Source organism: Acidovorax sp. SRI_002, from assembly GCF_057586455.1.
This window is the reverse complement of record NZ_JBYCZW010000005.1, coordinates 491718-548158: the sequence shown is the minus strand read 5'-3', so window position 1 is coordinate 548158 and position 56441 is coordinate 491718. Positions and strand designations below refer to the sequence as shown.

At 65.2% G+C, this 56441-nt stretch carries 49 protein-coding genes (2 of these 49 cut by a window edge); 18 read left to right on the top strand and 31 right to left on the bottom strand.

The window, feature by feature from the left end:
- Positions 1 to 208, bottom strand: the beginning of a protein-coding gene (locus tag AC2YJX_RS16830; protein ID WP_055400197.1) for a GatB/YqeY domain-containing protein. 239 nt of this gene lie to the left of the window's left edge; only the first 208 of its 447 coding nucleotides appear in the window; it begins with the start codon at positions 206 to 208; the stop codon falls past the left edge of the window.
- Between the two features lie 213 nt (positions 209 to 421).
- Entirely contained in the window at positions 422 to 634 is a 213-nt protein-coding gene (rpsU, locus tag AC2YJX_RS16825) for a 30S ribosomal protein S21 (protein ID WP_005799779.1), read from the bottom strand.
- Between the two features lie 414 nt (positions 635 to 1048).
- Between rpsU and AC2YJX_RS16820 the strand changes: the two genes are divergently transcribed.
- Positions 1049 to 4321 carry an EAL domain-containing protein gene (locus tag AC2YJX_RS16820; RefSeq protein WP_487256702.1) on the top strand — a complete coding sequence of 1091 codons (3273 nt, stop codon included), beginning with the start codon at positions 1049 to 1051 and terminating at the stop codon, positions 4319 to 4321.
- Between the two features lie 28 nt (positions 4322 to 4349).
- Here the strand turns inward: AC2YJX_RS16820 and AC2YJX_RS16815 are convergent, their stop codons facing one another.
- The 3 genes from AC2YJX_RS16815 to AC2YJX_RS16805 form a co-directional block, all read right to left on the bottom strand.
- Positions 4350 to 4664, bottom strand: coding sequence for a hypothetical protein (locus tag AC2YJX_RS16815; protein ID WP_055400198.1), 315 nt, complete (start codon positions 4662 to 4664; stop codon positions 4350 to 4352).
- 89 nt (positions 4665 to 4753) lie between these two features.
- On the bottom strand, positions 4754 to 6007 hold the full coding sequence (locus AC2YJX_RS16810; RefSeq protein ID WP_487256701.1) for a BaiN/RdsA family NAD(P)/FAD-dependent oxidoreductase: 1254 nt from the start codon (positions 6005 to 6007) through the stop codon (positions 4754 to 4756).
- A gap of 67 nt (positions 6008 to 6074) precedes the next feature.
- Positions 6075 to 7250: an ABC transporter substrate-binding protein gene (locus AC2YJX_RS16805; protein WP_487256700.1), complete on the bottom strand. Its 1176-nt coding sequence runs from the start codon at positions 7248 to 7250 to the stop codon at positions 6075 to 6077.
- A 271-nt stretch (positions 7251 to 7521) separates the two neighbouring features.
- Between AC2YJX_RS16805 and AC2YJX_RS16800 the strand changes: the two genes are divergently transcribed.
- A complete protein-coding gene (locus AC2YJX_RS16800; RefSeq protein ID WP_055400285.1) occupies positions 7522 to 8007 on the top strand; it encodes a DUF4124 domain-containing protein in 486 nt (161 codons plus the stop codon).
- A 31-nt stretch (positions 8008 to 8038) separates the two neighbouring features.
- Here AC2YJX_RS16800 and AC2YJX_RS16795 read toward each other — a convergent pair whose 3' ends face one another.
- The gene (locus AC2YJX_RS16795; protein ID WP_487256699.1) at positions 8039 to 9172 is read right to left on the bottom strand and encodes a sterol desaturase family protein; all 1134 of its coding nucleotides are present in this window, start codon (positions 9170 to 9172) and stop codon (positions 8039 to 8041) included.
- A 124-nt stretch (positions 9173 to 9296) separates the two neighbouring features.
- Between AC2YJX_RS16795 and AC2YJX_RS16790 the strand changes: the two genes are divergently transcribed.
- Entirely contained in the window at positions 9297 to 9785 is a 489-nt protein-coding gene (locus AC2YJX_RS16790; RefSeq protein ID WP_010459986.1) for an acyl-CoA thioesterase, read from the top strand.
- Positions 9786 to 9854: 69 nt separating this feature from the next.
- Here AC2YJX_RS16790 and AC2YJX_RS16785 read toward each other — a convergent pair whose 3' ends face one another.
- From AC2YJX_RS16785 to nirB, 10 genes are all read right to left on the bottom strand, one after another.
- On the bottom strand, positions 9855 to 11294 hold the full coding sequence (locus AC2YJX_RS16785; RefSeq protein WP_487256698.1) for a cellulase family glycosylhydrolase: 1440 nt from the start codon (positions 11292 to 11294) through the stop codon (positions 9855 to 9857).
- A gap of 156 nt (positions 11295 to 11450) precedes the next feature.
- Positions 11451 to 12206 carry a methyl-accepting chemotaxis protein gene (locus AC2YJX_RS16780; protein WP_487256697.1) on the bottom strand — a complete coding sequence of 252 codons (756 nt, stop codon included), beginning with the start codon at positions 12204 to 12206 and terminating at the stop codon, positions 11451 to 11453.
- A gap of 194 nt (positions 12207 to 12400) precedes the next feature.
- Positions 12401 to 13075 carry a potassium channel family protein gene (locus tag AC2YJX_RS16775; RefSeq protein WP_121507116.1) on the bottom strand — a complete coding sequence of 225 codons (675 nt, stop codon included), beginning with the start codon at positions 13073 to 13075 and terminating at the stop codon, positions 12401 to 12403.
- Positions 13065 to 14399 (bottom strand): TrkH family potassium uptake protein, encoded by a 1335-nt coding sequence (locus AC2YJX_RS16770; RefSeq protein ID WP_431152340.1) that lies wholly within the window; start codon positions 14397 to 14399, stop codon positions 13065 to 13067. The genes AC2YJX_RS16775 and AC2YJX_RS16770 overlap by 11 nt, the downstream gene beginning before the upstream one ends.
- A 173-nt stretch (positions 14400 to 14572) precedes the next feature.
- The gene (cobA, locus tag AC2YJX_RS16765; RefSeq protein WP_055400212.1) at positions 14573 to 15424 is read right to left on the bottom strand and encodes a uroporphyrinogen-III C-methyltransferase; all 852 of its coding nucleotides are present in this window, start codon (positions 15422 to 15424) and stop codon (positions 14573 to 14575) included.
- The gene (gene ybiB / locus AC2YJX_RS16760) at positions 15421 to 16344 is read right to left on the bottom strand and encodes a DNA-binding protein YbiB (RefSeq protein ID WP_487256696.1); all 924 of its coding nucleotides are present in this window, start codon (positions 16342 to 16344) and stop codon (positions 15421 to 15423) included. The genes cobA and ybiB overlap by 4 nt, the downstream gene beginning before the upstream one ends.
- Before the next feature lie 168 nt (positions 16345 to 16512).
- The gene (locus AC2YJX_RS16755; protein ID WP_487256695.1) at positions 16513 to 19350 is read right to left on the bottom strand and encodes a nitrate reductase; all 2838 of its coding nucleotides are present in this window, start codon (positions 19348 to 19350) and stop codon (positions 16513 to 16515) included.
- A 100-nt stretch (positions 19351 to 19450) separates the two neighbouring features.
- Entirely contained in the window at positions 19451 to 19849 is a 399-nt protein-coding gene (nirD, locus tag AC2YJX_RS16750) for a nitrite reductase small subunit NirD (RefSeq protein WP_218299179.1), read from the bottom strand.
- Between the two features lie 93 nt (positions 19850 to 19942).
- Positions 19943 to 20746 (bottom strand): type IV pili methyl-accepting chemotaxis transducer N-terminal domain-containing protein, encoded by an 804-nt coding sequence (locus AC2YJX_RS16745; RefSeq protein ID WP_487256694.1) that lies wholly within the window; start codon positions 20744 to 20746, stop codon positions 19943 to 19945.
- 28 nt (positions 20747 to 20774) lie between these two features.
- Positions 20775 to 23219, bottom strand: coding sequence for a nitrite reductase large subunit NirB (gene nirB / locus AC2YJX_RS16740; RefSeq protein ID WP_487256693.1), 2445 nt, complete (start codon positions 23217 to 23219; stop codon positions 20775 to 20777).
- 353 nt (positions 23220 to 23572) lie between these two features.
- Between nirB and AC2YJX_RS16735 the strand changes: the two genes are divergently transcribed.
- A complete protein-coding gene (locus AC2YJX_RS16735; protein WP_487256692.1) occupies positions 23573 to 25336 on the top strand; it encodes a bifunctional protein-serine/threonine kinase/phosphatase in 1764 nt (587 codons plus the stop codon).
- Positions 25337 to 25643: 307 nt separating this feature from the next.
- Here the strand turns inward: AC2YJX_RS16735 and AC2YJX_RS16730 are convergent, their stop codons facing one another.
- On the bottom strand, positions 25644 to 26858 hold the full coding sequence (locus AC2YJX_RS16730; RefSeq protein ID WP_121419398.1) for an MFS transporter: 1215 nt from the start codon (positions 26856 to 26858) through the stop codon (positions 25644 to 25646).
- A gap of 507 nt (positions 26859 to 27365) precedes the next feature.
- Between AC2YJX_RS16730 and AC2YJX_RS16725 the strand changes: the two genes are divergently transcribed.
- Positions 27366 to 29027: a methyl-accepting chemotaxis protein gene (locus tag AC2YJX_RS16725; RefSeq protein WP_121507108.1), complete on the top strand. Its 1662-nt coding sequence runs from the start codon at positions 27366 to 27368 to the stop codon at positions 29025 to 29027.
- 125 nt (positions 29028 to 29152) lie between these two features.
- On the opposite strand, the gene gntR is transcribed toward AC2YJX_RS16725, so the two are convergent.
- A complete protein-coding gene (gene gntR / locus AC2YJX_RS16720; RefSeq protein ID WP_487256691.1) occupies positions 29153 to 30178 on the bottom strand; it encodes an HTH-type transcriptional regulator GntR in 1026 nt (341 codons plus the stop codon).
- Positions 30179 to 30383: 205 nt separating this feature from the next.
- Here gntR and AC2YJX_RS16715 point away from each other — a divergent pair, with 205 nt between their 5' ends.
- The 4 genes from AC2YJX_RS16715 to AC2YJX_RS16700 are packed head-to-tail and all read left to right on the top strand — an operon-like array spanning position 30384 to position 33767.
- Entirely contained in the window at positions 30384 to 30869 is a 486-nt protein-coding gene (locus AC2YJX_RS16715; RefSeq protein WP_228900224.1) for a gluconokinase, read from the top strand.
- Positions 30866 to 31387 carry a TRAP transporter small permease gene (locus AC2YJX_RS16710; RefSeq protein ID WP_487256690.1) on the top strand — a complete coding sequence of 174 codons (522 nt, stop codon included), beginning with the start codon at positions 30866 to 30868 and terminating at the stop codon, positions 31385 to 31387. Before AC2YJX_RS16715 ends, AC2YJX_RS16710 begins: the two co-directional genes overlap by 4 nt.
- Positions 31388 to 31399: 12 nt before the next feature.
- Positions 31400 to 32692, top strand: a complete 1293-nt coding sequence (locus AC2YJX_RS16705; protein WP_121422627.1) for a TRAP transporter large permease — start codon at positions 31400 to 31402, stop codon at positions 32690 to 32692.
- A gap of 55 nt (positions 32693 to 32747) precedes the next feature.
- Entirely contained in the window at positions 32748 to 33767 is a 1020-nt protein-coding gene (locus tag AC2YJX_RS16700; RefSeq protein WP_121422628.1) for a TRAP transporter substrate-binding protein, read from the top strand.
- A 118-nt stretch (positions 33768 to 33885) separates the two neighbouring features.
- Here the strand turns inward: AC2YJX_RS16700 and AC2YJX_RS16695 are convergent, their stop codons facing one another.
- On the bottom strand, positions 33886 to 34179 hold the full coding sequence (locus AC2YJX_RS16695; RefSeq protein WP_055400235.1) for a hypothetical protein: 294 nt from the start codon (positions 34177 to 34179) through the stop codon (positions 33886 to 33888).
- Between the two features lie 84 nt (positions 34180 to 34263).
- Complete coding sequence (locus tag AC2YJX_RS16690; RefSeq protein WP_055400238.1) at positions 34264 to 34554, bottom strand: DUF4148 domain-containing protein; 291 nt, start codon at positions 34552 to 34554, stop codon at positions 34264 to 34266.
- Between the two features lie 535 nt (positions 34555 to 35089).
- On the opposite strand from AC2YJX_RS16690, the gene AC2YJX_RS16685 reads away from it, so the two are divergent.
- Positions 35090 to 35530, top strand: a complete 441-nt coding sequence (locus tag AC2YJX_RS16685; protein WP_487256689.1) for a CBS domain-containing protein — start codon at positions 35090 to 35092, stop codon at positions 35528 to 35530.
- Between the two features lie 229 nt (positions 35531 to 35759).
- On the opposite strand, the gene AC2YJX_RS16680 is transcribed toward AC2YJX_RS16685, so the two are convergent.
- The 4 genes from AC2YJX_RS16680 to AC2YJX_RS16665 form a co-directional block, all read right to left on the bottom strand.
- Positions 35760 to 36599 carry an ABC transporter ATP-binding protein gene (locus AC2YJX_RS16680; RefSeq protein WP_487256688.1) on the bottom strand — a complete coding sequence of 280 codons (840 nt, stop codon included), beginning with the start codon at positions 36597 to 36599 and terminating at the stop codon, positions 35760 to 35762.
- Positions 36596 to 37546, bottom strand: coding sequence for a nitrate ABC transporter permease (ntrB, locus tag AC2YJX_RS16675; RefSeq protein ID WP_487256687.1), 951 nt, complete (start codon positions 37544 to 37546; stop codon positions 36596 to 36598). The genes AC2YJX_RS16680 and ntrB overlap by 4 nt, the downstream gene beginning before the upstream one ends.
- 36 nt (positions 37547 to 37582) lie before the next feature.
- Positions 37583 to 38827 (bottom strand): CmpA/NrtA family ABC transporter substrate-binding protein, encoded by a 1245-nt coding sequence (locus tag AC2YJX_RS16670; RefSeq protein WP_121419413.1) that lies wholly within the window; start codon positions 38825 to 38827, stop codon positions 37583 to 37585.
- A gap of 519 nt (positions 38828 to 39346) precedes the next feature.
- Positions 39347 to 39973: an ANTAR domain-containing response regulator gene (locus tag AC2YJX_RS16665; protein ID WP_121419414.1), complete on the bottom strand. Its 627-nt coding sequence runs from the start codon at positions 39971 to 39973 to the stop codon at positions 39347 to 39349.
- Between the two features lie 205 nt (positions 39974 to 40178).
- Here AC2YJX_RS16665 and AC2YJX_RS16660 point away from each other — a divergent pair, with 205 nt between their 5' ends.
- Positions 40179 to 41345: a branched-chain amino acid ABC transporter substrate-binding protein gene (locus AC2YJX_RS16660; protein ID WP_121419415.1), complete on the top strand. Its 1167-nt coding sequence runs from the start codon at positions 40179 to 40181 to the stop codon at positions 41343 to 41345.
- Positions 41346 to 41455: 110 nt separating this feature from the next.
- The gene (gene tsaD, locus AC2YJX_RS16655; protein ID WP_056058330.1) at positions 41456 to 42496 is read left to right on the top strand and encodes a tRNA (adenosine(37)-N6)-threonylcarbamoyltransferase complex transferase subunit TsaD; all 1041 of its coding nucleotides are present in this window, start codon (positions 41456 to 41458) and stop codon (positions 42494 to 42496) included.
- 65 nt (positions 42497 to 42561) lie between these two features.
- Here the strand turns inward: tsaD and AC2YJX_RS16650 are convergent, their stop codons facing one another.
- From AC2YJX_RS16650 to AC2YJX_RS16625, 6 genes are read right to left on the bottom strand one after another with little or no spacing between them, the layout of a single operon-like run.
- The gene (locus AC2YJX_RS16650; RefSeq protein WP_487256686.1) at positions 42562 to 44013 is read right to left on the bottom strand and encodes an aldehyde dehydrogenase; all 1452 of its coding nucleotides are present in this window, start codon (positions 44011 to 44013) and stop codon (positions 42562 to 42564) included.
- A gap of 46 nt (positions 44014 to 44059) precedes the next feature.
- On the bottom strand, positions 44060 to 44770 hold the full coding sequence (locus AC2YJX_RS16645; RefSeq protein WP_487256685.1) for an ABC transporter ATP-binding protein: 711 nt from the start codon (positions 44768 to 44770) through the stop codon (positions 44060 to 44062).
- Positions 44767 to 45525 (bottom strand): ABC transporter ATP-binding protein, encoded by a 759-nt coding sequence (locus AC2YJX_RS16640; RefSeq protein WP_228900119.1) that lies wholly within the window; start codon positions 45523 to 45525, stop codon positions 44767 to 44769. The genes AC2YJX_RS16645 and AC2YJX_RS16640 overlap by 4 nt, the downstream gene beginning before the upstream one ends.
- Positions 45518 to 46450 carry a branched-chain amino acid ABC transporter permease gene (locus tag AC2YJX_RS16635; RefSeq protein WP_487256684.1) on the bottom strand — a complete coding sequence of 311 codons (933 nt, stop codon included), beginning with the start codon at positions 46448 to 46450 and terminating at the stop codon, positions 45518 to 45520. Before AC2YJX_RS16635 ends, AC2YJX_RS16640 begins: the two co-directional genes overlap by 8 nt.
- A complete protein-coding gene (locus AC2YJX_RS16630) occupies positions 46447 to 47325 on the bottom strand; it encodes a branched-chain amino acid ABC transporter permease (RefSeq protein WP_108498983.1) in 879 nt (292 codons plus the stop codon). The genes AC2YJX_RS16635 and AC2YJX_RS16630 overlap by 4 nt, the downstream gene beginning before the upstream one ends.
- 4 nt (positions 47326 to 47329) lie before the next feature.
- Positions 47330 to 48538 carry an amino acid ABC transporter substrate-binding protein gene (locus AC2YJX_RS16625; RefSeq protein WP_487256683.1) on the bottom strand — a complete coding sequence of 403 codons (1209 nt, stop codon included), beginning with the start codon at positions 48536 to 48538 and terminating at the stop codon, positions 47330 to 47332.
- 219 nt (positions 48539 to 48757) lie between these two features.
- Between AC2YJX_RS16625 and AC2YJX_RS16620 the strand changes: the two genes are divergently transcribed.
- The 5 genes from AC2YJX_RS16620 (at position 48758) to AC2YJX_RS16600 (ending at position 54964) form a co-directional block, all read left to right on the top strand.
- Positions 48758 to 49738: an AraC-like ligand-binding domain-containing protein gene (locus tag AC2YJX_RS16620; protein WP_228900112.1), complete on the top strand. Its 981-nt coding sequence runs from the start codon at positions 48758 to 48760 to the stop codon at positions 49736 to 49738.
- A gap of 352 nt (positions 49739 to 50090) precedes the next feature.
- Positions 50091 to 51536 carry an efflux transporter outer membrane subunit gene (locus AC2YJX_RS16615; RefSeq protein ID WP_487256682.1) on the top strand — a complete coding sequence of 482 codons (1446 nt, stop codon included), beginning with the start codon at positions 50091 to 50093 and terminating at the stop codon, positions 51534 to 51536.
- 61 nt (positions 51537 to 51597) lie between these two features.
- Positions 51598 to 52986, top strand: a complete 1389-nt coding sequence (locus tag AC2YJX_RS16610; RefSeq protein WP_487256681.1) for an efflux RND transporter periplasmic adaptor subunit — start codon at positions 51598 to 51600, stop codon at positions 52984 to 52986.
- Positions 52983 to 53759, top strand: a complete 777-nt coding sequence (locus AC2YJX_RS16605) for an ABC transporter ATP-binding protein (protein ID WP_487256680.1) — start codon at positions 52983 to 52985, stop codon at positions 53757 to 53759. Before AC2YJX_RS16610 ends, AC2YJX_RS16605 begins: the two co-directional genes overlap by 4 nt.
- Positions 53759 to 54964, top strand: a complete 1206-nt coding sequence (locus AC2YJX_RS16600; RefSeq protein ID WP_487256679.1) for an ABC transporter permease — start codon at positions 53759 to 53761, stop codon at positions 54962 to 54964. Before AC2YJX_RS16605 ends, AC2YJX_RS16600 begins: the two co-directional genes overlap by 1 nt.
- Positions 54965 to 55047: 83 nt before the next feature.
- Here AC2YJX_RS16600 and AC2YJX_RS16595 read toward each other — a convergent pair whose 3' ends face one another.
- Positions 55048 to 55440 (bottom strand): Hsp20/alpha crystallin family protein, encoded by a 393-nt coding sequence (locus AC2YJX_RS16595; RefSeq protein ID WP_487256678.1) that lies wholly within the window; start codon positions 55438 to 55440, stop codon positions 55048 to 55050.
- Positions 55441 to 55532: 92 nt separating this feature from the next.
- On the opposite strand from AC2YJX_RS16595, the gene AC2YJX_RS16590 reads away from it, so the two are divergent.
- On the top strand, positions 55533 to 56441 hold the 5' portion of the coding sequence (locus AC2YJX_RS16590) for a branched-chain amino acid ABC transporter substrate-binding protein (RefSeq protein WP_487256677.1). 438 nt of this gene lie beyond the right edge of the window; only the first 909 of its 1347 coding nucleotides appear in the window; its start codon is at positions 55533 to 55535; its stop codon lies beyond the right edge, outside the window.

Genomic DNA, 56441 nt, shown 5'->3' with positions numbered 1-56441 from the left:
CGCCTTCAAAAGCGGTGATGGAATCCTTGCGCTGCTTGATGAGCTTGTCCACGATGGCCACCACGGCGGCGTCGTCCAGCACGATGCGTTCGTCCACTTCCTTTTGCTTCATCGCGGCCTGTAGCAGGCGGATGGTGCCCAGGCGCTCACTGTCCTTGGCGCGCATGGCGGTTTTCATGTCTTCGGTGATCTGGTCCTTGAGGCTCATGGCGGCTTCCTTTTTTGGGTTTCAAACAGGGACAAGGGTTTGCCAAAAGGCTTTCTGGCTAGGCGTCAACGCCGCAGACAGTAGTCTCGCTACGGCAAGGCGTTGCAACGACGCCAGAAAGCCTTTTGGCAAACCCGAAAAACAAAAACCCGCGCTTGGCGTCCCTAGCGCGGGTTTTGGGACCCAAGCAAAAGGCTCGGGGCCGAAGATGGATCAGTACATCTTCTTGGGCAGTTGCATGCTGCGAACGCGCTTGTAGTGGCGCTTCACGGCAGCTGCCTTCTTGCGCTTGCGCTCTGCGGTGGGCTTTTCGTAGAACTCACGGGCGCGCAGGTCGGTCAGCAGGCCGAGCTTTTCAATGGTGCGCTTGAAGCGGCGCAGTGCAACGTCAAAGGGTTCGTTTTCTTTTACGCGGATCGTAGTCATTAGCTAATGGTTTTCCAAATGGTGCCTGCAGAGGGGCTTGGGGAGATCGGGCCTCAAGTCCGTACAAAGCGGTTTCCCCGTCTGTAACTAGTATTTGGCCGACGGGGCATTGCCAGCAAAGCCGGAGATTATAGCCTTTGTGGCGCGGATGGGAAGTACCCCTGTGCAGCTCTCTGCGTCCCGTCCCTCGCTGCGGGGCGCCGCCACTGATGGCCTGGCTGGGCAAGGGCCATGTGGCACTGCTGAGGGCCGCGCCCGAACAAGGACTGAGGTCGTTCTCACCGGAGACATTGCCTTCGTCCATCCTCGGGCCGCGCAATGGCGTGGAAATTGCTTCATGTTGTAACAATCACTTACCACCGTCGGTGGGTTGCCCAGGTCACCCGCCCGGGCGGGCCTGCCGCTACAGACACCATGGCATTCATGCACCGCGTTTCGGGCTGGCTGGGCCGCCTCAGTGTGGGGCGCAAGCTCATGCTCATCTACCTGCTGGACCTGTCGGCGGTGATCTATGTGTCCAGCATTCTGATCCACGAAAAGTACGTGGCCATCGATTTCACACGCAAGGAGATCGTGGGCACCACGTATGCGGCGGTGCTGCGCGACGGGCTCATGGGGCAGTTTCTGGATGCATCCCAGCAGCCGCCGCTGGCGGGCGATGTGATTGCACGGCTGACGGGCGTGCGCAAGGCGTATGACGAGCAGTTGCGCACGCAGGAAGTGGGTGAACGCTTCAGCATGGTGCTCGGGCAGCTGGCCGCCAAGCCGCCGTCTGCAACGGATGCGCAGGTGCTGACCGGGATGCGCAGCCAGCTGTTGCGCGAGGGCCGCGAGCTGCTGACCACGGTAGGCAACCAGTCCAACCTGATCCTGGACCCCGATCTCGACAGCTACTACGGCATGTCGCTGGTGGTGCTGCGGTTTCCAGAGCTGCTGCAGGCGGTGCACGACACGGTGGTGTTCTTGAACGCGGCGCAGGCCGGGCGCGGTCCGCAGTGGTCCTTTGAGCTGCTCACGCTGGTGGGGCGGCTGGATGCTGTGATGCAGGGCATTGAGGCGGACTACAACCAGGCATTCATCGCAGGCTCGCCCGAAATGCGGGCCGCCTTGCAGGGTCCGCGCGAGGCGCTCCACCAATCCCTGGAGGGCTTCCAGGCGTTGTTGCAGGGTGTGGCGGCGGGGGAGTCGCGCCTGACCATGGCGCAGGTGGGCACGCAGCAGATGCAGGTGCTGGGCGCGCTGCGCGATGCCTGGACCGTGGGCATCGTGGACCTGGAGCGGCTGCTCAACCGCCGTGTGGATGGGCTCTTCGCTCGCATGTGGCTGCATTTGGGCACCGCGCTGGTGCTGCTGGGCTGCATCCTCTCCCTCGTGACGCTGGTGGCGCGGCAGATCGCCAAGCCGCTGCAGCAACTGGCGCGGGTGGCCGACGAGGTGCGCAAAAGCGGCGACCACACACTGCGCGCGCACTGGGTCAGCCGTGACGAGATCGGGCGTCTCGTCACGGCTTTCAATGAAATGCTGTCCCAGCTTGACCGCGACCGCGTGCTACAGCAGGAGCTGGCCGCCAGCGCGCGCGCGGCCGAGGCCCAGCGCGAGCTGGTGGAGGCCTTCCCCATCCCCATGGTGGTCACCTCGGTGCCCGAGCACGAGGTGCTGCACTCCAACGCCCCGGCTGCCCACTGGCTGGGTGACCGCAAGACCGACCCGTGGGCCGTGGGGCTGGAGCCCGGCGTGCGGGCGCGCTTCTTCCAGCGCCTGGCGGACCAGGGCTCGGTCGATGAGTTCGAGGTGCGCTGGAAGGGCACCGCCGAGCCTTCCTGGGCCGTGCTGTCGGCGCGGCGCCTGCAGTTCCAGGGGCGCGATTCGGTGCTCACCGCGTTCACGCCCATCAATGTGCTCAAAGTGATGGAGCAGCGGCTGGAGCTGTGGGCCAAGGTGTTCGAGGCCTCGTCCGAGGGCATCATCATCATGAACGCCGATCAGCAGATCATCAGCGTGAACAAGGCGTTCTGCCGCAGCACGCACTACGACTTTTACGAGGTCATCGGCGAGGACCTGGGCTTTCTGCTGGAAGAGTCGGGTGCCGAGCCGCTGTCGGCGCAGATCCACCGCACCATGCTCGACAAGGAGTCGTGGCAGGGCGAGGTGCGGTTTCGCCGCCGCTCGGGCGAGACCTATCCGGCCTGGCTCATGGTGTCGGCCGTGCGCGAGACCAAGGGTGGTACGTTGGCCAACCACATCGGCATCGCCATCGACATCACCGACCGCAAGCGTAGCGAAGAGCGCATTCAGTTCCTGGCGCACCACGACGTGCTCACCGAGTTGCCCAACCGTTCGCTGTGCGTGCAGCGTCTGCAGATGGCGCTGGCGCAGGCGCCGATCACGGGCGAGAAGGTGGCTGTGCTGTTCATCGACCTGGACCGCTTCAAGGCCATCAACGACACGCTGGGTCATCACATCGGCGATGGCCTGCTGCGCTCGGTGGCCGGGCGCCTCACGCAGGCCGTGCGCAGCCGCGACACGGTCAGCCGCCTGGGCGGCGACGAGTTCGTCGTGGTGATGCGCGACGTGGCCGGGCGCGAGGATGTGCAGCAGCTGGTGGAGCGGCGCCTGATTCCGCTCATCCGCCAGAGCCACCCGGTGGAAGGGCACGAGCTGAACGTGTCGTGCAGTGTGGGCATCGCCGTCTACCCCGAGGACGGCAGCGACATTGACGAGCTCATGCGCCGTGCCGACGCCGCCATGTACGAGGCCAAGACCACGGGCCGCGACATGGCGCTGTTCTATTCGGCCGAGACCGACCAGCGCGCGCTGGCCCGCCAGACGATGGAGCAGCAACTGCGCCGCGCGCTGGAGCGCCAGGAGCTGAGTCTGCACTACCAGCCGCGCCTGTCCGCCAAGGGCGGCGGCCTGCTGGGCGTGGAGGCATTGCTGCGGTGGAACAACGCCACCCTGGGCCACATCCCGCCCAGCGAATTCATCCCCATTGCCGAGGAGACTGGCATGATCCGCGCGATCGGCGGCTGGGTGCTGCAGCAGGCTTGCGAGCAATGGGTGCGATGGCAGGTGCCGCTGTCGGGCCCATCCGCGCGCGGGCTGGTCCATCCGCTGGCGCATGTCTCCATCTCGGTCAACCTCTCGGCCGCGCAGCTGGCTGACCCTCTGCTGGTCAGCGACATCGAGGCACTGCTGGCGCGCACCGGCATGCCGGCCCACCGGCTGGAGCTGGAGATCACCGAGTCACAGCTCATGGACAACGCCCACGCGGCCGAGCAGCAACTGGCCGCGCTCAAATCGCTGGGCGTGCAGCTGTCCATCGACGACTTTGGCACCGGGTATTCCAGCCTGGCCTACCTCAAGCGCTTTGACATCGACCGGCTCAAGGTGGACAAGTCCTTCGTGCACGACATGCTGAGCAACCCCGCCGACATGGCGATCACGCGCGCCATCATCGCGCTGGGCCACACGCTGGGCCTCAAGATTGTGGCCGAGGGGGTGGAAGACCTGGCCACGGCGCAGGTGCTGAGTGCGCTGGACTGCGAGGAGCTGCAGGGTTACCACTTCAGCCGCCCGCTGCCGCCCGAGGCGCTACACGCCTGGGCCCTGGAGCACGGCGTGCTCCAGGGCGCGTCGGTACGGGGGCTGGGTTTTGGCAGTACGCAGCCTGCACCGCTGTGGGGGTGATCCGGCCCTCAGCGCCCGTCCTTACCCATCAGGCAATTCGGATGTGCAGCGCGACGGCCAGTCCGACCAGGATGGCGCCCGGGGCCATATTGCCCAGCCACAGCGAGGTGCGTGAGGTCGAGCGGCCCGAGATGCGTGAGTCGGCTCGCAGGTAGGCATCGCCCTCATCAGTGCGCAGCCACCACACCATCACCGCGCCCCCGGCCAGCGAGCCCACGCCCAGCGCTGCGAGGATCGCGATGAAGATGTTTCCGCCAATGCTTGCTGCAGGGACGAGGGCAATTAGTGCGCCCACGGCCGTTGCGGCCGCTTGGTACTTTTCTGCGCGTTCGAATCCATCCATGCCGTGGCTCCCGCCGTATCACCGGTAAAGCGATGTGTTGTTGCGTGGAGTTTAGGTGCGATGCCCCTCCCGGTTGCGAACGGAGTGCTTCAGTGGTCCGCTGGCGGCAACGCCTGCGCGCACGCCGCAGCGCAGGCCCAGGCCCACTGGAAGTTGTAGCCCCCCAGCCAGCCCGTCACGTCCACCACTTCGCCAATGAAGTACAGGCCGGGCTGCGTCTTGCACTCCATGGTCTGCTGCGACAGCGCCTTGGTGTCCACGCCGCCGAGCGTGACCTCGGCCTTCTTGTAGCCCTCGGTGCCGGTGGGCGTCAGCTCCCAGCGCGCCAGCTGCTCGGCCAGCCGCGCCAGGGCCTTGTCGCTGGCCTCGTTGATGGGGCGCTGCCAGTCGGCCTCGCGCTGCGCCCAGGCATCGGCCAGGCGGCTGGGGACCAGGGTGGCCAGTTCGTTGGCGATCAGCTTGCGCGAGCGGGCCTTGCCCTGCGCCAGCGCGGCGGGCAGGTCCACCGTGGGCGCGAGGTTGATGGCCAGCGGCGCGCCTTCCTGCCAGTAGCTGGAGATCTGCAGCACGGCCGGGCCCGAAAGGCCCCGGTGGGTGAACAGCAGGTCTTCGTCGAAGGCCATACGGGTTTTCTTGGCCCCGGTGCTGATTTGCACCGGAAGCGCCAAGCCCGCGAGTTGCGCATACGGCGCCCAACCCGTGCCATCAAAAGTCAGCGGCACCAGGCCCGGGCGGCGCTCGACAAGCGGGATGTTGAACTGCTGCGCCAGCCGGTAGCCAAAGTCGGTGGCGCCGATCTTGGGAATGGACAGCCCGCCCGTGGCAATGACCAGCGAGCGCGCCTGCACCGGGCCACGGTCAGTATCAATTTGATAGCTGGTAGCGCTTGATGGATAAGCGCCAGGGGCCAAAAACTCTATATTTTTGACCGCACAAGGTTGCCAGTGCGTCACCTGGCCCGCCGCGCACTCGGCCAGCAGCATGGCAATGATGTCCTCGGCCGAGCGGTCGGCAAACAGCTGTCCCTTGTGTTTTTCGTGGAAGGCAATGCCGTGCTTTTGCACCAGCGCAATGAAGTCGGCGGGCGTATAGCGTGACAGCGCCGAGCGGCAGAACTGCGGGTTTTGCCCCACAAAGTGTTTGTGGGGCGCGGCGGGGTCCAGGTCGCGGTTGGTGAAGTTGCAGCGTCCGCCGCCCGAGATGCGGATCTTTTCGGCCACCTTTTCGGCATGGTCGATCAGCAGCACCTTGAGGCCCCGCTGGCCCGCCTGGCCCGCGCAGAACAGGCCGGCAGCACCGGCGCCGATGATGACGACGTCAAAAACAGGGGAAGTGTGGGACACAGTGATGAACAGGCAGCGGTGACAGGGCCGCCATTGTCGCCGCAGCGTTCATCGGGCCCTCACGCCATCACTGCCGGTACACCCCGCCAGAGCCCACCACCGCGATGTCCACGTAGTTCGAGCCGTGGTGGTTCTGTGGGCTGAATTGGTAGCTGTAGCCGCCCAGGTCAAGGTTGCCCAGGCCTTCCATGGCCTGGACCAGGCTGGCCCGGGTGACGCCAGGCCCTGCTGCGCGCAGGCCTTCAATCAGCACGCGCGCATCCATGTAGCCGGTGTAGCGGTCGTAGTCCACAGGCTTGTCGTGGCGCTTCATGGAGGCCTGGAAGTCCCGCGTGAGCGCAATGGTGGGCTTGGTGGGCGAGGGGCCGGTGCGTGCCACGGCCAGACCGCGCGCGTCGTCACCCAGCGCCTTGAGCACTGCGGAGCCTGCGCCCAGCGACAAGGTGTAGACCGGCACTCCCAGGTGCGCGCGGTTGGCCCGCACGTAGGCCACCACAGGCGGCCCCGCCGCCACCAGCAGCACGGCTTGTGGTTTCTGGGCGGCCAGGGCCTTGGCGGCGTCGTTGGCGTCTGCCCCGGTTGGCGCGATGGCATGCGAGCCAGCCAGCGTCGCGCCTTCGGCGGCAATGGTTTTTTCGACCAGCGGCAGCAGCAGCTTGCCAAAGTCGTTGTTCTCGTAGGCCACGGCAATGCGGGAGGTCTGCACTGCCACCAGGTTGCGCACGATCTTGACCAGCTCGTCGGCATAGCTGGCGCGTGTGGTGAAGAGGTAGGGATGCTGCTGCGCCCGGATGGCAGGGCTGCCCGTGTACACCGAGATCAGTGGCAGCTTGGCTTGCACCAAGTAGGGCAGCAGCGCCATCACTTGAGAGGTGCCCGACACGCCCAACAAGGCCAGCACGCCCTCTTTTTCGCTCAACTGCCTGGCGTTCTCCAGCGTGCGGCGCGGATCGAACCCGTCGTCGAGCGTCACCAGGCGAATCTTGCGTCCGCCAATGCCGCCTTTGGCATTGGCGTCTTCCACTGCAGCGTCCTGTCCTTCATGGATGGGTGCAAGAAAAGGGGCCATGCCACCCGATAGCGCGGTAGACCGGCCAATGAGGATGTCGCCCTTGCCCGGAGCGGGTTGCGCCCTGGCAGACAGGCTGGCCAAGGCCGCACCGCCTGCCAGCGCCAGCATGAGGCTGCGGCGGCGCGCTTGGGAAAGCCGCTGGCTAACGGGCAAGGCAACGTGGGTCTTCATCAAACAGCTCCTCCTGGTCGTGGCCACCGTGGCCTCAAGGTGCGGCGATGGTAGGAGTGCGGTAGCCGCGCACCCACCGGGTTTTTACCGGGGGTGCGTCAAGTTAGGGACAGGCGTCTATCCCAATCCCTTTTTGAAACTGGAGCGGCTGCCCCCAGCCCTGGGGCACGCCTTGTTGGTGTCGGTCAAGGCCTCGATGCCACCAAGGAGGCTCTGAACCGGTCGTGCGCGGCGCGGTAGCATGTGGCATCCACCCGCCGAGGACTATTCCATGAAACCGATACGCTGTGCCGCCTGCGCCCTGGTGCTGGGCTTTCTGGCCCCGGCCTGGGCCGTCAACAAATGCACGGATGCCGATGGCAAGGTGTCGTTCCAGGATGGCCCTTGCCTGGGCCAGGGCGAGAAGATCGAGGTGAAGCCAGCCATGCAGGGCGCCACCCCTGTTCCACCCGGCCCCTCCACCGCGAAGGAGGGCGCCTTCGGCCCTACCTGGCAGCGCAAACACTATCTGCAGAACCAGGGCGTGCCGCAGGCGCGCGCGGCCCTCGAACGCAACCAGCAGGAATGCGCGGCAACGGCACCGGATGCCGCAGTGGCGCATGCAGGCCCGCTGCGGCGCAGCACCCTGGCACAAGGCTCCCAGTTCGCGCAGGAACGCGCGGCTGCAGCGGGCAAGGACAAAGCCGCGTGTGAGGCCCGAACCGAGGAGCTGCGCAACCAGCTCAAAGCGCTCGAAGCCGAACTCGGCAAGCTGTAGCCCTCCTCGGTGTGGGAGGTGAATCAGCCTCTCAGCCCTTCCATGTGAACGGAAACTTGAACTGCTTCACAAACCCGTTGGGCACGTAGTCGCCCAGCACGCCGTAGTGTTCTGGCCAGAGCTTGGTGCTTTTGACGGCGGTGCCAAACAGGTAGTCCAGAAACGCAAAGTGCGCAGCGTAGTTCTTGTCCAGCGCCTCCTGGTCCTGGCTGTGGTGCCAGTGGTGGAAGTTGGGCGTGACGAGCACGTAGCGCAGCGGGCCCAGGCGCACGCTCACGTTGGCGTGGTTGAAAACGGCCTGGAAGCCCACGATGACGATGTAGGCGTCGATCACTTCCTTGCTGAAACCCAGAACGTAGATGGGCGCCAGCACCAGTGTGCGGGTGATGAGCAGCTCCAGGATGTGCTGGCGCGAGCCGGCCATCCAGTCCATGCTTTTCACGCTGTGGTGCACCGCATGCAGGCGCCACAGCAGCGGCACCTCGTGGTAGGCACGGTGCGTCCAGTACTGCACCAGGTCGGCCACCAGCACGATGAGGAACAGCGCCACCCAGAAGTTCAGGCCCTGTACCCAGCCGCGCATACCGTCGTTGGCCGCCCAGCCAAAAAATTTGTGCACGATGAGGTTGGTGGCCAGGAGCACAAAGCCCACCACCATGTGGTTCACGATGAAGTGGTGGAAGTCGGTTTGCCACTCGGCGCGGAAGATGGGCTGGTCCTTGCGCAGTGCAAAGAGTTTCTCGATGAATATGAAGATCAGTGAGCTGCCCAGCAGGTCGAGGATGAACCAGTCCAGGCCGATGTACGGTGTGTTGTCAGGGAAGTTCGGGTCCACCTCCACCTTGTGGCCGCCCAGTAACGCCGCCAGCGCCACCATGGCAAAGGCAAACGTGGCCAGCCAGCGCGAACGGTTGAAGAGGATGTTGACGAGGGAGATGCCCCCCGCGATGGCCATGGCGGTCAGCATGATGGTGCGAATCACCGTCACGTCGTAGCTCTTGCGCAGCTGTGGTGTCGTCAGGTACTCGGGGAAGTGGAAGGCCAGCACGCCCAGAAAACACAGGATGGCCAGCGTGAGTGCAATCACGCCCGACACCAGCCCGCGCCCGGTGCGCAGCGCGCCATGGCTTTCGGTGAATTCATTGAGCTTGTCGATTTCGAGCATGGTTTCCCCTCTGGCCTCCCGGCCTGCTTGGCTTTTTTGATGGGCCGTGATCTGGCTTGTGTGGCGCGAGTGTAGCGGCCTGCAGCGTTGCGCCTGCGACACGGGGGAGCCCTAAAATCGCGGCATGAACATCCCTTCACACCAACTCAGCATGACGGTGCTAATGTCCCCCGACATGGCCAATTTTTCGGGCAATGTGCACGGCGGGGCCATTCTCAAGCTGCTGGACCAGGTGGCCTATTCGTGCGCAAGCCGCTATTCGGCCTGCTATGTGGTGACGTTGAGTGTGGACCAGGTGATGTTTCTGCAGCCCATCCATGTGGGAGAGCTGGTGACCTTCCTGGCTAGCGTGAACTACACCGGTTCCTCGTCGATGGAGGTTGGTATCAAGGTGGTGGCCGAAGACATCCGCTCGCAGGTGGTGCGGCATGTGAACAGCTGCTTCTTCACGATGGTGGCAGTGGACGAGGCGCGCAAGCCGGTGCAGGTGCCGCCGCTGTCGCCTTCCACGCCCGACGAACGCCGCCGCTGGGATGCGGCACTGCTGCGCAAATCCTTGCGCAAGGAGCTGGCGGAGCGTTTCAGGCAGGTGCGCGAGACTGCTGGCGGGTAGGCCGGGAACCCGGAACAAAAAAGGGCCCCTGCATGGCAGGAGCCCTTGTTCAATTGGGGAAAAAGTTGCTTAGCGCGCGGCGCAGAAACCGAATTCGGCCGCTGCCCCGGGGGCGAGGGTCTTGTTCCAGTCCACGCCGGACGCGTTCAGGTTGCTGCCAGCCTGCGTCCATGTGGCATTCCAAAGATTGTTGATGGTGCCGCTCACGGGGATGGTGATCGCCCAGTTGCCAGCGGCGGTGCCCTGGTTGGTGACGCGGACCCGCTGGCAATAGCCTGCGTTCCAGACACTGTCCATCATCTCCTGCACCGAGAAGCCACCGGTAGGCGTCGGTGGGGTTGGCGTTGTCGGCGTTGTGGGGGTGGTTGGCGTCGTAGGTGTTGTTGGCGTCGAACCACCGCCCCAGAGGCGCTGCAGCAACTGGACCTTGTCGGTGCGCACGGTGGTCCAGTCATCGTCCAGAATGCCGCCGGTGTCGCCGCTGTTGGGGTTCCACGACCAGTAGAAGCCGCTGCGCATGCCCTTGCCGACCATGTAGTCCACCAGCGCGTTCTGCCACTGCACATCCCGCGCATCGCCCCGGCCAAATTTGCCGCCGAACTCGCCCAGCATGACGGCATAACCGGCCTGCACGAACTGGCCAAAATGCTGGTCCCAGATGGCCGGCATGTTGCTTGGGAAGTTCGAAGCATTGAAGTAAGGCTGCACGTAGACATCCGGCCCGTAGGTGTGCGGCGCCAGCAGCAGGCGGTTGGCGGGGATGTTCAGGGGCGTGCAGGCCAGAGGTTCGAGGTTTCCACCCCAGAAGTGCGCGTTGCTGCCCGAGCAGCTGGGGTTCTCGCCGATGCCTTCCACGGCAATCAGCCAATGGGGAGCCAGCGGCAATATGGCAGCGGCTGCGCGCTCGGCGGCGCGGTTCCAGTCGGTGGCGTTGTTGCCCGTGCCCCAGGTGGCGGCACCGTGGGGTTCGTTCTTGATATCGATGCCGATGACGCCGGGTACGCCTGCGTAGCGCTGGGCGACAAAGGTCAGATCACTGATCCATTGCTGTTCGCTGTAGCTCTGGGTGTACCAGAGTTCACTGATGGTCTGGCAATCGGGGGTGTGATGGTCCAGCAGCACATACATGCCACGGTTGCTCAGTTCCGTGACCACCTTGTCCATCACCTGGATGGCCGAGAGGCCCTGCAGGTCGGCATTGCGGCCGTAATCGATGCTGCTGGGCGGCGCCGAGCCGTGCAGGGTGGCGGGGCAGAACGGCAGGCGCACGGCGTTGAAGCCCTGGGCCTGCATTTGCGTGATCATTTCAGTCCAGTTGCGCGCCCACAGGCCATGCACCACATGGTTGTTGGTCTCAAAGCCAAACCAGTTGACGCCGCGCAGCTGGATGGCCTTGCCCGCACCGTCCAGCACCTTGCCTGCGTTGATTTCGTAGCTCCAGGCCATGCTGGTACTTGCCAGCAGGCAACCGGCCAACGCCAGGCTCTTGCACAGGGTGGTGATCTTCATGGCTTACGCATCTCCCGAAAGTGTTGTGTGTCTGGCGTGAAAGAGTACAGGCCCGCTACAGCCGGGCTACGGCCCGGTGGCGGGCTGAGTGTGGGCGCTCTGCCCATCGGCCACCGTTTCCAATGGCTGCAATTGTAAGTGCCTGTTGCGCCCTTTTCAGGCTGCGCCACGGCTGCGTCCAGCCAGCGATACTGCCTGTAGCGAAAGGCCGTCTATTTCGTTGGTGATACCCGACAGTACGTTGGCCACCACCGCGAATTCCCGTCCGTGCTGGCCTGCGCGGGCGGCCATGACTTGGGCATTGAAGCTGACCACCTTGGCCTCGCGGGCCACTGTCTGGATGGAGGCCACGATGCCCGCCAGTTCTTTCATGAGGGTTTCGGACTTGGCCTTGCCCACTTGATCGAACGCGGTGGTGGCGGTATTCAAGGCCTCCAGTGCACTGTCGGTGGACTCCACCAGCCGCGCCAGCGCGTCTTCCACACGCGGGCTGTGGCGCTCTGCCAGGTCCAGCGTGGTGCCCACCTGCTGTGCAAACGCATCAATCGTGGCGCCAACGCCGTTGGGGCCGTGGTAGGTCTTGCGGATGATGTCGCCGTTGGCGGCATCCAAGTGACCGGCAGTGTCTACCAGCCTGGCTTGGCTGTCGGTGAACAGCGCCAATGAGCTGCGCGCCGCCTTCATGTGCAGATCGCTGCCGCGTGCGGCCAGCACCGTCTGCAACACCATGCGCTGCGACAACATGCGCTGGCGTGCCGCCAGATTGACCAGCGACATCTCGCTGTCTCGGCCGGTTGAAGACCCGGCCTTGGGCGCCAAAGACAGCGTCGAAGAGGGGGGCGAAAAGGACGTCGAAGCTGGCATTGAGGAAGTGGCCATGCCGTTGCGGGTGGAGATGGGGAAGGCTGCCATGGTGTTCCTTGTGCTGATTGCATTCAGATACATCTGGTCAAGCAATACCCGGGCCAGTGTCACGGTCGCAGCCGCTTTCGATGCGATGGATGCAGACGCACTGACGAGGTTTGGCCCGCGCCCGCTACCAGCCGCGCAAGGTGCTCTGGCACGTTGGCGGCAGGGAAGGGCGCGTGCGGTGCGGCGCTGGGCGCTCAGTACAACGCTGCGAAGCGCTCCACCATGCGCGTGGGGCCTGCGACGATGAGGTGGTCGCCCGGTTTGATTTCGGTTTCTGCCTTGGCGTAGATGAAGTCGAGGTGGCGGCGTTTGATGCCCACCACCGTAATGCCATGGCGTTTGCGCACGTCGGACTGGGACAATGGCTTGTTGTGTGTCTCCATCGGCGCCCGGGTTTTGGCAATGGCAAAGCCGTCGTCAAACTCGATGAAGTCGATCATCTTGCCGGTAACCAAGTGCGCCACGCGCTCGCCCATGTCCGCCTCAGGGTAGACGACATGGTGCGCACCCACCCGCTCGGCAATGCGGCCGTGCTGGGGGTCAATGGCCTTGGCCCAGATGTCCTTGAGCCCCAGCTGGCTCAGGTTCAGGATGGTGAGCACGCTCGCTTCCAGGTTGCCGCCGATGCTCACCACCGCATGCGCAAAGTCGGGCACGGCCAGCTGGCGCAGGGTTTCCAGGTCGGTGGCGTCGGCCTGCACCACATGGGGTAGCACGCTCGCGAGCGACTGCACCGTCTCGGCATCGCTCTCGATGGCCAGCACGTCGTGGCCCAGCTCCACCAGCGATTTGGCAACCCCGGTGCCAAAGCGGCCCAGGCCAATCACCACCACGCTGCCCGACAGGTTCTTTACGGCTTTATCCAACAATGGGTTTCTCCTCGGGGTAACGATAGTTGCGGCGCATCTGGTTGGTGGCCAGGGCCACGGCCAGGGTGACCACGCCCACGCGCCCAATGAACATGAGCGCAATGATGATGGCCTGCGCCCCCGGCACCAGGTCGGCGGTGATGCCCGTAGACAGCCCCACGGTGCCGAACGCTGAAATCACTTCGAACAGCACCTTTTCCAGCGGTAGTGGCGTGAGCGGCAAGATGAGCAAAATGGCCAGTCCCACCACGGCCGCGCTGAGCACCAAGATGGTGATGGCCTGGCGTTGCACCGAATCGGCGATGCGACGACCGCGAAACTCGACGTCGCGGTGCCCACGGATTTCGTTCCACACCACCAGTACCAACACAAAAAACGTGGTCACCTTGACGCCCCCGGCGGTGCCCGCGCTGCCCCCGCCGATGAACATGAGGATGTAGTGCAGCGCCAGTGATTCGGTGCTCAGCGCTCCGATATCGACTGCATTGAACCCTGCCGTGCGTGCCGATACCGAGGTGAACAGTGCCACCAGCCCCTTGTGCGCCCAGCCCATGGGCCCCAGCGTTCCCGGATTGTCGAACTCGGCCAGAAAGATCACCACCGTACCCAGTGCGATCAACGCCAGCGAGCCCCACACCGTGAGGGCGGTGTGCATGGACCACAGTGGGCGTTTGCGTCCGCGTTCGGCCAGTAGCTCGTGCAGCACAGGAAACCCCAGGCCTCCGATGATGATCGCCAGCATCAGCGGAGCCAGCACCAGCACATCGGACGAGAACCGCACCACGCTGTCTGCCCAGGTCGAAAAGCCCGCATTGTTGAAGGCCGATATGGAGTGGAACATGCCTTGCCAGGCAGCCTCTCCCCAGGGCATGCCATAGCCCAGTGCGAACCGCAGGCCCAGTGCCAGCGCCATCAGCAGCTCGACGGCAACCGTCACTTGGAGCACGATCTTGGCAACACTCTTTACGTCTCCCAGCGCCAGCGAATGGGTCTCTGCCTGCAGCAGCAGCCGGGTGCGTATGCGCATTTGCCCGCTGATGAGCAGCCCCATCAGCGTGGCCGACGTCATCATGCCGAAGCCGCCCAGCTGAAACAGGCCCATGATGAGGGCTTGGCCTGTGCCGCTCCAATAGGTGCCGGTGTCCACCACGACCAGCCCTGTCACGCAAACTGCGGAGGTGGCGGTGAACAATGCCGTGAGAAATGGCGCGCTCTGCCCCTGGGCGTGCGAGAGCGGCAGCATGAGCAAGACCGTGCCGGCAGCGATGACGGTCAGAAAAGACAGCACCAGAACCGCTGCGGGGTGCACGACACGTTGGTTCAAACGAATTCCTGGGCGGGTGGCAACAATGCGCGGCCCGTGAGGGTCGGGGCTTGGCGAAGACTCTCTCCAGAGTCTGCGCGCGGCGATGCTATCAGCTTTGGATAGATCGCTAGCCTGCTGCGGCGCTGTGGAGGCGGCCGGTGCTGCGCAGAGCCGCAGGCACCCCCACGTCGTCAGACAGCGCGCCGCGCCCGGGGTGCTTCGGATTTTTCAGACGTGGAATGCATCGCGTCCTGCGACGCCAGCGCCACACCCCGCACCACATCCCCCACAACGATCACCGAGGGGCTGGCGAGCCCGTCGCGCGTGATGGTGGTGTGCAGTGCGCCCAGTGTGGTGACGGCGTGGCGCTGCTGGGGCAAGCTGGCATGCTGGATGATGGCCACGGGCGTGCTGGCGGGCAGGCCGGTGAGCAGCTCCTGCTCGATGGTGGCGGCGCCGCTCACACCCATGTAGATCACCAGCGTGAGCTTGGCGTCGCGGGCCGTGGCGGCCAGTTGGCGCCAGTCGGTCCCAGCATCGCCGGGCTTGGCGTGGCCGGTGACAAACACCACGCCGTGGGCATGCTCGCGGTGGGTGAGCGGCGCGCCCAGCGAGGTCAGGCCCGCCAGGCCCGCCGTGATGCCGTTGATGACGGTGACCGGCACGCCTGCCGCGCGCAGGTGCTCCACTTCTTCTCCACCCCGGCCGAAGATGAACGGGTCGCCGCCTTTAAGGCGCACCACGTTCTCACCCTCGTTCACCGCCATGAGCATCAGCTTCTCGATGAAGGCCTGGGGCGTGCTCTTGCAGCCACCACGTTTGCCCACGTAGACGATGCGGGCCGTGGGCGACGCGTGCGCCACGATGGCGTCGCTCACCAAGTCATCCACCAGCAGCACGGTGGCGGCCTGGATGGCCTTGAGCGCCTTGATGGTGAGCAGTTCCGGGTCGCCGGGGCCAGCGCCCACCAGCGTGCAGCTGCCTCCCGTTCCGAGGTGGGGCTTGGAAGGGGGCAGGGTGTTGGTGTGGGTGGGGCGGCTCATGGGGATGTCTCCGAATTGGTTTGTTCCGCAAGTCGCAAGATATGTTCCACCTGGCGCTCAATCGCAGGCGGAATCGGCAACTCGCCCGCCAGCACGCAGCGGGTGTAAGTGGCCGTTGTGGACACGTCGATCTCGGTGGGTAAGCCGGGCACCTCGCTGGCGGTCCCGGGCTGCTGTGATTCCAGCACCGCGTGCACGCCGTGCACAAAACCGTCGTATCGCGGTGTGCGGCGCGGATCAGTAGCGACCTCGCCCTCCAGCCCGCGCGAGAGCAGCGCACTCACGCCCAGTGTGCGAAAGGTGGTCTGCAGCATCTCGAAATATTCAGGGTGTGTGTACGCAGTGACCACCACCGACGGCCCCGCGCACGGGCTCATCAGCTTGACCACGCTGTGCCCTGGGTTGCGCAAGCCCACCACCTCGCGCACAGAGAGCAGGCGCGCCAGGCCTGCGTGCAGATGCTGGGTGTGGATATGGCGCACGGTGCCGTTTGCTATTTTTTCAGGAGCTGTTAGCGCAGGTACATCAAGCGCTAGAAGCACATCGGATGCCAAAATGCGCCGCGCCTCGGTGCGCATGCCGTGCAGCAGCACGGGTAGCCCCTCGCGCGCCAGCAGCAGCGCCAGCAGCGGCGTCAGCACCGGCAGCTTGCGCGCGCCGTTGTAGCTGGGCAGCACGATGAGCGGGCGGTCAGTGGCAGGCAGCAGCGCCAGGCGGCTGTGCGTGGCGTCCAGGAAACCGCACATCTCTTCGGACGTCTCGCCCTTGATGCGCATGGCCAGGCAGAACGCGCCGATCTCCAGGTCGCTCACATGCCCGTCCAGCACTTGGCCGAACAGGTCGGTGGCCTGCTCGCGCGTCAGTGGCTTGGCGCCGCGCGCGCCGCGGCCGATTTCCTTGATGTACTGGGCGATGGCCATGGTCTTTGGTGGCGGGACTTGTGAAACAGGGCTTCAGCGTCGTTGTTTCGGCTTGCCGTACAGGCGTACTGTCTGTGCCGAAAGCGCCTGGCTGCAGCCCTGTTGCACAAGTCCTGGTGGGGTTTGTTGGTTTGAAGGCTATTTTCTCGCAACCCAGAGAACTTTTGGTTATATGGTGGCCTGCGCCAGGGGCTTGGACGCCAGTGGCCCCGTGGCGCGCACCATGCGTTTGAGTTCGGGCAGGCACGAGCCGCAGTTGGTGCCGCAGCGCAGCTTGCCCTGTAGCTGCGCCAGCCGGTCGTCGTCGGTTCCGTGGCAGTGCGCCAGCTCGGCGGTGATGGCGGTGTCCGTTACGTTGAAGCAGGTGCACACCGATTTTCCGCGCGACTGCACGGCCACAGGGGCTTTGGCGCCGGGCACGAGCAGCAGGCGGCCATAAGTCTGTGCGGGCAGTTCTTCCTGCAGCAGGGTCTTGAGCCAGCCCTCGGCGCTGGTGTCGCCCGCGAGCACTATGCCTTCGAGCGTGGTGGTGTCCCCATGGCGAGCCAGCCGCGCGGCGCGGCGCTGGCCGCGTTTCTTGTCGGCATAACGCAGCGTGTCGGCCGTGGCCAGGCACATCAGAGATTCGATGCGCTCCACAGTGGCGTCGGGCGGTGCCTCGTGTGCGGCGGCGCGCAGCAGCACGCCCACACGCTCGCGCCCGGGTTCACCCAGGGGCGTGTTGTTGCTGAAGGGAACGCAGCTCGCAAACGGGAACTGCGCCATCAGCGCGGACAGCGCCTCGCGCGTGGCCTGGGCGCTGTCGGCGGGCAGCCAGGCCATGGCCAGCAGCGTCCAGGGCAGCTCGGCCTTGAGCACCTTGACGGCCGCGTGCTTGAGCTCGGGCTGCTTGGAGGTGGGGCAATACGCCGAGGTGGTGAGCGCGTTCACGCCCGCCAGCCGCTCCCCGGTGGACGAGCAGCCGCTCAAGAACTCGCTGCCCCAGTGCATGGCCATGAAAGCCTGCGACAAGCCCAACGTGGTGTCGGCCTGCGCGGGCACCACGATGGTGCCGCGCTTGCTCGTCACATAGACCAGGTCGCCGTTCTTCAGGCCGCGCCGCTCCATGTCCTGCGGGTGCAGTTGCACGCTGGGCTCAGCCACGTGGCCGAAGAGGCGGCCCAGGGTGCCGGTGCGGGTCATGCCGTGCCACTGGTCGCGCAGGCGGCCCGTGGTCAGGCTGAAGGGGTAACGCGACTCGCGCTGCTCCGCCGTGGGCTGCCAGGGGTGCGCGGCAAAACGGGCGCGGCCATCGGGGGTGGGGAACACGCCATCTTCGTACAGGCGGGCCTTGCCCGTGGTGGATCCCTCAGGCAATGGCCACTGTTGGGGGCCTGCAGATTCGAGCGTCTCCCACGACAGACCGGTGATGTCCAGGTCGCGTCCGCGGGTGCTCTCGCGGTGCTCATTCCACACAGTTTCGGCGCCTTGGTCGGCGTCGTCAGTGGTGTAGGGGAACAGCGTGGGCTGGCCGGGGCGCAGGCGGGCCTCCAGCTGGTGCGCAAACTGCACCGCAATGGCCCAGTCGTGGCGGGCCTCGCCCGGTGCGGACACGGCAGTGCGCACGCGCGAGATGCGGCGTTCGCTGTTGGTCACCGTGCCAGTCTTCTCGCCCCAGGTGGTGGCGGGCAGCAGCAGGTCGGCATAGGCACAGGTGGCGGCGGTGGCAAAGGCTTCTTGCACCACCACAAACTCGGCGCGCTGCAGTGCGCGGCGCACGGTGGCCTGGTCGGGCATGCTTTGCGCGGGGTTGGTGCAGGCAATCCACAGGGCCTTGATCTCGCCGTCGGCGGCGGCCTGGAACATCTCCACGGCCGTCTTGCCCGGCTTGCTGGGCACATCGGCCACGCCCCAGAGCGCGGCCACTTCGGCGCGGTGCTGCGGGTTGGCCAGGTCGCGGTGGGCGCTGAGCAGGTTGGCCAGGCCTCCCACTTCGCGCCCGCCCATGGCGTTGGGCTGGCCGGTCAGGCTGAACGGGCCCGCGCCGGGTTTGCCAATCTGGGCGGTGGCCAGGTGCAGGTTGATGAGCGCTGCGTTCTTGGCCGTGCCGCTGCTGCTCTGGTTCAGGCCCTGGCAGTACAGGCTGAGCGTGGCTTTGGACTGCGCAAACCACTTGGCGGCGGTGGTCAGGTCGGCCACGCTGATGCCACAGGTCTGCGCCACACGCTCGGGTGTGTAGTCGCGCACCAGGGCCTTGAGTTCGTCAAAGCCCGTGGTGTGTGCAGCGATGTACGCGGCGTCCGTCCATCCCTCCCACAGCATCAGGTGCAGCATGCCGTTGAACAGCATGACGTCGCTGCCGGGCTGGATGGGAAGGAACAGGTCGGCCATGCCGGCCGTATCGGTGCGGCGCGGGTCGGCCACGATGACCTTCATGCCGGGGTTGCTGGCGCGCGCGTCTTCGATGCGGCGGAACAGGATGGGGTGCGCCCAGGCCGCGTTGCTGCCCACGATGAACAGGCACTGCGCGTGTTTCACATCGTCGTAGCAGGCGGGCGGCGCGTCGGCGCCCAGGGTCTGCTTGTAGCCCGCCACGGCACTGCTCATGCACAGGCGCGAGTTGGTGTCGATGTTGTTCGTGCCGATCAGGCCCTTGGCCAGCTTGTTGAAGACGTAGTAGTCCTCGGTGAGCAATTGGCCGCTCACGTAGAAGCCCACGGCATCGGGGCCGTGGTTCTGGATGGTGTTTGCGAATTTTTCGGTGGCCCGATTCAGCGCGGCGTCCCACGGCAGGGGCTGGGGCGCATCGCCACGTTGCGCGCGCTGCTGGGGCTGCAGCAAGCGGGTCTGCAGCGTGATGGGGCTGCTGGCCGTGAGGTGCAGGGTCGAGCCCTTGGTGCACAGGCGGCCAAAGTTGGCGGGGTGGGTGGGGTCTCCGCGCACGCCGGTGATCTGCGCGCCTTCGGATTCGATGATCACGCCGCAGCCTACGCCACAGTAGGGGCAGGTGGATTTCGTTTCTTGCATGGCGTGGATTCCAGATGTTTTTGGGCTCTAGCGCTTGATGGAAAAGCGCTGATAGCTATGTATTTAATAGCTTTGGTGTTCGATGGACGTTGCGGGGTGATCAGGCCGCCAGGCCGCGCCGCGCCGGCCCTGCTACGGGGCGCGTCAAATCGACCGCATGCTCGTCCAGCTCCAGGGCATCCAGATACACCGCGCCATCTTCCACCTTCACGGCGAACTTGGGCGTGCAGCCTTCGTCGGGAGCCGATGCCTGCCCATCGCACAACCCAATCGTCCAGTTGTGCAGCGGGCACGCCACCTGCGTGCCAAACACGATGCCTTGCGACAGTGGCCCGCCCTTGTGCGGGCAGCGGTCGAGCAGTGCGAACACGCCCCCGGCATCGTTGCGGAACACGGCCACATCCAGGCCCTGTGGGCGCGCCACACGGCGCGAGCCCAGCACGGGGATGTCGTCCACGCGGCAGATCAGCTTCCATTGCGGGCTGTTGGTTGTGGTCATCATGGTTCCTTCGGTGTCTTTGGGTGTTGTCGGGGAGCCTGCCAGGGTCATCGTGGGGCGGCTCGTTATTTTTTGAGGAAGCCTCGGGTGGGCTCAGGCCGCCAGCGCCGCATACATGCCGGTCACGCGGTCCATGCTGGAGAGCAGGTTTTCGCTGGCCACGTACACCTCGGCCACTTGGCGGTTCACGTTGCCCCCACCCTGCATGCGCTGCAGCGCAGCGTCAAAAAACACCCACTGGCCGTCGGCCAGCTGCAGTTCCTGGCGGATGCGGTTGGTGGCCTGGGGGGCATTGCGCAGCAGCTCAGTGGCTGCGATGAATTCACTGCGGGCCTTGGCGATTTCGGCGGTGGCGGTGGACGCGTCCACTGGCAGCATGGCGGCCAGGTAGAACTTGGCCATGCGCTGGCTCAGCATGCGCTGGCGACCTGCAATGTTCACCAGGTGGCCCACGGGCTTGCCCGAGGCTGCCTCGTACTGCGTGGTGCCCAGATGGGCCAGGGCCAGCACCTTGGCATCGGCCTGCAGCATGGCGCTGGCATTGTCGGTGGACGATGTGGCGGCAGCCAGCGTGGTCTTGTGGGCGGCCCAGGCGGTTTCCAGCTTGGTGTACGTTTCGCGGATGGTGGGCGAGGGCGCATAGGCCTTGAGTTCCACCAGCTGGCGCTCGAACAGCGCGATGGACTGCTCCATCACCTGGCGTGCCGTGGGCGTGTCGGCCTTGTGGGCCAGGGCCAGCCAGGCCTTGCCCACACGCTGGCTCAGCATACGCTGGCGCCCGGCCTTGTTGATGGCGTCGTTGAGGTCGGTGACCTGGGCGTGGGCGCTGCCCAACGGGGCCAGGGCGCTGCACGCAGCGGCGCAGCTGGCCGCGGTCAAAAGGGTTCTACGGTGCATGACGGGGTTCTCTCCGGACTTGGGGCGATCAGGCGCTCAAGGGCGCGAACTGGCGTGTGTCCACGGCCGCCTTGTCAAAGTCGAACCAGGGATCGGGCTCGCCGTCCAGCGCAAACTGCAGCTGCTCCCACAGCGCCTTGCGGCCTTCGTGGTCTTCCAAAATGCGCTTCTTCACGTAGTCCAGGCCCACACGGTTCACGTAGTGCACGGTGCGCTCCAGGTACCAGCCTTCCTGGCGGTACAGCTCGCAAAACGCGCCGGTGTACTCCAGCACTTCCTCGGCGGTTTTGAGCTTGGTGAAGAAATGCGCCACCTCGGTCTTGATGCCGCCGTTGCCCGCCACGTACATTTCCCAGCCGCTGTCCACACCGATGATGCCCACGTCCTTGATGCCGGCCTCGGCGCAGTTGCGCGGGCAGCCGCTCACGGCAAATTTCACCTTGTGCGGTGCATACATGCGCCACATGGCGCGCTCCAGATCCTTGCCCATCTGGGTGCTGTCTTGCGTGCCCATACGGCACCACTCGCTGCCCACGCAGGTCTTCACCGTGCGCAGGGCCTTGGCGTAGGCATGGCCGCTGGGCATGCCGATGTCCTTCCACACGTTGACCAGGTCTTCCTTCTTCACGCCCAGCAGATCAATACGCTGGCCGCCCGTGACCTTGACGGTGGGGATCTTGTATTTGTCCACCGCATCGGCAATGCGGCGCAGCTCGTCGGCCGTGGTCTCCCCGCCCCACATGCGCGGGATCACGCTGTAGGTGCCGTCTTTCTGGATGTTGGCGTGGCTGCGTTCGTTGATGAAGCGGCTTTGCGGGTCGTCCTTGGCTTCTTTCGGCCAGGTGCTGATGAGGTAGTAGTTGACCGCCGGGCGGCAGGTGGCGCAGCCGTTGGGTGTCTTCCATTCCATGAACTTGAACACCTCGGCAATGCTGACCAGCTTGCTGCCGCGGATCGCGTCGCGCACGGCCTGGTGGCCGTGGTCGGTGCAGGCGCACATGGCCTTGGTCTTGGGCGTGGCGCTGTAGTCGCCACCGGCGGTGAACATGATGATCTGTTCCACCAGCCCCGTGCACGAGCCGCAGCTGGCGCTGGCCTTGGTGTGCTTGCGCACCTCGTCCAGCGTGAACAGGCCTTTGTCCTTGATGGCCTTGCAGATCGCGCCCTTGGTCACGCCGTTGCAGCCGCATACCTCGTCGCTGTCCTGCATGGCGGCAGCCTTGCTCTGGCCCTGGTGGCCGGTGTCGCCCAGGTGCGATTCGCCAAACATCAGCTTGTCGCGGATGTCGCTCACGCTGCGGCCGTCGCGCAGCAGCTTGAAGTACCAGCTACCGTCCACAGTGTCGCCATACAGGCAGGCGCCCACGAGCTTGTCGTCTTTGATGACGAGCTTTTTGTACACGCCACCGAAGGGGTCGCTCATCACGATCTCCTCGGTGTCGTCTCCTCCTTGAAAGTCTCCGGCCGAGAACAGGTCGATGCCCGTCACCTTGAGCTTGGTGGACGTGAGCGAGCCCTGGTAGCGGCCGATGCCGAATTCGGCCAAATGGTTGGCCAGCACCTTGCCCTGCTCGAACAGCGGGGCCACCAGGCCATAGGCAATGCCCCGGTGCGCGGCGCATTCGCCCACGGCGTAGATGCGGGCGTCGGTGGTGGTCTGCAGCGTGTCGCTGACCACAATGCCGCGGTTCACGTGCAGGCGCATCTTTTCGGCCAGGGCGGTGTTGGGGCGGATGCCCACGGCCATCACCACCAGGTCGGCGGGCACCTCGGAGCCGTCCTTGAACTTCACGCTGGCCACGCGGCCTTCGGCGTTGCCCACCAGCTCTTGTGTTTGTGCTTTCATCAAGAACTGCATGCCGCGCTCCTGCAGCGACTTTTGCAGCATCTTCCCGGCCACGTCGTCCAGCTGCCGTTCCATCAGCCAGTCGCCCACATGCACCACGCTCACTTGCATGCCGCGCTTCATCAGGCCGTTGGCGGCCTCCAGGCCCAGCAGGCCGCCGCCGATGACCACGGCGTGTTTGTAGGTGGCTGCCGCGTCGATCATGGCCTGTGTGTCGGCAATGTCGCGGTAGGCCAGCACGCCCTGCAAGTCCTTGCCGGGGATGGGCAGGATGAAGGGGTTGGAGCCCGTGGCGAGGATCAGTCGGTCGTATTCGGCGGTGACCACCGTGCCATCCTTGCTGGTGGCGCTGACCACGCGGCGCACGCGGTCCACGTCGGTCACCGTAAACCCGGTGTGCAGCGTGATGTGGTGGTCGGCGTACCAGGACCAATCGTTCAGAATGATCTCGTCGATGGTCTGCTCGCCGGCCAGCACGGGCGAGAGCAGGATGCGGTTGTAGTTGGGGTGAGGCTCGGCCCCAAACACCGTGATGTCGTAAAGATCCGGGGCAATCTTGAGCAGCTCCTCCAGCGTGCGCACACCGGCCATGCCGTTTCCTACCATCACCAGCTTGAGCTTTTTCATCGTGACTCCGTCGGTTCTATCGCCTGGGCGATTCGAAAAACAAAAAAGGCGTCCACACGATGCCGTTTCGAATTCCTGTCGAAACCGCATGTGCGGACGCCTTCGTCCGGGCAATCCACCCCTGCGCCATTGCACGGGTGGATTGCGTGACCCTGTGGGGTCGTTGCTGGAGTTAAGCAATGCTTGTGCCAGTCGATTTGCACTGAGGTGGGGCGGCCTCTGGGGGTGTTTTGAGGCCCACGTGTGGGGGGTGGCGCAGTGCTGCCCCGGCTCTGCGCAGGCGCCACGGGGGCATGCCCTTGTCTGGCGCGGGGCGCACCACCTTGGGCACGGAACCTGCAAGGAGCTGGTGCATGACTTTTGAACTGGATTTCGGCCACACCTCGCAGGCCGGGCGCAAGGAGGTGAACGAAGACTTCGCCGCGCTCGTGTTGGGCCAGGGGCGCGACCGTGAGCGCGGAGCCATCGCGGCCATCGCCGACGGCGTGAGCACCGGCGGCAATGGCCGCGAGGCCGCCCAGACTTCAGTGAACACGCTGGTGAACGACTACTTCGCCACGCCCGACACCTGGGACACCACGGTGGCGCTGGACCGCATCCTGTCCGCCCACAACGGCTGGCTCGCCTCCATGAACCGGCGCCGCCAGCCTGCGGTGGGGCTGACCACACTGACCGCGCTGGTGCTGTGTGGCCAGTCGTACACGCTGGCCCATGTGGGAGACACGCGCGCCTACCTGGTGCGCGAGGGCCGCCTGCAGCAGCTGACCACCGACCATGTCATGGCGCAGCACGATCTCAGGCACCAGCTCACCCGCGCCATGGGCCTGGACGACCACGTGGTGGTGGACTACAGCCAGGGCGAGCTGCGCAGCGGCGACCTGTTTGTGCTGCTGTCGGACGGCGTGCACGGCAGCGTGCCCGAGCGCGAACTGCGCCAGCTGCTGCGCCAGGAGATACCGGCCCAGGCGCTCACCGACGAGCTGGTGCAGGTTGCCCTGCGCCGTGGCAGCAGCGACAACGTGACCGCGCTGGTGGTGCGGGTGCAGGGCGCGCTGGAGGCCACGCTGCAAGACGAATCGCGCCGCGCCCAGGACCTGCCCGTGCTGCCCCTGCTCAAGGTGGGCGACACCGTGGACGGCCTTACGGTGACAGCCATCGTGGCCGACAACGGCATCCACCGGCTGTACCAGGTGCGCGACGGGGCCACGCAGCGGCTGTATGCCCTCAAGACCCTGCTGCCCGCGCGCGCCCACGACGCCGAAGAACGCGCCACGCTGGCGCACGAGGCCTGGGTGGCGCGGCGCATGCAGTCGGGTCAGGCCGCCGCCCATCTGGCGCGGCTCAACGACTGGCCGGTGGGGGACGGCGGCTTTGGCGATGGCGCCGCAGCCAGCGCGTTTTACCTGCTGTACGACTGGCATTCCGGCGACACGCTGGGGCAGCGCCTGCGCCATCGCCAGCACATGGCCGTGGGGCAGGCTGTGACGGTGACCGTGCAGGCCGCGCGCGTGCTGGGCTGGCTGCACCGCCAGGGCGTCGTGCACCGCGACATCAAGCCCGACAACCTGCACCTGGGCGACGACGGGGTGCTGCGTGTGCTGGACCTGGGCGTGGCCCTCTCAGGCCGCGAGCCCGAGGCCACCCGCCGCCTGCACGCCGGAACCCCCAGCTACATGAACCCGGAGCAGTGGCCGGGCTATGAAAAGGGCGGCGACCCCTCCGGCCAGTTGCCCGACGCGGGCAGCGACCTGTTTGCGCTGGGGGTCACGCTGTACCAGCTGCTCAGCCACGGGCGCCTGCCCTATGGCGAGGTGGTGCAGTACCAGCTGGGCCGCTACCACCGCGACCCGGTGCCCCCCAGCCGCCACAACCCGGGCGTGCCGATCTGGCTCGACCAGATTGCCCTGAAGGCCGTGGCCCGCAACCGCGCCCAGCGTTTTGAAACTGCCGAGGAACTGCTGCTGGCCCTGGAGCGCGGCGCCTCACGCCCCCTGTCGGCGACCGGGCCCCAGCCGCTGATGCAGCGCGATGCCACGGCCCTGTGGAAGATCGCTCTGGCCGTGAGCGTGCTGGTGAATGTGCTGTTGATTTATTGGCTGCTGTTTTTGCCGCGGTGAGCTTTCGCGGCGATTTGCTATTAAAAACATAGCTTTTAGCGCTTATGAGATAAGCGCTGGGGCTTGTTTTGGTCAAAGACCGTGCATGCACGACGCCCATTGAGCGAGTGCCCTTTGGCTGGAAGTGTGGCGAGCGCTTGTGCGCTCACCGGCTACGCCGGTCATGCGCTGCGCGCACGTCCACCCTTCTAGCGAAAGCGCGGGCAACGCTGCGCGTTGGCTGGCTGCGCCAGCTCAGGCACTGCGTGCCCGACCGCCCTTTTGCTGGAAGTGTGGCGAGCGCTTGCGCGCTCACCGGCTACGCCGGTCATGCGCTGCGCGCACGTCCACCCTTCTCCGCCCACGTGCGCGTCCAGCGGATCTGCATCACCCGCAGTAGCACCAGCATGGCCAGCGCGCACACCGCAATGCCCACAAAGCCCCAGAGGTAGGTGCCGGTGTACTGGCGCGAGATGCCCATGCCATTGGGGATGAGGCCGCCGCCCAGCGCGCCGATCTCGCCGATCATCGAGCCTGCCACCGCCGTGGCCAATGGCCAGCGCAGCGGCACCAGCTGGAACAGGGCGCCGTTGCCCGCCCCCAGGGCCGCAAAACACACCAAGAACAGCAGCATGGTCACGGGCAGTGATTTTTCGGCCAGGCCACACAGCACCATGCTGGCGGCGGTGATGGCCAGCACGCCGGTCAGGGTGTTCACACCGCCCCAGTGGTCCGACAGCCAGCCACCAAACACGCGCAGGGCCGCGCCCAGGAACGCCGCCATCATCGTGAGCTGGCCGGCCGCCACCTTGCTCACGCCGAACTGGTCATAAAAGTAGCTGGGCAAGAAGGTGGTCAGGCCAATGAAGCCGCCAAAAGTCACGGCGTAGATCAGGCTGAAGGCCCAGCCGTCTTTTTCAAACAGGCAGGCGATGTGCTCACGGAAGCTGGCGTGGGGTGCCAAGTCGGGCGGCTCCTTGGCATACACCGCCATCACCAGCGCGGGTATCGCCACACTCACGGCAGCAAAGCCATACACGGCCTGCCAGCCAAACTTCTGCGCCAGCATGGGCGCGAGCAGGGCTGCCACTGCAGTGCCCACGTTGCCGGCGCCCACGATACCCATGGCCAAGCCTTTGTAGCGCGGCGGGAACGAGCCCGAGCCCAGTGACAGGGCCACCCCAAAGCTGGCACCCGCCACGCCCAGCAGGATGCCCATGGCGAGCAGGTCGTTGTACGAATGCACGAACAGGTAGCCGTAGCCCATGGCCACAAAGATCCCCGCCATCTCGACCAGCGTGGCGTTCTTGCGACCGATGTACTGCGCCAGGATGCCCAGCGGAAACCGCATGAGGGCGCCCGCAAAGATGGGAATGGACAGCATCATGCCCATCTGTGTCGGCGTGAGCTGGAAGGCATCGCGGATGAACGGTGCCATGGCACCGTTGATCACCCAGACTGCGCACGAGAAACCGAAATACAGAAAGGACGACCACAGCGTGGGGGCGTGGCCGGACTTGAGAAACTCTCGAAATTGAAGCATGGCGATCTAGCGCAAAGAGGCTGCTGTGCTGCTGCAAGCACACCCACAACCGGGCAGAAAAACAAAAAGGCGCCAACACGGGCCGCGCGGGCTTGCTGGTTTGTTTGCAAGCCCCACACATCCCATGAAGACGCCAACGTCTTGTTCGCCCAATCCGCCGTTGCACCGGGCTGACACACGGCCAGCGTTGACCGTGGTGCTGAACATGCAAAGGATGTGCCAAGTTCTGGTGGCACTTGGTTTGAGTAAAAACGGCAGCTGGCGCTTGCGTATCGAGAGTTTTTTGCTATCAAATTTGAAGTTAAAATTGCCTGCCAGTCCAAGTTAGTGCAGCGTGCTCCGGTGTGATGCACTTTTTTGGCGCGATGCACCAATTTGGTGGCTGCAAACCAGCAGAGCCACTTAGGTGTTTCAAATCATAAAAATTCAACATAGGATGTATTCGGTTCATCCGTTGCCGTGTTGCCCGGTTCTTGGGTGACGGGGCATTCCCTGAGGAGGGTCCCCATGCGCGTCAATCTCCCGATCAGCACGCAGGAATATGCGTTCCCCAAAGGCCAGACCCTGGTGTCCACCACCGATCTCAAGGGCCGCATCCTGTACTGCAACCCGATGTTCATCGAGGTCAGCGGGTACGAGAAGGAAGAGCTGCTGGGCCAGCCCCACAACATCGTCAGACACCCCGACATGCCCGAGGAGGCCTACCGAGACATGTGGGAGACCATTGCCAGCGGCAACCCGTGGTCGGCCCCGGTCAAGAACCGGCGCAAGGACGGCACCTTCTACTGGGTGATGGCCAACGTCACCCCGCTCATGCAGGGCGACCAGCCCACGGGCTACATGTCCGTGCGCACCGAGGCCACCCGCGACCAGATACAGGCCGCCGACCAGCTCTACCGCCAGATGCAGGCCGAAAAACAGGCTGGAACCCTGGTGCACGTGCTGCGCGAGGGGCAGATCGTCAAGAACACGCTCTGGGGGCGCATGGCCCGCGCAGTGCAGCTTGGGCCGCTCGGCAAGATCATGCTGTGCACGCTGCTGCTGGTGTTCGCGTCGTGGGGGGCTGCGCTGCTGGGCGGGCACACCATGACCGTCGCGGCGGGCGCAGCCTGGCTGGGCGTGGTGCTGCTGGCCCTGGGCATGGCGGTGTACCTGCACCGGGCCACCGTGGCGCCGTTGTCGCAGATGCTGCGCTGGGCCAACCGCATGGCCGCAGGCGACCTTACCCAGAAGATTGCGGCGTCGCGCAGCGACACCGTGGGTCAGCTGCAAAAGGCGCTGGCCCAGCTCAATGTGAACCTGTTGTCCATCGTGCGCGATGCGCGCCAGGAGAGCGAACACATGCAGCTTTCCACCCGCGAGATCGCGCAGGGCAACCAGGACCTGTCGGAACGCACCGAAGCCCAGGCCAGCAACCTGGAGCAGACGGCGGCGTCGATGGAGGAAATCACCGGCACCGTCAAGCAGACGGCCGAATCGGCCCGCCAAGCCACCGTGCTGGCCACCCAGGCCACCCAGGTGGCTGAGCGCAGCAGCGAAGCCGTGGACGGCGTGGCCAGCACCATGAAGCAGATCCAGACTGCCTCCGGCCGCATCAGCGAGATCACCCAGCTCATCGACTCCATTGCGTTTCAGACCAATATCCTCGCGCTCAACGCCGCCGTGGAGGCCGCGCGTGCGGGTGAGCAGGGGCGAGGGTTTGCGGTGGTGGCCTCCGAGGTGCGCAGCCTGTCGCACCGTACGCTCTCTGCCGCCAAGGAAATCCGGCAGCTCATCGACGACTCGGCCACCAAGGTGAGCGAAGGCCACGCAAAGACCGACGCAGCGCAGAAGACCATGACCGAATCGCTGGAGCTGGTGCGCCGCGTGAACACGCTGATCGGTGAAATTCACAGCGCGTCCAACGAACAGCTCAGCGGCATCTCTCAGGTCAACGCCGCTGTGGCGCAACTGGACACCATCACGCAGCAGAACGCCGCGCTGGTGGAGGAAAACGCCGCCTCGGCGATGCAGCTCAACGGGCAGGCGCAGACGATGACCGAGACGGTGCAGGTGTTCCGCATCGATGCGTCGGCGCCCAGCCAGGCGCGGGATGCGGTGGCGTTGCGCAAGGAGATGAAGGCTGGCAAGGGCGCATCGTCGTCCAGCCGCGCCTTGGCGGCGCTCTGAGCGCCAAGGGATTTCACGCAGTCCTGGAAACTGGCACGGTGCCATCACCAGTGCCACCGTGGAACGGCTTCGCAAGGCCACAGGTGGCGTCCCCCTGGGGGAAGACGCGAAGCGGCTCAGGGGGCTTATGTACTTGCCCGCACTGTCAGCTCAAACCCCAGATTCACTGAATTTTTCTCCGGCATCTCGCCCCGCATCAGCGTCAGCAGCATCTGCGCACTGGCCTCGCCGATGGCCGAGCGCGGGGTGCGTACGGTGGTCAGCGGCGGCAGCATCTGGTCGCTGCCTGCCAGATCGTTAAAGCCGGCGATGGCCACGCGGCCAGGCACGTCCAGACCCAGACGCTGGGCGGCCAGCAGACCACCCTGCGCGAGGTCGTCGTTGCAGAAGAACACGGCGTCCACGCCAGGGCGGGTGCGCAGCACCTCTTCCAGCAGCTCTGCGCCCAGGCGGATGGATGAAGGCTGAGGGCTGAGCAGCTCCAGCCGTGGGTCGTACATCCCCGCCTCGCGCAGGCAACGGCGGTAGCCTTCGGCGCGCTGCATGGTGCGTGGGTCCAGCTGGGCGGCAACGAATGCGATGTTCTTGTGGCCGCGCGACAGCAGGTGGGTTGTCATCGCGTGGCCTGCGTCCTGCTGCGAAAAGCCCACGCAGAACACGCCGGGTGCGGGCGTCATTTCCATCAAGTGCACGCAGGGCACGCCGCTGGTGGCAATCATGTGGCGGGCGGCCTCGGTGCGGTCAAAGCCCGTGACAAGCAGGCCCGCCGGGCGGTGGGCCAGGTAGGTGCGCAGCAGCTGCTCTTCTTCCTGCGGGTCGTAGTGCGTCACGCCAATCAGGGCTTGGTAGCCGTGTGGGAAGAGGGTGCGGTGCACGGCCTCCAGCACGTCTACAAACAGTGCGTTGGACAGTAGCGGTACCAGCACCGGCACCTGCACACTGCGCTGCGAGGCCAGTGCGCGGGCGGCGGGGTCGGGCACGTAGCCCAGTTGTGCGGCGGCGTCTTTCACACGCTGCACCAGTTCTTGCGCCACGCCGCGCTCGCCGCGCAGGGCACGGGACGCGGTGATGGGGCTCACCTCGGCGGCCTTGGCCACGTCGTTCAGCGTGATGCGGCCGCTGGAGCGGCGTCTTGTCTCGGTTTTGTTCAAGGGTTAACCCTCATGGGGGTTGAGATTGATATGGTTAGGATAGCGCTGTCCAAGCGATGGAGCAAGGCGATGCCCGCCATTTTGGATGAAGTTGAAGAACTTGCCACAGTTTGGGCGGCATCCGGGACCGGATGCCTTTTTTACGGATTGCTTGGATAGCGCTACCAATATGAGTGTTTTGCCGTCAACGGTTTATCTGGTGGTCATGGGTGTGGCCGGATGTGGCAAGTCCAGCCTCGGCGCTGCGCTGGCGCAGGCCGAAGGGCTGCCCCTGATCGAAGGGGACGACCACCACAGCCCGGCCAGTCGCGAAAAGATGCGCCAGGGTATTGCCCTGACCGACGAAGACCGCGAGGGCTGGCTGGCCACGCTGGGGCAATTGCTGCAGGCGCACCCGCACGGCGCGGTGCTGACCTGCTCTTCGCTCAAGAAGGCCTACCGAGACCGGCTGCGCGGCGCCTGTCCGGGGTTGCGGTTCGTGTTCCTGGAGATCGACCGCGCCAACGCAGGCCAACGTGTGGCGGCGCGCGCGGGCACCCATTTCTTTTCCAGCGCGCTGGTGGACAGCCAGTTCGCCACGCTGGAGTCACCGGTGGGCGAGGCGGGCGTGTTGCGGCTCGATGCGCTGTTGGATCTGGCCACGCTGCAGCAACAGGCTTCGGCCTGGATCGCCGCCCAGGAGTCTGCATGAATTCCCCTGCACAACAAGCGCAACTGCAGCCGTCGCTCAGCCGGTTCGCCAGGATCTCCCAGCTGCTGATGGCCAGTTGCCTCGGCGTGATGGCCGTGGCGGTGTTCATCAACGTGGTGCTGCGCTACGGCTTTGGCAGCGGTGTGGCGGCCAGCGAAGAGCTGTCGCGCCTGCTGTTTGTCTGGATGGTTTTTATCGGCGCCGCAGCGGCCTACCCCGCCGGTGAGCACATGGCCTTTACCAGTCTGGCGGGCTTGTTGGCAAAGCGACCGGTGGCCTTCGGCCTGTTGACGGCCGTGATCCGGCTGCTGGTGATCAGCGCCAGCGCCATGTTGGCCTGGGGCGCCTGGCAGCAGGTAGTGGTGGGCATGGGCAGCCGCTCCGTCGTCATGGCCTACCCGGCGGCGTTGCTACCACTGCCGGCCTTTTTGTGCGCGGTGGCCATCGGAGTGATGGCGGTCATCGAGTTGTTTCAACGCAAGCCGCTGGACCTCGGTCACGGCGCCGAGGTGGAGTAAGTGATGATGGCCATGGGACCCGAAGCGCAGGCTTTTATCGTTTTTTCGCTGGGCATGCTGGTGCTGATGGGCACCGGCATGAACATGGGCCTGGCCCTGGTGCTCACTGGCGCTGGCATGGCCTGGGTGCTGGATTTTTTCGACACGCAATTGCTCGCGCAGAACCTCGTGGCCGGGGTGGACAGCTTTCCGCTGCTGGCCGTGCCGTTCTTCATCCTGGCCGGTGAGTTGATGAACTCAGGCGGCATCAGCCGTCGCATCATCGACATGGCGCAGGCATGGGTGGGGCATATCCGGGGCGGGCTGGGTTATGTGGCCATCGGCGCTGCGGTGCTGATGGCCAGCATGAGCGGGTCGGCCCTGGCCGACACGGCCGCGCTGGCCACCATCCTGCTGCCCATGATGCGCCAGCAGGGCTACCCGATGAACACCTCGGCAGGGCTGATCGCCTCGGGCGGGATCATTGCGCCCATCATTCCGCCGTCCATGCCGTTCGTGATCTATGGCGTGACGACCAACACCTCGATCTCTGCGCTGTTTGTGTCGGGCATCGTGCCTGGCTTGATGATGGGCGCGGGCCTTATCTTTGCCTGGCGCTGGGTGCTGCGCGGCTTGGATCTGCCCAAGGGCGAACCCTTGCCCGCCAAGGACCGCTTGCGCGCCACGGCACGCGCCTTCTGGGCCATGCTGATGCCGCTCATCATCATCGGCGGCATGAAGACGGGGGTTTTCACCCCCACCGAGGCCGCCGTGGTGGCCGCGTTCTATGCGCTGGCGGTGGCACTTTTCATCCACCGCGAGATGAAGCTGGCGGACATCTATGGCGTACTGGTGCGCGCGGCCAAGACGACTTCCATCGTGATGTTCTTGTGCGCCGGTGCCCAGGTGGCCAGCTACATGATCACGCTGGCCGACCTGCCCAATGTGCTGACCAGCTGGCTGGGCCCGCTGGTGGAGAACCCGCGCCTGTTGATGGCCGTGATGATGATCGTGCTGGTGCTCATCGGCACGGCGCTGGACCTCACGCCCACCATCCTGATCTTTGCGCCCGTGATGCTGCCCATCGCCGTCAAGGCGGGGATCGACCCGGTGTACTTCGGCTTGATGTTTGTGCTCAACGGCGCCATCGGCCTCATCACGCCGCCCGTGGGCACGGTGCTCAACGTGGTGGCCGGGGTGGGGCGCATCTCGATGCACAGCGTGATCAAAGGCGTGAACCCGTTCCTCTTCACCTATGTGCTGATCCTGGCACTGCTGGTCGTGTTTCCGCAGATCGTGACCGCTCCGGTTCTGTGGATGCGTTGACGATGCTGCGCCCTCTTTTCCCGTGCCTTTCTTTCCTTCGCCAATGGAGACAACCATGAAAACTTTCCGCCGTACCCTGCTCGCCGCCCTGTCGGTGGCCGCCATCACCTGCTCGTTCCAGGTCGCTGCGCAAGACATCAAGCCGCGCATCATCCGTTTTGGCTATGGCCTCAACGAGGTGTCCAACCAGGGCCGCGCCACCAAGCTGTTTGCCGAAGAGGTCGAAAAAGCCTCGGGCGGCAAGATGAAGGTGCGCGCCATCGGTGCTGCGGCGCTGGGCTCTGATGTGCAGATGCAGCAGGCCCTGATCGGCGGCGCGCAGGAAATGATGGTGGGCTCCACCGCCACGCTGGTCGGCATCACCAAAGAAATGGCGATCTGGGACACGCCTTTCCTGTTCAACAACGCCAAGGAGGCCGATGTGGTGCTGGATGGCCCTGTGGGCCAGAAGGTGATGGACAAATTGCAGGAAAAAGGCCTGGTGGGCCTGGTGTACTGGGAGAACGGCTTTCGCAACCTCACCAACAGCAAGCGCCCCGTCAACAAGCTGGAAGACATGGACGGCATCAAGCTGCGCGTGATGCAGAACAACGTGTTCCTCGACAGCTTCAAGACCCTGGGTGCCAACGCGGTGCCGCTGCCGTTCTCCGAGCTCTTCACCGCGCTCGAAACCAAGACGGTTGACGGCCAGGAGAACCCCTACAACACCATCCTGTCGAGCAAGTTCTATGAGGTGCAGAAGTACCTCACGGTGACGAACCACGTCTATAGCCCCTGGATCGTGCTGGTGAGCAAGAAATACTGGGACGGCCTGTCGAAGGCCGAGCAGAAGGTGCTGCTCGACGCCGCCAAGAAGAGCCGCGACTTCGAGCGCCAGGACACGCGTGCCGAGGCCGACAAGGCGCTGGCCGACCTCAAGGGCAAAGGCATGCAAGTGAACGAGCTGCCTGCCGCCGAAGCCAACCGCATGCGCGAAAAGCTCAGCGCCGTGAACGCGAGCATCGCTGCCAATGTGGGTGAAAGCCTGTGGAAGGATGTGCAGGGCGCCGTGGCGCAGGCACGGGCTGGCAAGTAAACCAACGCTTGTTGACGGGGCTCAGCCCCGGCAATAGAAAAGGCCGAGGCCCCATGCGGGGCCTCGGCCTTTTTGCATTTGCAATTCAGGGTCTGCGCCACAGCGCAGACCCGGCAAATTACAGCGAACCGATTTCGCCGGAAGAGATCTTGCCGGTGCGCAGCGCGTCCACAGCCTGAGCGTTCACTGCATTGCGGTCAGCCGTGGAGGTGTAGACCAGAGCACGCGAACCGACGGGGATGGCGCCGCTGGTCTGGGGCACGGTGGAGGCTTCAGCCATCACTTCAGCGCGGGTGCGGCTGGTTTCGAACTTCGTGGCGAATTGCGATGCATCGGCTTCGTCAGCCTGGGCACCGAAGGAAGCGAAAGCGGCAACAGCAGCGATGGAGAGGAAACGTGCGGTCTTGTTCATGGTGAAACTCCTGTGAAATTCAAAAAATGGGGACGAGGTGTCTGGAATACGTGAAGCGCGAAGCCGTGGATTCAAAAAGGTGAATCAACCGCCTTCAGCGGGGCCCACGCGGCCAGTGCGCATGGCTTGTGCGGCAGCTTCGGCACGCACTGCAGCGCGGTCTACCGTGGACTTGTAGGTCACCACGCGGGAGCCTGCTGGCTCCTGGCTGCGCATTTGGACTGCGGCGGCGGCTTCGGCAACCACTTCGGCACGGGTGCGGTTCGTGTCGAATTTCAGGGCAAATTGCGAACCATCAGCTTCGTCAGCCTGGGCACCCAAAGAAGCGAAAGCAGCCACAGCGGCGATAGAGAGAAAACGTGCAGTCTTGTTCATGATGAAAGTCCTTGAAGTTAAAAAAAGCGTCTCAAAAAAGCCGGAGCGAAGATCAAAAGCAACCTGCTTCGCACCGGGTTCGGTGAGTCGCCTTGCGGGTTCGGCTCATCGATGGGATGAACTGTACGCCGCAGGTGGATGAAGAAAAACCAGCTGGTCGCAAACTAACTGTTCCAGTTTTGGAAACAATCTGGACGCTTGTTTCCTGCCTGTGGCCAATGAGAAGAATCTCAGGCCCGCAGCCGGTCGCAAGCGATCGATCCGAGGCAAGAAGGGTGGGCGTTGATTCCTTTGGAAGTGCGTTGGACATGGGCTGTATCGTGCCCGGCCGGCGCTGCGGCGTCGTCTCGTCGCCGTTTCGGTTCTTTTCAGTTTGTTTCGGGTTCGGCCGAATGCAACAGGGTCGAAACATATGCATCGCTGTTGCCACACCGGGCTCAAAAGCGGGATAAATCGGGCTTGCGCGGCTTGCGCCCGTTGGGCTTATGGGCTGAAATCTCTCTGTACCTGTTCCAGGTGTTACGAGGGAGGTTTCATGACCGTAGTCGCCAAAATTCTTCAGTCCAAACCGGACGCCACTGTCCACACCATTGCGCCCACGGCGTCGGTGTTCGATGCGCTCAAGCTCATGGCCGACAAGGGCATCGGCGCCCTGGTGGTTACCGAGGGGGATGCCATTGTGGGCATCTTCACAGAGCGCGATTACGCGCGAAAGATTGCCCTGCTGGGCCGCACGTCAGCCGCCACGCTGGCGCGCGATGTGATGACCACCTCGGTACGCTTTGTGCGGCCCGAGCAGACCAGCGAGCAGTGCATGCAGATCATGAGTACCGGCCGCCTGCGCCATCTGCCCGTGGTGGACAACAACGGCAAACTCGTGGGCATGATCTCGATCGGGGACTTGGTCAAGGACATCATCTCCGAGCAGAAATTCATCATTGAACAGCTGGAGCAGTACATCACTGGAGCCCATTAAAGGGCAACCCCCTGAGGCGCTGCGCGCCTTCCCCCTTCTCTCGAATCGCTGCGCGATTCGAGAGAAGGGGGACGCCCCCAGCGCGGCGGGGCGTCCCTTGCGCGGGGCGCTGGCCTGGGGTTGCGCGCGTGCGACGGCCCTGCCATGGGGATAAAACGAAAAAGGGCTCTGAACGATCTGGTCAGAGCCCTTTTGATTTGCCGTGTTATCGGGCCTGGAGCCCAGCGGGTCAAGCTGCTTTTTCGACGTGCCCCTGGCGGGTGTAGAGGAAATCGATCACCGCCTTGCGGTAGTGCACGTACTGCGGGTCTTCGGCCAGTTCCACGCGTTTGCGGGGGCGGGGCAGGTCGACGGTCAGCACTTCGCCAATCGTCGCGGCCGGGCCGTTGGTCATCATCACGATCTTGTCGGACAGCAGCACGGCCTCGTCCACGTCGTGGGTCACCATGACCACGGTGCTTTGGGTGCGTGCGACGATTTCCAGCAATTCGTCCTGCAGCTTGGCGCGGGTCAAGGCGTCCAGCGCGCCAAAGGGCTCGTCCATCAGCAGCACCTGGGGCTCCATGGAGAGTGCCCGGGCAATGCCCACGCGCTGCTTCATGCCGCCAGAGATTTCACCGGGGCGCTTTTGCCCAGCGGGCGTGAGGCCCACCAGGGCCAGTGCGGCGTCGGTGCGGGCCTTGAGCTGGGCCTTGCTTTCCTTGCCGCCAAACACGCGCTCCACGGCCAGGTAGATGTTGTCGAAGCAGGTGAGCCAGGGCAGCAGCGAGTGGTTCTGGAACACCACGGCGCGCTCGGGGCCGGGGCCTTTGATCTCCTTGTTGGCGCACAGCAGCGCACCGTTGGTGGGCGTGGTCAGCCCGGCGATCAGATTCAGGAGCGTGGACTTGCCGCAGCCCGAGTGGCCGATCAGCGCCACGAACTCGCCCTTGGCAATCGTCAGGTTGATGTCGCGCAGCGCGGGGAACAGGCCCTTGGCCGTCTTGAAGGTCTGTTCGACGCCGTGGACTTCGATGAACTTGGTGCTCATGGAGGGGTGTGTGGATGCTGCCGTGGTGGTCGTGTTCATGCTTTCACCTCTTCAAACGTAAATGCGGTGGCCAGCTTGATGAGCGCAAACTCCAGCACCAGCCCGACGATGCCGATCACGAAGATGGCGATGATGATGTTCTTGACGTTGAGGTTGTTCCACTCGTCCCACACCCAGAAGCCAATGCCCACGCCGCCGGTCAGCATCTCGGCAGCTACGATCACCAGCCATGCGGTGCCCACGGCCAGGCGCACGCCGGTCAGCATGTAGGGCAGCACGGCGGGGAAGAGGATCTTGGTGGCGATCTTCCATTCGCTCAGGTTCAGCACGCGGGCCACGTTCATGTAGTCCTGCGGCACACGCTGCACGCCCACGGCGGTGTTGATGATCATGGGCCAGATGGAGCAGATGAAGATGGTCCAGATGGCGGCGGGGTTGGCGCCCTTGAAGACCAGCAGGCCGATCGGCAGCCAGGCCAGCGGCGACACCGGCCGCAGCAGGCTGATGAGCGGGTTGAACATGCGCGACAGGAAGTTGAACCGTCCGATCACGAAGCCTGCCGGAATGCCCACCAGCGCCGCCATGCCAAAGCCCACGGCCACGCGCTCCAGCGACATCAGCACATTCCAGCCCACGCCCTGGTCATTGGGGCCATTGCGGTAGAACGGGTTGCTGAAGATTTCCAGCGCCTGCTTCCAGGTCTCCACCGGGCTGGGGATGCTGCCGCCCGTGGTGGTGGATACCACCGCCCACAGACCGATGAGCAGGCCCAGGCCACAGAGCGGCGGCAGCACCGCCATCCAGAAACTGCGCGACAGGGCCGCCCAGTCGCGACTGGCAGGGGCGGGGCTCGCCGTTGTTTCGGCTTTGGACTGTTTTTGGCTTCTGGCGCTTGCTGGTGAAGCGTTGATAGCTACATTATTCATAGCGTTCTGTGCAACCACGGGGGCTGCATCCAACGGGGAGTGAAAGACGGCACTGACCATGGTGTTCTCCTTGGCAGGGTGGGCGGGGCAGGGCGCTTACGCCTTGATCTTGAAGCTGTCGGCGTACTTGGCGGGGTCTTTGCCGTCCCACACCACGCCGTCCATGAGCTTGGCGGTGCGCATCGGGTCCTTGGGCACGTTGATCTTCATGGCGCTGGCAACCGACTTGTACAGGTCCACCTGGTTGATCTCTTTGGCCACGGCCAGGTAGTCGGGGTGGCTCTTGATCAAACCCCAGCGCTTGTGCTGCGTCAGGAACCACATGCCGTCCGACAGGTAGGGGAAGTTCACCGCGCCGTCGTTGAAGAATTTCATGTGGTTGGGATCGTCCCAGGTCTTGCCCATGCCGTTCTGGTAGCGGCCCAGGATGCGCTGGTTGATGGCGTCCACGCTGGTGTTGATGTAGGACTTCTGGGCCACCGTTTCGGCCATCTTCATCTTGTTGGACAGGCTGGCGTCAATCCACTGGCTGGCTTCCAGCACGGCCATCATCACGGCGCGGGTGGTGTTGGGGTTCTTCTTGACGAAATCGGCCGAGGTGCCCAGCACCTTCTCGGGGTGGTCCTTCCAGATGTCCTGGGTGGTGTTGGCGGTCACTCCGATGCCATCCATGATGGCGCGGTGGTTCCAGGGTTCGCCCACGCAGAAGCCATCCATGTTGCCCACGCGCATGTTGGCCACCATCTGGGGTGGCGGCACGGTGATCAGCTTGGCGCCCGACAGCGGGTTGATGCCGGCGGCGGCCAACCAGTAGTGCATCCACATCGCGTGGGTGCCGGTCGGGAAGGTGCCTGCGAAGGTGTACTCGCGCTTGTTGGCGGCCATGAACTTGGCCAGGGACGGGCCATCCACCGCGCCCTTGTCGGCCAGTGCCTTGGACAGCGTGATCGCCTGGCCGTTGTTGTTCAGGCTCATCAGCACGGCCATGTCCTTCTTGGGGCCGGCCGTGCCCATGTGCACGCCGTACACCAGGCCATACAGCACGTGGGCAAAGTCGAGTTCGCCATTCACCAGCTTGTCGCGCACACCGGCCCACGATGCTTCCTTGGTGGGGATGATGGTCACGCCATACTTCTTGTCAAAGCCCAGCACCGAGGCCATCACCACGCTGGCGCAGTCGGTCAGCGGGATGAAGCCGATCTTCACTTCCTTCTTCTCGGGGGCGTCCGAGCCCTGGGCATGCACCAAGGCGCGCAGGGCGGGGCTCACGCCCACGGCGCCCACGGTGGCGGCCTGCAGTACGGTGCGGCGGTTGAGGCTGGTTTTCAACAGATCGGTCATGGGGCGGTTCCTCGGTGCGTTAGAAAACAAAAAAGGCGTCCTCCCCTGGCCTGGTTGCATGCGCAAACGGGCTCGGAGAGGGACGCCTTTGTCCATGGCAAAGCCCATTGGGGGGCCTTGTGTCAGCACCGGCCCGCCATTGGGTCAGTGCTGTCAGTGGTGGGACCGTCTTTGGTCTTGCCAGGGTTAATGCAAGCAGCGTGCCAGCCTTTTTCATGCCGGCCTTGCTCCAATACAGCGCATAATCTGCTACCAAATTAGTAGCTGCTTGTGCTTATTTATTAAGCGGTAGCGGCCAGTTTGGCTTGAAAATTTGCGGAGATGGTGCGCGCGCAGAGTGCTGCACTGCATTTGTGCGGCGCACCATTTGGGGAGAAGCCGGTGGACCCGGGCGTGACCCAGGCGAGGGATGCCAAGCAAGGGCCGCCCCGCAGCGAGGGCATCGTCCCCCTTCCCGAATGGCGCAGCGATTCGAGAGAAGGGGGAAGGCGCACAGCGCCTCAGGGGGAAGTCACCTATTCAACCCAGCAGATCCATCACATCGAGCATGCGCTGGGCCACGTCCACCAGCTTGAGGCCCTTGTCCATGGCGGTCTTGCGCAGTTTCTCGTACGCGGCCTGTTCGCTCAGGCCCTGGCGCTGCATGAGCAGGCCCTTGGCGCGGTCGATGGTCTTGCGGTCTTTCAGTTCGGTCTTGGCGTCGGCCAGCTCGGCGCGCAGGGCCTGTTCGTGCTGGAAGCGCGCCATGGCCACGTCCAGGATGGGGCGGATGCGCTGGGGTGCCAGGCCCGCCACGATGTAGGCCGACACGCCCGCCGCCACCGCGTCCTTCACGTGCGAGGTGTCCTCATCGTTGGTGAACATCACGATGGGGCGCCGCTCGTCGCGCGTGGCCATCACCACATGTTCGAGCGCGTCGCGCGCCTCGCTTTCGGCGTCCACGATGATGAGGTCGGGCTGCAGCTGGGCGATGCGCTCGCTCAGGAAGACATCGGCAGGCAGGGTGGCCACCAGGTTGAAGTTGTTCTCCAGCAACCCAATGCGCAGCGCCCGCGACCGTTCCGCCTGAAGTACGGCGTGTTCGTCGGCGGGGTCGGCGACTGCCAGATCCGGGGCAACCACCACGATGCGCAGAGACTCGTTCATACCCAGGAGCATAAGCAATTTTTACGCCACAAAATGGTGCATCGAAGCGGTGCGTTCCGGGGCTGCAGGCTGGCAGCAGGTTGCGGCAGCTTCCAAGGCCTGAAACTTGCTAATAGTTTGTCGATGGGCAGGGCATACCCGATAGCAGCTACCCGGTCGCATCGCATATACATCTGGTCACATTGACCCATTCAAGAGGATTTGCATGAACAAGCACATTGACCGGCGGCGTATCTCTGCCGGCTTGGCCCTGACCACCGTGGCGGTATCCGCGCTGCTGGTGCTGACAGGCTGCAGCAAGGTGCCCGACACCATCAAGATCGGCGTGGCCCAGCCCCTCTCCGGCCCCTTGGGCGCGCTGGGGCAGGATTTGCTCAACGGCGTCAACCTGGCCGTGGCGGAACTGAACAAGGGTGGCTACACCGTGGACGGCAAGCGTGTGACGCTGGAGGTGGTGTCGGTGGACGACAAGGCCGACGCCGCCACCGGCAAGACCGTGGCGCAGCAGCTGGTGGACTCGGGCGTGGTGGCGGTGATCGGGCACCTGAATTCGGGGGTGAGCATTGAGACGGCTCCGATTTACGCCGCCAAGGACATCGCCCAGATCGCCATCTCCACCAACCCCAAGTTCACGCAACTCGGCTTCCCAACCACCTTCCGCATGGTGGCCAATGACACCTTGCAGGCGCGCGCTATCGGCTCGTTTGCCGCCACACAGCTGGGTGCCGCCCGCTACGCTGCGCTGGACGATGGCACGCCTTACGGCAAGGGCCTGGCCGACGGGGCTGCCGAGCAGCTCAAGGCTGAAAAGAAGGAAGTGGTGGTGCGCAAGTCGTTTGACGACAAGACGGTGGCTTTCGATGAACTGGCTGGCGAGCTGAAGGCCGCCAAGGTCGAGGTCATCGTGTCCACCCTCAACGACTTTCAGGCCCTGGCTCTGCTCGAAGCCCTGCGCAAGGTGGACCACACCAAGGTCAGCCTGCTGGGCGGGGACACCATCAAGACCACCGACATGACCAAGGCCATGGGCATGGTCGAAGGCGTCTACGCCACATCGCCCGTACTGGAAGCCAAGGAGTTCACCACCGGCAAGCCCTTCCTTGAAAAGTACATCGAGGCCTACAAGAAGCCCCCGGCCTATGGCGGCCACTACAGCTACGACAGCACCTATGTGCTGTCAGCCGCCATCCAGAAGGCCAAGTCGGCCGATCCGAAAGCGATCACCAAGGCCATGCACAGCATCAACGGCTATGCGCCCGTGATCGGCACCATGACCTGGGACGACAAGGGCGAACAGCGCTACGGCGCCGTGGGCGTGTATGAACTGCGCAGCGGAAGCTGGGAACTGCGCATGCGTTCGGACCGCTGGTAAGCAAGCCGCCGCGTCGGCAAGCGCCATCCATCCGCACAACCCCTGCTGGCGACTGCCAGCAGGGGTTTTTGCATCCGACCCTGAACGGGGCCGGGTTTTACACTCGGGGCATGAGTTTGCTGATCCTCGGTATTGAATCTTCGTGCGACGAAACGGGCGTGGCATTGGTCCGTTCCACGGGCAATGCCGTGCCCACGTTGCTGTCGCACGCGCTGCACAGCCAGATTGAGATGCACCAGGCCTACGGTGGCGTGGTGCCCGAGCTGGCCAGCCGTGACCACATCCGCCGCGTGTTGCCGTTGGCCACGCAGGTGCTGACCGAGTCCGGCCAGTCGCTGGCCGATGTGGACGTGGTGGCCTACACCCGCGGGCCGGGCCTGGCCGGTGCGCTGCTGGTGGGGGCGGGCGTGGCGTGCGCGTTGGGCGCTGCACTGGACAAGCCGGTGCTGGGCGTGCACCACCTGGAGGGGCACCTGCTGTCGCCCTTCCTCAGCGCCGACCCGCCTGAATTCCCTTTTGTGGCCCTGTTGGTATCAGGCGGTCACACCCAGCTGATGCGTGTGGACGGCGTGGGCCGCTACGAGATCCTGGGTGAGACCATTGACGATGCGGCTGGCGAGGCGTTCGACAAGTCCGCCAAGCTCATGGGCCTGGGCTACCCGGGTGGGCCAGCGCTCTCGCGCCTGGCTGAGCAGGGCGATGCCGCAGCCTTCAAGCTGCCGCGCCCGCTGTTGCACAGTGGCAACCTCGATTTCTCTTTTGCCGGGCTCAAGACGGCGGTGCTCACGCAGGCCAAGAAGCTGGGTGACGAACTGGAGGCACGCAAGGCCGACTTGGCCGCCAGCACGGAGGCTGCGATTGTCGAAGTGCTGGTGAAGAAGACGCTGGCCGCGCTCAAGCAGACCGGCCTGAAGCGCGTGGTGGTGGCCGGTGGTGTGGGGGCCAACCGGCACCTGCGCGCGCAGCTCAACACGTCCTGTGCCGCCGCCAAGGTGCGGGTGCACTACCCTGAGCTGCACCTGTGCACCGACAACGGCGCCATGATTGCCATGGCGGCGGCCATGCGGCTGCAGGCAGGGCAGCAGCAGGCCAACACCGACTACGCCTTTGACGTGAAGCCGCGCTGGCCGCTGGATGCGATCACGGTTTGATTATCTGAATAAAAAAGGCCGATACCGCCTGTCCAGCAAGCGTTAGCAGCTATCTTTTTTGATTTTCAAAAGGGGTAGTGGCGGGGTGTCGTCTGCACCGTGATCCAGCGCAACTCGGTGAACTCGCGCACGCCCGCCATGCCGCCAAAGCGGCCGTAACCCGAACTTTTCACGCCACCAAACGGCATCTGCCCTTCGTCGTGCACCGTGGGGCCGTTGATGTGGCAGATGCCCGACTCGATGCGCGCGGCCACGTTCCAGGCCTTGGCCACATCGCGGCTGAACACGGCGGAGGACAGGCCGAACTCGTTGTCGTTGGCGCAGGCAATGGCTTCCTCGACGCCGTTCACGCGCACCACGGGCTTGACGGGGCCGAACGATTCTTCGCGGTAGATGTCCATCTCGGCCGTCACATGGTCGAGCACCGTGGCCTGCATCAGCGTGCTGTCGCTCTTGCCGCCGCAGACCAGCGTGGCGCCCTTGGCCAGTGCGTCGTCGATGAGGGCGTTGCAGCGGTGCACGGTGGCCATGTCCACCACCGATCCCAGCACCACTGGGCCCTTGCGTGGGTCGCCCAGCGGCAGGGATTGGGCACGCGCGCCGAGCTTCGCCACAAACGCGTCGGCCACGGCGTTGTCCACGATGATGCGTTCGGTGGACATGCAGATTTGGCCCGAGTTGGCGAATGCGCCGAACACGGTGCCTGCGACAGCGGCGTCGATGTCCGCGTCATCCAGCACCAGCAGCGGGGCCTTGCCGCCCAGCTCCAGCACCACGGGCTTGAGGTACTTGGCGCAGGTCTGCGCAATGATGCGGCCCACCTTGGTGGAGCCGGTGAAGTTGATGCGGCGCACTGCCGGGTGGGCCACGATGGCCTCGACCACGGCGCCCGCATCGGCGGGTGCATTGGTCACGAAGTTCACCACACCGGGGGGCAAACCGGCCTCCTGCAGCGCCTCGATGATGAGGCCGTGTGTGGCGGGGCACAGCTCCGACCCCTTCAGGATCACCGTGTTGCCGCAGGCCAGCGGGGTGGCGATGGCGCGCACGCCCAGGATGACGGGTGCGTTCCACGGTGCAATGCCCAGCACTACGCCCGCCGCCTGGCGCACACCCATGGCCAGGCTGCCGGGCACGTCGGACGGAATCACTTCGCCTGCAATCTGCGTGGTCAGGGCGGCGGCTTCCTGCAGCAGGCCGGCAGCCAGGTGCACGTTAAAGCCCGCCCACATGCCCGAGGCGCCGGTCTCGGCCGCCATGGCCACCGCAAAGTCGGCCGTGCGGGCCTCCAGCGCATGTGCTGCCTTGAGCAGCAGCGCGCGGCGCGCGTTGGGCCCCAGGGCCGACCAGGCCGGGAAGGCCTTGGAGGCTGCGTCGGCAGCGGCCTTGGCGTCGGCCACGCTGGCAGCGGGTGCCGTGGTGGCGACCGAACCGTCCAGCGGGTTGCGACGCTCAAACGTGGCGCCGCCGGTGGCTTGCCCGCGCTCGCCGTTGATCAGCATGGAAATGGCAGTCATTGAAAGCTCCTGAAAAAGAACAGATAAAAAAGGGGGAAAGAGGTATTCAGGTCATGCCCAGGTAGGCTTGTCGAACCACGTCGGACTGCAGCAAGTCAGAGGCTGCGCCAGACGCCACGATGCGTCCTCGCTCCAGCACATAGCCGCGCTGCGCGATCTGCAGTGCCTTGCGCACGTTCTGCTCCACCATGAGCACGGTGACGCCCTGTGCGGCAATGCGCTGCACGATGGCGAGCAGCTCATCGACCATGCGCGGCGCCAGGCCCAGCGAGGGCTCGTCCAGCATCAGCAGGCGCGGGCCGCTCATCATGGCGCGGGCCACGGCGACCATCTGCTGCTCGCCGCCGCTCATGGTGCCGGCTAGCTGTGTGGCGCGTTCTTTGAGGCGGGGAAAGTCTTCAAACGCCTGGTGCAACCGCTCGGCGCGCACCCGCGACGGCACCAGCCAGCCGCCCAGCTCCAGGTTCTCGGTCACCGTCATCTGCGGGAACAACTGGCGACCTTCGGCGACCAGCGCCAGGCCGCGTTGCACGCAGGCCGTGGCGTTCATTGCAGGCACGGCCTGGCCGTCGAGCGTCACCGAGCCTTGGCGCGGCAGCAGGCCCGCCAACGCCTTGAGCAGCGTGGTCTTGCCCGCGCCGTTGGGGCCGACGATGACGGTGATGCCGGGCGCGGCTTCCAGTGTCAGGTCCTGCAGCACCTGAAAGCCGTGGTAGCCCGTGGTCAGGTTCTGCACGGTGAGGTGTGCGACGCTCATGCCGTGGCTCCTTCGCTGGTGGCTGTCATTTCGTCACCCAGATAGGCCTCGATCACATGGGGGTCGCGCACCACTTCCGCGGGCGTGCCGTCTGCAATCTTGCGGCCCTGGTGCAGAACCAGCACACGCTCCACGTACTTGAGCAGCGTGGTCACCGCATGCTCGATCCACACCACGGTCAGGCCCCAGTCATCGCGCAGGCGGCGGATGCGCTGGGCCATGGCATCGACCTCCGCTTCTGTCAGACCCGCAGCCACCTCGTCGAGCAACAACAGGCGCGGGCGTGTGCCCAGGGCCATGCCGATCTCCAGCAGGCGCTGCTGCGAAGGCGTCACGTCGGCGGCAGGGCGGTCGGCCAGGTGCGCCAGGCCCAGCATGGCCAGGATCTCGCCCTCGCTGCGCAGGCCCTCGGGCCCCTGGCGGTGGCGGCCTGCGAACTGCATGCCAAAGCGCACGTTGTCGCGCACCGTCATGTCGGGGAACACGCGTGGCGTCTGGAAGGTGCGGGCAATACCGTGGGCTGCATAGTGGTGCGGGCCCTTGCCGGTCAGGTTGTCGGCACCACAGTGCAGCGTGCCCGAGGTAGGCGGTTGCACGCCCGAGATGGCGTTGAAGAACGTGGTCTTGCCCGCACCGTTGGGGCCGATGATGCCGATCAGCTCGCCCGTGTGCAGCGTGGCGCTCACGCCATCCACGGCAGTCAGGCCGCCAAAGCGCACGGTCACGCTGTCAATGGTCAAAAGTGCTTCAGCCATGGTGTGCTCCCTCGGCAGGCTTGCGCCGTTGCCACAGTGTGGCCAGGCCATTGGGCAGGTACATCACGCACAAAATCAGCAGCAGGCCCAGCACCATCATGTAGCCGTAAGGCAGCTGCAGGCGCAGGGTTTCGGCCAGCAGGCTGAAAACGATGGCCGCCAGGATGGGGCCGCCAATGCTGGTCGCGCCGCCAATCAGTGCGATCAGCACGGTCTGGAAGCCGATGAAGGGGCTGAACACGGCTGCGGGCTCGATGTAGGTCCAGCGCACGGCCATGGCCGCGCCCACGGCGCCTGCAAAGGCGGCGGTGATGCCAAAGCCTGCGATCTTGGCCAGGCGCGTGTCCACGCCCAGCGTCTGGGCACGCTGCTCGTCGGCGCCGATGCCCGACAGCGCCAGGCCAAACCGGCTGCGCTGGATGGCAATGGCGGTGGCAATGGCCGCCGCCGCGATCAGCAGCACCGTGAGGTACACGGTCTCGTTGCTGGGCACCACCGTGAGCACGCGGCCCACGGTGCCCGACACCTGCTTTTCGACAAAGGTCACCGCGTGGCGGATCAGCTCCGTCATGCCAAAGGTCAGCACCGCAAAGTAGGTGCCGCGAAGGTGCAGCACGGCCGCGCCCATCACCACGGCCACGATGGTGGCGATCAGTGCGCCGCTCAGAATCACCAGCGGCCAGGGCAGCACGCCCAGCAGCGTGGCACTGGTGTACGCACCAATGCCGAAGAAGGCCGACGTGGCGAGTGAGAGGTAGCGGGTGGCGCCGCAGAACAGCGACCAGCTGGTGGCCAGCGCGATGTACATCAGGCAGCTGAGCAGCACCGAGGTGGCGAACTCGGACACCAGCCAGGGCAAGGTGGCGACCACGGCCACCCCCGCTGCCAGTGCGAGCCAGGGCTTGTTGGAATGGAGGAGTTTCATTTCTTGCTAAACAAACCGTTGGGGCGCCAGATCAGCACGCCGATGAACACTGCATAGCTCAGCAGCATCTTGAGAGACGGGCTGCTGAAGTGCATGCCCAGCGCCTCGACCACCCCCAGCAGCAGGCCACCGGCCAGACTGCCCGCCAGGCTGCCGAAGCCGCCCAGCGTGATGACGATCAGTGCCGTCACGGTGTAGGGCTCGCCCATCGACGGAGAAATCTCGTACGTCATCGAGAGCAGCGCACCCGCCACGCCCGACAGGCCCAGTCCAATGCCAAACATCATGGGATGCAGGCGCCGCGTGTTGATGCCCACCAGCTGCGCGCCCGTGGGCGACTGCATCAGCGCCCGCACGGCCTTGCCCAGCAGCGTGAGCTTGAGCAGCGCGATCAGCGCGGCCGACAGCGCCAGCGCCACGCCGAACAGCACCAGCTTGTTCTCGGTGAAGCGCATACCCGCGATCTGCACCGGGTCGGCCAGGTATTCATAGCCACGCAGATCGCCGCCCCAGATCAGGAGCGCGGTGTTCTGCACCAGGAACATGAGGCCAAAGCCCACCATCAGGCTGCGCGCCTCGAAAACGTCCACATTGGGTGCGCGGGCGGCCAGGCGCTTGAAGCACAGCGCATGCACCACCACGCCCAGCGCAAACAGCGCGATGAAAGCCAGCGGCATCAGCAGCAGTGGCGAGATGCCCCATAGGGTGTGCGCGGACCAGGTGAGGAATGCGCCCAGCATCAGGAACTCGCCATGCGAGATGTTCATGATGCGCATCAGCCCGTACTGCAGGTTCAGGCCCATGGCCACCAGCGCATAGATGCCGCCGGTAATGAGGCCACTGGCGACCAGTTCGGCCCAGGAAGTCAGAGACACTTTGTTATTTCCAGGCTGGTTTCGCGGTGTTCAACTGCGCCGTGGCGCGGTCCTTGGGCCACACGACTTCGAAGTCGCTGCCCTGCCACTGGCTCACGGTGCCGGGGATGGAGGCGTTCTCGCTGCCCTGGAATCGAATACCACCCAGGATGGTTTGGAACTCGTTCTTGGCGATGTGTTCGCGCAGTGCCTTGCGGTCCAGGCCCACCTTTTCCACGGCCTGCTGCAGGATCTGCAGGCCGGCCCACGCGTGGCCGCTGGCCCAGCGGTCGGGCTCCTTGTTGAACTTCTTCACGTGGGCGTCGAAGTACGCCTTGGCCTCGGGGCTTGTCTTCACGCTCCAAGATCCCATGCCAATCACGCCCTCGGTGTTGGCGGCCATCACGTTCTTGTAGAGCTGGAAGGCCGTGCCCACCGAGGCGTAGAAGAACTTGGGGTTCAGCCCCACCTCGCGCGCCTGGCGGCTGGCCAGGATGGTGTCGGGCGGGTACGTGATGCCGATGAAGGCGTCGGGGTTCTGGTCCTTGATGCCGCGCAGCACGGGCGCCAGGTCCTTCACACCCAGCGGGTAGCTCTTGCGCTCCAGCACCTGGATGCTGGTCTTCTTGAGCGCGTTGTTCAGCGCGGCAAAGTTCTCCAGACCAAACAGGTCGTCCATGTAGACGATGGCAATGGTCTTGACGTTGTTGGCCACCAGCATGTCCACCAGCGCTCCCATCATCTTGTCGGGCTGCTGCAGCAGCGAGAAGAAGTAGGGCAGATTCATGTCGATGAGCTTGCGCGACAGCGCCGTGGGCGCCAGCAGTGGGTAGCCGAAGCGGTTGGCCAGCGGCGCGATGGCGAAGTTGGCGCCCGAACCCCAGGGCGGCAGGATCAGGTCCACCTTGTCGCTGCCCATCAGCTTTTCGTAGGTGCGCACGCAGGTCTCGGTCTCGCTGCGGTCGTCGTAGCCGATGAGTTCGATGGGGCGCTTGGTGCCCTTCACGCTCAGGCCGCCCGCTGCGTTCACTTGCTCGGCCCACAGCAGGTAGTTGGGCTCCTGGCTGACCTGGGCACCGGCCGCCCAGGGGCCCGTGCGGGCAATGGCATAACCGATGCGCACGGGTGCCGCGCTGCTGCCCTGGGCCCACAGCTGGGGCGCCACGGCCAGGGTGCCGACCGCGGCGGCGGCGCCCTTGATCCACTGGCGCTTGGAGGGTTGGTGTGCTGTCATTGTGTGTCTCCTCGGATGGGGCCTGCGTGGTGCACGCCGTGCCGGGAATCGTAGGCAGACGCGTTCATGCGCGCTGCGCTCAGCGTGCACAAAACGCTTGCCTCAGCGTGCAGACGGCAGCGGGTTTACCCGGATTTCCCTCGGTGGCACGGGGTAACGGGGAGTCCGATAATTCAGCCGCATAACCATCAGGCTTGCGCAACCCGCACTGGAGACACCATGGCCCATCCCCTGACCGAGGTATCCACCGACGCCGTGCCTGCGCGCGACCGCCTGCACCTGTGGGGCGATGCGGTGTGGCGCCTGATTGGCGGGCTGGAGTCCGACGCGTTTGGTGACGATGCCTTTGCAGGCCACATCACCTCGGGCCAGGCGGGCTATGTGAACCTGTGCCAGCTGGACGTGAGCCGCCACCGCGTGGTGCGCACCCCCAGCCTCATCCGGGGCAGCGACCGGGCCTACATCAAGGTGGTGGCGCAGCTGGAGGGGCGCGCGTGCTTTGAGCAGAACGGACGCCAGGTATGGTTGTCGCCGGGTGAGTGGAGCGTGTACGACACCACACGCGCCTACGCCGTGAGCAACCCCGAGGCCGTGCGCCAGATGGTGCTGATGATCCCCAAGGAACAACTGCCCGAGCGCAAGCTCAAGCTCGATGACCTGATGGTGCAGCGGTTCTCGGGCACCAGTGGCGTGTCGCGGCTGGCCTGGGACACCATGCGCGCCGCGTTTGCCGAGCTGCCCACCATGTCCGACGCCGCCGCCGATGGCGTGGCCGATGTGATCACGCACCTGGTGCAGCTGTCGCTGCTGGAGCGCAACGGGCAGCAGAGCCTGCTGTCGCAGCGCGAGGCCCTGCGTGACCGCATCAGCCAGTACATCGACCGCCACCTGGGCGACCCCGACCTCACCATCGACCGCATGGCCCAGGCGCTCAACTGCAGCAAACGGCACCTGTACAACGCGGTGGCTGATGACGAGGAAACCCTGGCCGCCATGATCCAGCGCCGCCGCCTGGAAGCCTGTCTGCGCGACCTGCGCCACCCGGCGCATGCACAGCGCTCGGTCACCGACATTGCGCTGTCCTGGGGCTTTAGCAACAGCGCGCATTTCAGCCGCGCGTTCCGCTCGCATGTGGGGTGCAGCCCCAGCGAATACAGGGTGCGAGCGGGGCTGTCTCTGGGCTTGGCGCACGCGCACTGAGGGCCAGGTGTCCTGGGTGGGAGATTCGTTTTATAAAGACGCCGAGAATCGCTGCCATGCTGCGTTGCAAATCCTCGCGATAGCTACGGCTATCGCTGCGGTTTGCGCCTTGCCTGACGACGATTTCGGCATCTTTATTTCATCAACGAACTTCCAACTCGGGACACTCGCGAGGCGGCCATTGGCCGTCTGTCCGCTGGCGAACCGATAGCCATGTTTTTTGATAGGGCCACGCCGGTGGATGGTGACGCCTTTGCGTTGCATCAATTCTTTACCTGGGGTTGACCCTTTCGGTACGTTTTGACCTGAATGGCTCCTCACAATCGGGTTTTCCCTCGAGCGATGCCTTTCCATGAGTCCTTCCCATCGCGTCACTGCCGACGTCCTGCGCGCCCACCCCAGGTGCAGCGCACCGCTTGTACAGATAGCGCTCGCCACGCTGCTGGTATTGGTGATCTCGGGCTGCGCAAGCCTGGAGCCCAAGGATAGCCAGTTGCCCGCCGTCGCCGTGCCAGCGGCGTGGGCTGCGGGCGCGGGTGGCAATACAACTCCCGATCAGGGTGCCACTTCTTTGGCCCAATGGTGGCAGCGTTTTGACGACCCTTCGCTCACCACGCTGGTAGAACAAGCCCTGCGGGCCAACACCAGCGTGCGCACCGCCCAGGCGTCATTGCAGCAGGCGCGCGCCCAGGTGGATGTGCAATCGGCCGGCCTGGCGCCGAGCGTGGGGGCCTCGGGCTCGGCGCAGCGAAGCCGGGCCAGCAACAGCACGGGCAACACCTTCCAGGCCGGTTTTGATGCGAGCTGGGAGCCCGATGTGTTTGGCCGCCTGCGCAGCGGCGTGAGCGCCAGCGAGGCTGACGCCCGCGCGGCAGAGGCCAGCCTGGCCGACGTGCAGGTGTCGCTGGCCGCCGAGGTGGCCGTCAACTACGTCGAGCTGCGCGGGCTGCAGCAGCGCCTTGCCATTGCGCGCAGCAACCTGGCCAGCCAGCAGGAGACCTTACAGATCACGCAGTGGCGCCTGCAGGCCGGGCTCACCACCTCGCTCGTCACCGAGCAGGCCCGTGCAGCGGCCGAGCAGACCGCCGCGCAGATTCCCAGCCTGGAAGCCAGCCTGGCGCAGTCGCGCTACAGCCTGGCCGTGCTGACAGGCCAGGTGCCCGGCGCGCTCGACGCTACCCTGGCCGCCAGTGCCCCCGTGCCGCAGCCCACCGCAGAACTGACGCTGGCAATCCCGGCCGAGACGCTGCGCCAACGCCCCGATGTGCGTGCGGCCGAGCAACGCATTGCAGCCGCCCTGGCGCGCGTGTCGCAGGCCGATGCGGCGCGCTACCCCAGCTTCTCCCTCGGTGGCTCGCTGGGCCTGCGTGCCCTCACGCTGGGCGCGCTGTCGGGCGGCGGTGCGGTGACCAGTGCCTTGCTGGGCAGCGTGTCCATCCCGCTGCTGGATGGTGGCGCCGCCCGCGCACAGGTGCGTGTGCAGTCTGCCGCGCTGGAGCAGGCCCGCGTGGCCTACGAAGCCACCGTGCTCACGGCCCTGCAGGATGTGGAGAACGCGCTGGTGGCCTTGCGTGGCGATCGTGAAAAGCTGGAGCGACTGACGGCCGCCGCTGACGCCGCCCGCAACGCCGCGCTGCTGGCACAGCAGCGCTACAGCAGTGGTCTCATCGACTTTCAGGCGGTGCTGGAGACGCAGCGCACGCTGCTGTCCACTCAAGAGAGCGTGGCCACCACCACCGCTGCCGTCGCGGCAGACCATGTGCGCCTCTACAAGGCCTTGGGGGGAGGCTGGCAATAGCCGCCTTGCTAATCCAGCCCCTGTCCTTATCGCCAGCCCTCCAATCTCTGATTCACGTCCCATGCCAAACACCGACACCCCCGCGACATCCACACCCGCCAAGGCGGCCCCCGCCGACCTGAGCGCCCTGCTGGGCGCGGATCGCCCGCGCCGCTGGTGGCAGCGCACTACCGTGTGGCTGGGGGTGGCCGCGCTCGTGGTGGTGGGCAGTGGCTTGTATGCCTGGCAATCGCGCCAGAGCGCCAGCACTGCACCCACCTATGTCACCGAAGAGCTGCGCCGGGGCAATCTCACACTCACCGTGTCGGCCAACGGCACGCTGCAGCCCACGCGCTCGGTCACCATTGGCAGCGAGTTGTCGGGCACCGTGCGCAACGTGTTGGTGGATGTGAACGACAAGGTCAAGAAGGGGCAACTGCTGGTAGAGCTGGACACCGCCAAGCTCGAATCGCAGGTGCTGCGCTCGCGCGCCTCGCTGGCGTCGGCGCAGGCCCGCCTTGCCCAGGCCGTGGCCACCACCAAGGAGGCCATTGCCAACTTTGGCCGGCTCGAAGAAGTGGCGCGCCTGTCCGGCGGCAAGGTGCCCTCGGCCTCCGAGCTGGACGCAGGCCGCGCCACGCTGGACCGCGCCCGCGCCGATGAAACCAGCGCCCGCGCCACGGTGGAGGACGCCCGTGCGGCGCTGTCCACCGACGAGACCAACCTGTCCAAGGCCTCCATCCGCTCGCCCATCGACGGCGTGGTGCTGACCCGCACGGTGGAGCCTGGTAACGCGGTGGCCGCATCGCTGCAAGCGGTGACGCTGTTCACCGTGGCCGAAGACCTCACGCGGCTGCGGCTGGACGTGAGCGTGGACGAAGCCGATGTGGGTTCGGTCAAGGTGGGTCAGGACGCGAGCTTCACGGTCAGTGCCTATCCCTCGCGCCGCTACCCGGCCCAGGTCACGCGCGTGTCGTTTGGATCCACCAAGACGGACAACGTGGTCACCTACATCACCTGGCTGGAGGTGAACAACGGTGACATGAGCCTGCGCCCCGGCATGACGGCGGCGGCCACCATCACCTCCACCGAGCGCAAGGATGTGCTGCTGGTGCCCAACACGGCGCTGCGCTTCACGCCTGCGCAGGCCGCAGGGGTCGATGCGAAACCCGGGGCGGGTGGCGCCAAGCCCGGCGCATCGGGCAGCGGCAGTGGTGGCGGCATCATGTCGCAGCTCATGCCGCGCATGCCACGGTCTGGCTCGGGCCCACGCAAACCGGGTGCGGGGGGCGAGGCGGGCGATGGCGCGGGCAAGACGCGGCAGGTGTGGGTGCTGCAGGACGGTGCCGCCAAGCCCATCGATGTGCAGGTGGGCATCAGCGATGGCCGCCATACCGAGGTCACGGGCGAGGGCCTCACGCCCGGCATGGCCGTGATCACCGACCAGCGCGCGGCCGGGGCCAAGCCATGAGCGTGGCTGGCGACACCCCCATCATCCGCCTGCGTGGCGTGACCAAGGTCTATGGCGAAGGGGCGCTGGCCTTTCAGGCGCTCAAGGGCGTTCATCTCGACATTGCGCAGGGCGACTTTGTGGCCATCATGGGCCCCAGCGGCTCGGGCAAGTCCACGGCCATGAACACGCTGGGCTGCCTGGACCGGCCCACCACGGGCGAATACCTGTTCAAGGGCGTGCATGTGGAGTCGCTCTCGCGCGACGAGCGGGCACGGCTGCGGCGGCGCTACTTTGGCTTTGTGTTCCAGGGCTTCAACCTGCTGGCGCGCACCTCGGCGCAAGAGAACGTGGAGCTGCCCCTGCTGTACCGGGGCGAGTCCGCCGCGGCGCGCCATGCGGCGGCCGCGCGCGCGTTGGAGGCGGTGGGCCTCAAGGGCTGGGAACACCACACGCCCGCCGAGCTGTCGGGCGGGCAGCAGCAGCGCGTGGCCATTGCGCGCGCCATCGTCACCGAGCCCGATGTGCTGCTGGCCGACGAGCCCACCGGCAACCTCGATACCCAGCGCAGCTTCGAGATCATGGAACTGCTCTGGCGCCTGAACGTGGACCACGGCATCACCGTGCTGATGGTCACACACGAGCCCGACATGGCGCAGTACGCGCGGCGCATCGTGCGGTTTGTGGATGGCGTGGTGGACAGCGACGCGCCCAACCTGCACCCCAAGGGCCTGGACGCTGATGCTGTATCGAACGTATCGAATGTGGTCACTGCGGATTCAGGAGGCCACTGATGTTGCTCAACACCCTGCTGCTGGCGCTGCGCTCCATCCGGCGCAATCTCATGCGCTCTTTCCTCACCATCCTGGGCATCGTGATCGGCGTGAGCGCGGTGATCACCATGGTCACGCTGGGCAATGGCGCCACGCTGGCCATCCAGAACCAGATCTCGGGCCTGGGCACCAACCTGCTGCAGGTGCGACCCGGCCAGCGCATGGGGCCCGGCGGCGGCACCGGCGCCCCGGCCTTCAAGGACACCGATGCCGAAGTGATCGCGCAGCAGATCGGCGGCATCCTGGCCGTGGCGCCCGAGGCGCGCGCCGCCGCCACCGCCGTGGTGGGCGGGCGCAACTGGACGACCAGTGTGATCGGCAGCACCAATGCCTGGCTGGAGACCGGCAACTGGACAGTGCGTACGGGCCGCGTCTTTACCGACGCCGAATTGCGCGCGGGCGCCGCCGTGTGCCTAATCGGCGAAACCGTGCGGCGCGAGCTGTTTGGCACGGCCGATGCCGTGGGCGGCCAGTTGCGCGTGAAGGCGTTTTCGTGCGAAGTGGTGGGTGTGCTCGCGTCCAAAGGGCAGGGCGCGTTTGGCAACGACCAGGACGACACCGTGCTGGTGCCGCTGCGCACGCTGCAGCGCCGCGTGACGGGCAATACGCGGGTGAATACGCTGTTGGTCTCGATGAAGGATGGCAGCGACCCCGAGCGGGTCAAGGCCAGCCTGACGCAACTGTTGCGCGAGCTGCGCAAGCTGTCGGACTCGGACGAAGACAACTTCAACGTGCTCGACACCAAGCAGCTGGCCGACACGCTCTCGGGCACCACCAAGGTGCTGACCACGCTACTGGGTGCGGTGGCCGCCGTGAGCCTGCTGGTGGGCGGCATCGGCATCATGAACATCATGCTGGTGAGCGTGACCGAGCGCACGCGCGAGATCGGCCTGCGCCTGGCCATTGGCGCGCTGGAGCGCGAGGTGCTGCTGCAGTTCCTGATCGAGGCCGTGGTGCTGGCCGCTTTGGGCGGGCTCATCGGCATCGTGCTGGCCACAGGCGCGTCGCTCGCGCTGTCGGGGCTGATGGGGGTGCCCTACCTGTTCAACCCCGGGGTGAATTTGCTGTCGTTTCTTTTCTCTGCGGGCATTGGCGTGGTGTTTGGCTACTTCCCGGCACGGCGCGCTGCCCGCATGGACCCCATCGATGCGCTACGGCATGAGTAATGCATCCGGTCTGGAAAGAGAATTTGAATGAAAAACGCCCGTACCGCTTATGGTACGGGCGTTTATAGCTATTAATTCAATAGTTAGTGGATCGTCAGCGTGGTGGCCTTGCTGGCAGGCTCCACCTTGGCCAGAGTCAGCGTCAGTACGCCGTTTTTCAGTTTGGCGCTACTGTTGGCGGCGTCGATGTCGGCGGCCAGCTCCCAGGCGCGCTGCACCTTGCGGGGGGCTCCTTCCACACTTTGCAGGCGCACCACGTTGCCTTCAATGCTGATCTGCAACTGCTCGCGGGCCAGGCCGGGCACATCCAGCTGCAAGGTGGTGGCTTTGTCGTCCTGCGTGACAGTGCAGCCTGCTGCAGAACGTGCGGCAGCGGGGTCGGCCAGCGTGCCCATCAGAAAACGCTGCAGTGCCAGGTCGGCGGAACGGGGTGCTTGGGCGTAGGCGGCGCGGCGGATCACGGGGGCGAAGATCATGGGGTACTCCTATACACTGCGCGGCTCTCGACGTGGTCGCCGCATGCCAAAGAGGTGTGTGCGGCCACGCCGCATTTCAAGGGAAAAATGGCATGAATAAATTGCACTCCGTGGGCTTGAAAACAGGCGCAGCGGCATTACGTCAATCCGTTTTGGCCGCAGCAGCCACGCTGTGCTGCGTGCTGCTGCCGGTGTCCGCCAGCCATGCCCAGGCTGCAGCGCCAGCCACTGCCGTGGCGCAGGCCAAGCCCGTGAAGGTGGCGCTCATCGAAAGCCTGTCGGGCGCATTTGCCAACACGGGCGAAGCGGTTTACCGCAACATCTACTGGGCCATGGAACGTGTGAACGCGCGGGGTGGCGTGCAGTTGCCAGCCGTTGCGGGTGGCCCCCGCCCGGTGGCGCTGGAGCGCTACGACAGCAAGGGCCAGAACGAAGAGGCGCTGTCGGCCCTGCGTGCGGCCATCGACGATGGCGCGCAGGTCATCCTGCAGGGCAATTCATCGGCTACGGCGGCGGTGCTGATCGAGGCGATCAACAAACACAACGAGCGCGAGCCGAACAAGCGCGTGATATTTCTGAACTACTCGGCGGTGGACCCCATCCTCACCAACGAGAAGTGCAGCTTCTGGCACTTTCGTTTTGACGCCCATGCCGACATGCGCATGGCCGCGCTGATGGATGTGATGCGCGAAGACAAGTCCCTCAAAAGTGTGTACCTCATCGGCCAGGACTACAGCTTTGGCCAGGCCGTGCTGCGCGAGGCCAAGAAGCAGCTGGCCGCACAACGCCCCGATGTGGCGGTGGTGGGCGACGAGCTGCACCCGGTGGGCCGCGTGAAGGACTTTGCACCCTACGCCGTCAAGATCAAGACCAGCGGCGCGCAGGCGGTGGTCACAGGCAACTGGGGCAATGACCTGACCCTGCTCGTGAAGGCCGCGCGGGAAGTGGGCTACGAGGGCAGCTTCTACACCTTCTATGGCAACGCGCTGGGTGCGCCCGCT

Excerpts from the sequence above, each read along its gene's own strand:
- rpsU (WP_005799779.1), bottom strand. The coding sequence starts at position 634 with ATGACTACGATCCGCGTAAAAGAAAACGAACCCTTTGACGTTGCACTG.
- AC2YJX_RS16820 (WP_487256702.1), top strand. The coding sequence starts at position 1,049 with ATGGCATTCATGCACCGCGTTTCGGGCTGGCTGGGCCGCCTCAGTGTG.
- AC2YJX_RS16815 (WP_055400198.1), bottom strand. The coding sequence starts at position 4,664 with ATGGATGGATTCGAACGCGCAGAAAAGTACCAAGCGGCCGCAACGGCC.
- AC2YJX_RS16805 (WP_487256700.1), bottom strand. The coding sequence starts at position 7,250 with ATGAAGACCCACGTTGCCTTGCCCGTTAGCCAGCGGCTTTCCCAAGCG.
- AC2YJX_RS16800 (WP_055400285.1), top strand. The coding sequence starts at position 7,522 with ATGAAACCGATACGCTGTGCCGCCTGCGCCCTGGTGCTGGGCTTTCTG.
- AC2YJX_RS16795 (WP_487256699.1), bottom strand. The coding sequence starts at position 9,172 with ATGCTCGAAATCGACAAGCTCAATGAATTCACCGAAAGCCATGGCGCG.
- AC2YJX_RS16790 (WP_010459986.1), top strand. The coding sequence starts at position 9,297 with ATGAACATCCCTTCACACCAACTCAGCATGACGGTGCTAATGTCCCCC.
- AC2YJX_RS16785 (WP_487256698.1), bottom strand. The coding sequence starts at position 11,294 with ATGAAGATCACCACCCTGTGCAAGAGCCTGGCGTTGGCCGGTTGCCTG.
- AC2YJX_RS16780 (WP_487256697.1), bottom strand. The coding sequence starts at position 12,206 with ATGGCAGCCTTCCCCATCTCCACCCGCAACGGCATGGCCACTTCCTCA.
- cobA (WP_055400212.1), bottom strand. The coding sequence starts at position 15,424 with ATGAGCCGCCCCACCCACACCAACACCCTGCCCCCTTCCAAGCCCCAC.
- ybiB (WP_487256696.1), bottom strand. The coding sequence starts at position 16,344 with ATGGCCATCGCCCAGTACATCAAGGAAATCGGCCGCGGCGCGCGCGGC.
- AC2YJX_RS16755 (WP_487256695.1), bottom strand. The coding sequence starts at position 19,350 with ATGCAAGAAACGAAATCCACCTGCCCCTACTGTGGCGTAGGCTGCGGC.
- nirD (WP_218299179.1), bottom strand. The coding sequence starts at position 19,849 with ATGACCACAACCAACAGCCCGCAATGGAAGCTGATCTGCCGCGTGGAC.
- AC2YJX_RS16745 (WP_487256694.1), bottom strand. The coding sequence starts at position 20,746 with ATGCACCGTAGAACCCTTTTGACCGCGGCCAGCTGCGCCGCTGCGTGC.
- nirB (WP_487256693.1), bottom strand. The coding sequence starts at position 23,219 with ATGAAAAAGCTCAAGCTGGTGATGGTAGGAAACGGCATGGCCGGTGTG.
- AC2YJX_RS16735 (WP_487256692.1), top strand. The coding sequence starts at position 23,573 with ATGACTTTTGAACTGGATTTCGGCCACACCTCGCAGGCCGGGCGCAAG.
- AC2YJX_RS16730 (WP_121419398.1), bottom strand. The coding sequence starts at position 26,858 with ATGCTTCAATTTCGAGAGTTTCTCAAGTCCGGCCACGCCCCCACGCTG.
- AC2YJX_RS16725 (WP_121507108.1), top strand. The coding sequence starts at position 27,366 with ATGCGCGTCAATCTCCCGATCAGCACGCAGGAATATGCGTTCCCCAAA.
- AC2YJX_RS16715 (WP_228900224.1), top strand. The coding sequence starts at position 30,384 with ATGGGTGTGGCCGGATGTGGCAAGTCCAGCCTCGGCGCTGCGCTGGCG.
- AC2YJX_RS16710 (WP_487256690.1), top strand. The coding sequence starts at position 30,866 with ATGAATTCCCCTGCACAACAAGCGCAACTGCAGCCGTCGCTCAGCCGG.
- AC2YJX_RS16705 (WP_121422627.1), top strand. The coding sequence starts at position 31,400 with ATGGGACCCGAAGCGCAGGCTTTTATCGTTTTTTCGCTGGGCATGCTG.
- AC2YJX_RS16700 (WP_121422628.1), top strand. The coding sequence starts at position 32,748 with ATGAAAACTTTCCGCCGTACCCTGCTCGCCGCCCTGTCGGTGGCCGCC.
- AC2YJX_RS16695 (WP_055400235.1), bottom strand. The coding sequence starts at position 34,179 with ATGAACAAGACCGCACGTTTCCTCTCCATCGCTGCTGTTGCCGCTTTC.
- AC2YJX_RS16690 (WP_055400238.1), bottom strand. The coding sequence starts at position 34,554 with ATGAACAAGACTGCACGTTTTCTCTCTATCGCCGCTGTGGCTGCTTTC.
- AC2YJX_RS16685 (WP_487256689.1), top strand. The coding sequence starts at position 35,090 with ATGACCGTAGTCGCCAAAATTCTTCAGTCCAAACCGGACGCCACTGTC.
- AC2YJX_RS16680 (WP_487256688.1), bottom strand. The coding sequence starts at position 36,599 with ATGAACACGACCACCACGGCAGCATCCACACACCCCTCCATGAGCACC.
- ntrB (WP_487256687.1), bottom strand. The coding sequence starts at position 37,546 with ATGGTCAGTGCCGTCTTTCACTCCCCGTTGGATGCAGCCCCCGTGGTT.
- AC2YJX_RS16670 (WP_121419413.1), bottom strand. The coding sequence starts at position 38,827 with ATGACCGATCTGTTGAAAACCAGCCTCAACCGCCGCACCGTACTGCAG.
- AC2YJX_RS16665 (WP_121419414.1), bottom strand. The coding sequence starts at position 39,973 with ATGAACGAGTCTCTGCGCATCGTGGTGGTTGCCCCGGATCTGGCAGTC.
- AC2YJX_RS16660 (WP_121419415.1), top strand. The coding sequence starts at position 40,179 with ATGAACAAGCACATTGACCGGCGGCGTATCTCTGCCGGCTTGGCCCTG.
- tsaD (WP_056058330.1), top strand. The coding sequence starts at position 41,456 with ATGAGTTTGCTGATCCTCGGTATTGAATCTTCGTGCGACGAAACGGGC.
- AC2YJX_RS16650 (WP_487256686.1), bottom strand. The coding sequence starts at position 44,013 with ATGACTGCCATTTCCATGCTGATCAACGGCGAGCGCGGGCAAGCCACC.
- AC2YJX_RS16645 (WP_487256685.1), bottom strand. The coding sequence starts at position 44,770 with ATGAGCGTCGCACACCTCACCGTGCAGAACCTGACCACGGGCTACCAC.
- AC2YJX_RS16640 (WP_228900119.1), bottom strand. The coding sequence starts at position 45,525 with ATGGCTGAAGCACTTTTGACCATTGACAGCGTGACCGTGCGCTTTGGC.
- AC2YJX_RS16635 (WP_487256684.1), bottom strand. The coding sequence starts at position 46,450 with ATGAAACTCCTCCATTCCAACAAGCCCTGGCTCGCACTGGCAGCGGGG.
- AC2YJX_RS16625 (WP_487256683.1), bottom strand. The coding sequence starts at position 48,538 with ATGACAGCACACCAACCCTCCAAGCGCCAGTGGATCAAGGGCGCCGCC.
- AC2YJX_RS16620 (WP_228900112.1), top strand. The coding sequence starts at position 48,758 with ATGGCCCATCCCCTGACCGAGGTATCCACCGACGCCGTGCCTGCGCGC.
- AC2YJX_RS16615 (WP_487256682.1), top strand. The coding sequence starts at position 50,091 with ATGAGTCCTTCCCATCGCGTCACTGCCGACGTCCTGCGCGCCCACCCC.
- AC2YJX_RS16610 (WP_487256681.1), top strand. The coding sequence starts at position 51,598 with ATGCCAAACACCGACACCCCCGCGACATCCACACCCGCCAAGGCGGCC.
- AC2YJX_RS16605 (WP_487256680.1), top strand. The coding sequence starts at position 52,983 with ATGAGCGTGGCTGGCGACACCCCCATCATCCGCCTGCGTGGCGTGACC.
- AC2YJX_RS16600 (WP_487256679.1), top strand. The coding sequence starts at position 53,759 with ATGTTGCTCAACACCCTGCTGCTGGCGCTGCGCTCCATCCGGCGCAAT.
- AC2YJX_RS16595 (WP_487256678.1), bottom strand. The coding sequence starts at position 55,440 with ATGATCTTCGCCCCCGTGATCCGCCGCGCCGCCTACGCCCAAGCACCC.